This is a genomic window from Diaminobutyricimonas sp. LJ205 (genome assembly GCF_009755725.1).
GTDB lineage: Bacteria > Actinomycetota > Actinomycetes > Actinomycetales > Microbacteriaceae > Ruicaihuangia.
Map to the genome: position 1 here is coordinate 2,670,582 of NZ_CP046619.1, position 57,241 is coordinate 2,727,822.

A 57,241-nucleotide genomic window follows, 5' to 3' on the forward strand; every position below is an offset into this window, starting at 1 on the left:
AGCGCCGCGGCCAGGTCGGCGTCGGCCTGGGTAAAGGCGTCATTGATGGAGCGGATGCTGTCGCGCACAGCGGTGGCTTGCTCCACCATCTCGGTGCGCTTCTTGTTCCAGCCGTCGCCGAAGTTGCGGACGGTGTCTTTCAGCTGGTCATGGCCGACGGCTTCAGCGAGTTGGTTGCTGAACTCCTCGGCAGTGCTGAACTCGTCGATGACGGCCGTGAGGTCGTTCACCGCCCCCTCGAGCGTCGATGACCGCACCAGCAGATCAGCCATGGTTATCCCCTCTCCGCGTTCAACTGTATTGAGCACTCGTCAGACGAGCGATGGGGAGCAGTCCCCATCACGCGAGCGGCAGCTGCACGCGCACCGACTTGCCGCCGGCGATCCACATGCCGCGTCCCTCGGGGAAGTCGGCGCGCTGCACGCGGGGCAGCTGCGTCTTCAGCAGCAGGTCGCCCTCGATGGTCTCCGGCTGCAGCAGCAGGCCGCGCCGGCTGTTCTTGATCTCACCGAGCAGCGGCCAGGACGAACTCCAGGTGGAGGTCTCGCCTTCGGCGATCAGCAGGTGCTCGCTGCGCTTGACCGCCTTGATCAGATCGACCAGCGGCTGGTCGGCAGCGCTCGTGAGGAAGTCGGCGAGCTGCTCGACGACGATCGCGATGCGCCCCTCGGTGTCCTCATCGGCGACCGCGTCGACCAGCGAGCGGGCGAGCGCGGCGGCTTCATCGATGGAGGTCGCGTGCGCGGTGAACCGGGCGTCACCCGCCAGTTTCGAGCGCCGGTTGCCGATGTAGTACAGCCTCGCGTCGGGATCGAACCGGTTCAGCGAACTGACCAGGCCGGCGAGCGCGGTCGACCGTCCGCTGGCCGGCGGCCCGGCGACGAGCAGGGTGCCGACCGGGTCGAATGGCAGCGGGCCGAGGTCGTCTTCGCTGAGTCCGAGCACGGGCAGGCCGTCGGAGTGGTCGGGCAGCATCGATGGCGGGAACTCGCGGGGCAGCGAGCGTACCGCCGGGGCATCCGTCCGTCCGGCTCCGCGCATCGCGGTGGCGAGTCCTGCGAGCGCCGCGGACTGGTCGGCGACCACCGAGCTGCCGCCGAAGACCGCGATCTGCGTCTCGTAGCCGTCGATGACCGCGCGACCGGCTGGCGACTTGGAGCCGAGGATGCCCGCGGGCACGTCGAGCATTCCGTAGCCGGTTTCGTCGGCCAGGCGCAGCACGATCCGGCGCTGCACGCCAGAGGAGATGGCGCTCGGCACCGAACCGGGCCGGTCGGCGCTGAAGGCGACGTGGATGCCGAGCTGGCGGCCGCCGCTGACGATGTCCTGGAAGACGCCGTACCAGCCGGAGCGTCCGCTCGGGATTTCGAACTCCTGCCGGAAGCTCGGGTAGCCGTCGAGCACCAGCAGGATGCGCTTCTCGTTCGGTTTGCCGGCCAGCGCGCGGTAGTCGGTGATCGTCGCCGCGTTGGCCTGTGCGTACCGGGCCGCCCGCGATTCGAGTTCCTGCTTCAGCTGGCGGAACAGTCGGATGACCCGTTCGCTGTCGTCGCCGTTGATGACCGCGCCGACGTGCGGCAATTGCTCCAGCATCCGGAGCCCGCCACCGCCGAAGTCGAGGCCATAGACGTCGACCGGACCGCCGCGCGGGGTGATCCCGGCGGCGACAGCGAGGGTGCGGAGCGCGGTGGACTTGCCCGAGGCGCCGGTGCCGAAGATCGCGATGTTGCCGTCGACGTCGGGCTGGAAGTACACCGGTTCCTGCTGCTGCCGGTGCGGCAGGTCGGCGACGCCAAGCAGCAGTGCGGTGTCGGTGCGCTGGCGCAGCTTGCCGAGGTCGTACACCACGGCCAGTTCGTCGAGCCAGGGCCGGCGAGGCGGGGGGACGGATGCCGCGGCCGCAGCCTGCGCGATGGAGCGCACCAGCCGCTGCTGGTCGGTGGGGCCGAGGTCGCGCTGTTCGACGACGTCGGACTTGCCCGGTTCCTCCCACTTGTGCTCGGAGCCGAATCGCAGTTGCGCCACCTCGATTCCGGGCCGGTCGGGGGTGCGCGAGGTCCAGCCGCCGGCGTAGCCGGACTGGAACAGGGTCAGCCGGCCGGGGCCGGTCTTCGCTATCGCACGACCGGGCAGCCCGGGATCGAAGTGCCCGGCATCCTTGACCCCGACCACATCCATGCTGTCGGACTCGTCGGCGACGCGAAGCGCGATGCGCAGGTTGGTGTTGGCGCGCAGGTTGTCCTTGATCACGCCGGCCGGACGCTGGGTGGCCATGATCAGGTGGATGCCAAGCGAACGACCACGCTGGGCGATGTCGACGACCCCGTCGACGAACTCGGGCACCTCACCGACCAGCGCGGCGAACTCGTCGATGACCAGCACGAGCGCGGGTGGGCTTTCCGGGTCGCCGCGCTTCTCGAGTTCGAGCAGGTCCTTGGCCTTTTTGCGGTTCAGCAGGTGCTCGCGGTGGTGCAATTCGGCACGCAGACTGGTCAGTGCGCGCTGCACCAGGTGCGGGCTGAGGTCGGTGACGAGGCCGACCGTGTGCGGCAGCGTGACGCAGTCGGCGAACGCGGAGCCGCCCTTGTAGTCGACGAACAGGAAGGTCACCCGGTCGGGACTGTACTCGGCGGCCATGCCGAGCACCCACGCCTGCAGGAACTCGCTCTTGCCCGACCCGGTCGTGCCGCCGACCAGGGCGTGCGGGCCCTGCGACCGCAGGTCGAGGTGCATGGCATCGACACCGCTGGACCCGACGATCGCCCGCAGCCGGCCGGCACGCCGCTTGCGCGGCACCGCCCCCGGGGTGCGGTCGTGCAGCGACTCGTTCTGCCGCCAGCGGTCGATGACCGCCTCGGACTGCTCGGCGAGCTCGTGGCCGAGCAGGGTGATCATGGACACCGAGCGGGGCAGATCCGAGGCATCCGCAACCAGTGCGCCGGCGTCGATGACCGGCGCCATCCTGCGCGCGAAGTCGAGGGCGGCCTCGCTGGTCATGTACTCGGTTTGGATCGGCTCGCAGACCTGACCGAGGCGGACGTAGCCGACCCGGGCCGCCTGCGGCACATCGCCGAGTTCGAGCCACGTGCGGCAGACCGCAGGCAGTGAGGGCACGTCGGCGGCGACCCAGATCGGGTACACGCCGGCGTCGGCCGCGGATTCGGCCAGCTGGACGAGCCGGGCGCGGTCGACCGGGGCGTCGTCAGAGATCAGCAGCACCAGGGCGGGCACCGGCGCGGGCGAGCCGTTGTTAGCGCCCTCGGCCTGGCCGACCTCGGCGCCGCGCTCGACGGCGGCGTCGCCGTCGCCCATGGCGCCGCGGCGGCGGGCGTTCCTGGCGCGGTCGAGGCGAGTGGAGATGAGTTCCTCGAGGGCAGACACCAGGGCGGCACAGCTGGAGGCGCTGTCGGCGAGGTGGCTGCCGTCACCGAGTGGGCTGTGCGGGCTGGAGGTGTGCGGCAGCCACTTCAACCACTCCAGCGGGGCGGACCATTCCGGTGACACGATCGCGGCGACCGCGAGTTCGGCGGGCGAGTGCAGGCCGCTCAGCTGCACGAGCAGAGAGTTTGCCGATTGCGCGGCGGTTGCGGGCGCGCCGGCGATTCCGAGCGCGCCGGAGTCATGCAGGTTGTCCAGCAGCGGCACGCCGTCGACGGTGAGGTTCTTCTCGACGAGGGCGTCGAAGCGCTCCTGGAAGTCGGGCAGCGCCTCCGGTTTGCTGTCGCCCTTGATGCTGTTCCGGCTCGGCATCGTGCCGGTGCCGAGCCGCACGTTGAGGAACGACCAGTGCTCGGGCCGCCGGGTCCAGAGTGCGGTGCCGAGCCGGCGGGATTCCTGATCGACCTCGGCAGTGGACGGCGCCTCGAGCAGGCGGCGTTCGCGCTCGTCCACCTTCTCGCGCGTGAGCGTCTCGTCGAGGGCGGCGAGGCGCGCGTCGAACTTGGCGATCGCGTCCTTCTGCTTCTTCTTGCGAGCGAGGATCTGGGTGACGTAGTTGCCGATCATCAGCAGCGGTGACATCGCCACGAAGATGATCGAGAGCGGACTGCGTGTGAAGTAGAACAGCGCGGCGCCCATGATCATCGGCGCGATCATCGCGAGGAACGGGAACGGCGGGGTGTCGATCTCCTGCGGCACCTCGGGGCCGGTGTACTGCTGGCCGGGGTAGCGCGCCTCCACCCGCGGTGACCGGTTGAAGAAGATCGGGCCGGCCGTCGGCGTCGCCGCATCGGCCACGTGGCCGACGATCGTGACCACCACCTCGGAGTCGCCGATCAGCAGCCGCTCGGACTTCTCGATGCGCAGCCGGCCGACGAGTCCACCGTCGACGACAACACCGTTTGCGGAGCCGAGGTCGACCATCTCGACCACGTTCGAGACCTCGAAGCGCACATGCCGCTTGGAGATCATCCGGTCGCTGAGCACGATGTCGCAGCCGGCTTCCCGGCCGAGCACGCTGGTGCCTGCGGTGAGCGGGAACTCGCGGCCGGCATCCGGTCCGCTGAGCACGCGCAGTGTTGCGAGGGTAGGTCCGCGGCCGGTCGACGCCGGCGAATAGAACACTCCAGCGTCGGCGAGGCTGACGGTGGCTCCGGAGCCGATCCAGGCCTCCCCGACCGGCGCGTCGGGCGGCAGCAGCAGGGACTCGGTGTGGCCGGGCAGGGTCGCCTGCAGGGTCAGCGCCCGGTCGTCGATGCTGCGGGTGGCGTTGGGGCCGGATGCTTCGGGGTCGACTCGGGTCAGCGTGCGTGCGATCTCGCCGATACTGGCCGCGGCATCCGTAGTGATGACGATGTCGTCGCTGGAACCAGTGTCGCGCGCGAGGGTGACCTTGAGCCGCATGGCATCCTTCCTCCGGGCGGCACGACAAAGGCGCCCCCGGACGGCCCTAACCCTACCGAAGAGGAGCGACCCCTCTCGATGGGGAGCGCTCCCCTGCCCGCGCTCCTATCCCTCCGTGAGGTGCCCAAATGTCCTAGTGCACGCGCCGCCGCACTAGGACATTTGGGCACCTCAGTGAGCTTGGAAGGGAATGCGAGCCAAACGTGGCAAGCGCGCGAAGTCCCGGATGCGTTGGATCAACTCGGCAGGGTCCTTCAAGTCATCGGCGTTCACTTCCATCACCCGCCAACCCTCCGCTTCGATCTTCGAACGGCGCGACATGTCGGCCCGCCATTGCCCAGGTGTTGTGCGGTGATAGTCCCCCATGTACTCGATGACGAGGCGAAATTCGTCGATGATGAGGTCCGTCCGGCCGACGAACTCACCGAAGCGGTCTGTGACGGAATGATTGATGCGCGGTTGGGGCAGACCTGCCAGAACGATCAGCGTCCGGAGTTTCGACTCCTGCGGCGACTCGGCACGATCATGAAGGAGCCCGAGCGCTCGAAGCAGGAGACGCCGTCCACGCCGATTCTTGCGCTCCTCGACCGCCGCGGTCAGGTCATGCGGATGCGCCATCGGCCTTCGCCAGTGAATCAGGTGGTCACCTGCCGCAATGAGGTCAAGTAGCGGCAGCACGGCCGCAAGATCGAGCCAGGTGCGCACCGGGCTGGTCACTCGCAACCCACCTGGCAGCACGATCAGCTCGTCATCCTCGATCACCAGCTTGTGCCCGGCGATGCCGGCTGCGTGCGGAGCCCGAGATGGTGCCGGTAATGCAATATGCACACGCGGATCCGACCATGCTCGCCAGGAGACCGGGATGTGCATCAGGCGCGCTGCCGTCGCGTGGCTGAAGAAGGCATCCCCCGGCATGCGTCGCTGATACAGATAGCACCGCTGCTCGAACTCGAGATCACCGTTCCCAGCGAGGCGCATCCCATGCACATCCCGATTGAGGTCACTCGCGTAGAGCCGATTCTTCGGCGTCCCTACGTTTTTCGCCTCGCCGATTCGGAACGGTCTTCCATCAAGAGAAGGATCCAAAGGCTTGCGCTGCGACATGCAGCACAGTGTGCTCGGCGAGGCCTTGAGGCGTCGAAAGTTGTCCACCCTCCCCGGTGAGGTGCCCGAAAGTCCTAGTGTCCGACGCCCGGCACTAGGATTTTCGGGCACCTCACTGAGAAAGAAGTCGCACCAACGACGAAGGACCCCGGCAGTGCCGGGGTCCTTCGTGGTGGTGGTCTCGACTAGCTAGACCAGCGGGTTCCTAGAGGTAGGTGCCCGGCTCGTCCGACGAGAAGCTGTCGAAGTCGACGAAGCTGAGGTCAGCCTCGTTGAACGACGCGTCATCGCTGAAGATCCGGTTCGGGTACCGCTCAGCCTTGGCCTCTTCCGTGGCCTCAACCGATACGTTGCGGTACTTGCCGAGCCCGGTACCAGCCGGGATCAGCTTTCCGATGATGACGTTCTCCTTCAGGCCCATCAGCGGGTCGGACTTGCCCTCCATTGCCGCCTGCGTCAGAACGCGGGTGGTCTCCTGGAAGGACGCCGCCGACAGCCACGACTCGGTCGCCAGCGAAGCCTTGGTGATACCCATGACTTCCTGACGGGCCGATGCCGTCTTGCGGCCCTCGGTGAGCGCGGCACGGTTCATCTCGTTGTAGCGCGACCGGTCGACCAGCTCACCGGGGAGCAGGTCGGTGTCGCCGTGCTCAACGACGGTGACCTTGCGCAGCATCTGGCGCACGATGACCTCGATGTGCTTGTCGTGGATCGGCACACCCTGCGAGCGGTAGACGCCCTGCACACCATCGACCAGGTGAAGCTGAACGGCGCGGACACCGCGAACACGAAGGACTTCCTTCGGGTCGAGGTTACCGACGTGCAACTGCTGGCCGAGCTCGACGTGCTGCCCGTCCTCAACGAGGAGGGTCGCACGCTTGAGCACGGGGTAGATGTGCGGCTCGTCGCCGTTGTCGGGCGTGAGGATCAGACGACGCTGACGGTCGGTGTCCTCGATCGTGATGCGGCCGGCGGCCTCGGCGATCGGGGACGCACCCTTCGGGGTACGCGCCTCGAACAGCTCGGTGACACGCGGCAGACCCTGGGTGATGTCGTCGGCGGATGCCGAACCACCCGTGTGGAAGGTACGCATCGTCAGCTGGGTTCCGGGCTCACCGATCGACTGTGCGGCGATGATACCGACGGCCTCGCCGATGTCGACGAGCTTGCCGGTCGCCAGCGAGCGGCCGTAGCAGGCGGCGCAAACGCCGACCGCGGACTCGCAGGTGAGCACCGAACGCACCTTGATGGTGCGAACGCCCTTGGCGACCAGGTCGTCGATGAGCACGTCACCGACATCCGAACCGGCCGGAGCGACGACCTCGCCGGCCTCGTTCACCGCGTCAGCGGCGAGCGAGCGAGCGTAGACCGAGTTCTCGACGTTGGCGTCGCGCACCCAGGCACCGGTGTGGTCCTCAACCGCGATCGCCAGGTCGAGACCCTTCGAAGTGCCGCAGTCGTCCTCACGGATGATGACGTCCTGCGAGACATCCACCAGACGACGGGTCAGGTAACCCGAGTCGGCGGTACGAAGCGCCGTGTCGGCCAGACCCTTACGGGCACCGTGCGTCGCGATGAAGTACTCGGCAACCGACAGTCCCTCGCGGTAGCTCGAGATGATCGGGCGAGGGATGATCTCACCCTTCGGGTTGTTCACCAGGCCTCGCATACCGGCGATGTTGCGCACCTGCAGCCAGTTACCACGAGCACCCGAGGTCACCATGCGGTTGATGGTGTTGTCCTGCGGGAAGTTCTCCTGCATGGCCTTGGCGACCTCTTCAGTCGCCTTGGTCCAGATCTGGATGAGCTCCTGGCGACGCTCGAGGTCGGTGGTCAGACCCTTGTCGAACTGGTCCTGCACCTTGCCGGCCTGCAGCTCGTACTTGGCGACGATCTCAGGCTTGGACGGAGGAGTCAGGATGTCGCTGAGCGCAACAGTCACGCCCGAGCGGGTTGCCCAGTAGAAACCGGCGTCCTTGACACGGTCGAGAGTCGCGGCGACCTCAACCTTCGGGTACCGCTCTGCCAGGTCGTTGACCAGCTGCGAGAGGCGACCCTTGTCGGCCACTTCCTCGACCCACTTGTAGTCCACCGGCAGCGTCTCGTTGAAGATCGCACGACCGAGCGTGGTCTCCTTGAGCTCCACGCCACCCTCGAACTTGCCACCGACGAGACGGATCTTGACCATGGCGTTCAGGTCGAGCGACTTCTGGTCGAAGGCGAGGATCGCCTCGGCCACCGACGAGAATGCGCGGCCTTCACCCTCGGCGCCTTCGCGCACGGTGGTGAGGTGGTGCAGACCGATGATCATGTCCTGCGTGGGCAGGGTCACCGGACGGCCGTCGGAAGGCTTCAGGATGTTGTTCGAGGCGAGCATCAGGATGCGAGCCTCGGCCTGGGCCTCAACCGACAGCGGCAGGTGCACGGCCATCTGGTCGCCGTCGAAGTCGGCGTTGAACGCGGCACAGACGAGCGGGTGCAGCTGGATGGCCTTACCCTCGACCAGCTGCGGCTCGAACGCCTGGATGCCGAGACGGTGCAGGGTTGGTGCACGGTTCAGCAGCACCGGACGCTCGCGGATGATCTCCTCGAGCACGTCCCACACCTGCGGACGCGAACGCTCCACCATGCGCTTGGCGCTCTTGATGTTCTGCGCGTGGCTCAGGTCGATGAGGCGCTTGATCACGAACGGCTTGAACAGCTCCAGCGCCATCTGCTTGGGCAGACCACACTGGTGCAGCTTCAGCTGCGGGCCGACGATGATGACCGAACGGCCGGAGTAGTCGACGCGCTTACCGAGCAGGTTCTGACGGAACCGACCCTGCTTACCCTTCAGCATGTCGCTGAGGGACTTGAGGGCGCGGTTACCGGTACCGGTGACCGGGCGACCACGGCGGCCGTTGTCGAACAGGGCGTCGACGGCCTCCTGCAGCATCCGCTTCTCGTTGTTCACGATGATCTCGGGAGCCCCGAGGTCAAGCAGACGGCGCAGACGGTTGTTGCGGTTGATCACGCGGCGGTACAGGTCGTTCAGGTCGGAGGTCGCGAAGCGGCCACCGTCCAGCTGCACCATCGGGCGCAGCTCCGGCGGGATCACCGGAACGACGTCGAGCACCATGGCGGCCGGCGAGTTGCCGGTCTGCAGGAACGAGTTGACGACACGCAGACGCTTGATCGCGCGGATCTTCTTCTGGCCCTTGCCGCCCGAGATCTGCTCGTGCAGCAGCTCGGACTCGGCAGCCAGGTCGAAGTTCTGCAGGCGCTTCTGGATCGCCTCGGCGCCCATGTGTGCCTCGAAGTACAGGCCGAACCGGTCCTGCAGCTCGTGGAACACGCTGTCTTCGGGCTTGAGGTCGCCGACCTTCAGGTTGCGGAAGTCGTCCCAGACGCGCTCGAGCTGGTTGATCTGCTCGTCGAACGACTTGCGGACCTGACCCATCTCCTTCTCGGCGGCATCCTTCGTCTTGCGCTTCTGGTCAGCCTTGGCGCCTTCCTCCTCGAGAACCGCGAGGTCATCCTCGAGCTTCTTCAGGCGGTCGGCGATGCGAGCGTCGCGCTGGCCCTCAAGGGTCTTCATCTCGAGGCGGATCTCGTTCTCGAGACCCGGCAGGTCGGCGTGACGGCCGTCCTCATCCACCGAGATGACCATGTACGCGGCGAAGTAGATGACCTTCTCGAGGTCCTTCGGCGCCATGTCCAGCAGGTAGCCCAAGCGCGACGGAACGCCCTTGAAGTACCAGATGTGGGTGACCGGTGCGGCCAGTTCGATGTGGCCCATGCGCTCACGGCGGACCGCGGACTTGGTGACCTCAACGCCACAGCGCTCACACACGATGCCCTTGAAGCGCACGCGCTTGTACTTGCCACAGGCGCACTCCCAGTCGCGGGAGGGTCCGAAGATCTGCTCGCCGAACAGGCCGTCCTTCTCAGGCTTCAGCGTGCGGTAGTTGATGGTTTCGGGCTTCTTGACCTCACCGTACGACCACTTGCGGATGTCTTCAGCCGTCGCGAGGCCGATCCGCAGCTCGTCAAAAGTTGTAGCTTCGAGCAATTGACTTCTCTTTCGTAATTGTCTCAGTCGAAATGTCTGTTAGTGGCCGGCTTAGATGTCGTCGACGGAGGACGACTCGAAGCGGGAGGAGATGTTGATGCCGAGCTCTTCCGCGGCACGGAAGACCTCGTCATCCGTGTCCTTCAGGCTGACCTCTGTACCGTCGGCCGAGAGCACCTCGACGTTCAGGCACAGCGACTGCATCTCCTTGATGAGCACCTTGAAGCTCTCGGGGATGCCCGGCTCCTGGATGTTCTCGCCCTTGACGATCGCCTCGTAGACCTTCACGCGGCCGAGGATGTCGTCGGACTTGATGGTGAGCAGTTCCTGCAGGGCGTACGCGGCGCCGTAGGCCTCGAGGGCCCACACCTCCATCTCGCCGAAGCGCTGGCCACCGAACTGCGCCTTACCACCGAGCGGCTGCTGGGTGATCATCGAGTACGGGCCGGTGGAACGAGCGTGGATCTTGTCGTCAACCAGGTGGTGCAGCTTCAGGATGTACATGTAGCCGACCGAGATCGGGTCCGGGAACGGCTCGCCGGAGCGGCCGTCGAACAGCATGGCCTTACCGCTCGATCCGATCAGGCGGTCGCCGTCACGGTTCGGGATGGTGGAGTCGAGCAGACCAGCGATCTCCTCCTCGGCGGCACCGTCGAACACGGGGGTTGCGACCTTGGTGCCGGGGGCGGCGTTGAGCGCACCCTCGGGCAGGGTCTTCGCCCACTCCTGGATGCCGTCGACGTTCCAGCCCTGCTTGGCAGCCCAGCCGAGGTGAATCTCCAGCACCTGGCCGAAGTTCATACGACCGGGAACACCCAGCGGGTTGAGGATGATGTCGACCGGGGTGCCGTCCGCGAGGAAGGGCATGTCCTCGACCGGGAGGATCTTCGAGATGACGCCCTTGTTGCCGTGACGACCGGCGAGCTTGTCACCCGCGGTGATCTTGCGCTTCTGGGCGATGTAGACGACAACGCGCTGGTTGACGCCCGAGCCGAGCTCGTCGTCGTTGTCCGCGGAGAACTCCTTGACAGCGATGACGGTGCCTTCTTCACCGTGGGGAACCTTCAGCGACGTGTCGCGCACCTCGCGGCTCTTCTCGTTGAAGATCGCGCGCAGCAGGCGCTCCTCGGCACTCAGCTCGGTCTCACCCTTCGGGGTGACCTTGCCGACGAGGATGTCGCCGGGACGAACCTCGGCGCCGATGCGGATGATGCCGCGCTCGTCGAGGTCGGCCAGCAGGTCGGGGCTGACGTTGGGGAGGTCACGGGTGATCTCCTCCTTGCCGAGCTTGGTGTCGCGGGCGTCGACCTCGTACTCCTCGATGTGAATCGAGGAGAGCACGTCGTCCTTCACCAGGTTTTGGCTGAGGATGATCGCGTCTTCGAAGTTGTGGCCTTCCCACGGCATGAACGCGACGAGCAGGTTCTTGCCGAGCGCGAGCTCGCCGTTCTCGGTGGCGGGACCGTCGGCGATGACCTCGCCGACCTCGACCCGGTCACCGGCGTTGACGATCACGCGGTGGTTGTAGCTGGTGCCCTGGTTCGAGCGGTCGAACTTGCGCAGGTAGTACTCCTGCGTTCCACCGTCATCGAGCATCAGGGTGACGACGTCTGCCGACACTTCCTGCACGACACCGGCCTTGTCGGCGGTGATGACATCGCCGGCGTCGATCGCGGCGAAGCCTTCCATACCGGTTCCGACCAGCGGGCTCTCGCTGCGGAGCAGCGGCACAGCCTGACGCTGCATGTTCGCGCCCATGAGCGCGCGGTTCGCGTCGTCGTGCTCGAGGAACGGGATCAGCGAGGTCGCGACGGACACCATCTGACGCGGTGAGACGTCCATGTAGTCGACGCGGTCGCGGTCGACGAGGATCACTTCGGAGCCTCGCGGGCGAACCAGCACCTTCTCCTCGGCGAAGCGGAAGTCCTTGGTCAGCGGGGCGTTGGCCTGCGCAACCAGGTACTCGTCCTCTTCACTTGCAGTGAGGTAGTCGATGTGGTCGGTGACCACGCCGTCGACGACCTTGCGGTACGGCGACTCGATGAAACCGAACGAGTTGATGCGAGCGAACGATGCGAGCGAACCGATCAGGCCGATGTTCGGGCCTTCCGGGGTCTCGATCGGGCACATGCGGCCGTAATGCGACGGGTGAACGTCACGCACCTCGACGCCGGCGCGCTCACGGGACAGACCACCCGGGCCAAGCGCCGACAGGCGACGCTTGTGGGTCAGACCCGCGAGCGGGTTGTTCTGGTCCATGAACTGCGACAGCTGGCTGGTTCCGAAGAACTCCTTGATCGCGGCAACGACGGGACGCACATTGATCAGGGTCTGCGGCGTGATCGCCTCGATGTCCTGCGTGGTCATACGCTCGCGAACGACGCGCTCCATGCGGCTGAGGCCGGTGCGCACCTGGTTCTGGATGAGCTCGCCGACCGCGCGGATGCGGCGGTTGCCGAAGTGGTCGATGTCGTCGACATCCAGCGTGATCTCGACCGGCTTGCCGTCGCGGACACCGTTCAGCTTGGTCTGGTTGTCGTGCAGCGCAACCAGGTACTTGATGGTCGCGATGATGTCCTGCACCGAGAGGACCGAGTCCTTCAGGCTGGCGTCGACACCGAGCTTGCGGTTGATCTTGTAGCGACCGACCTTGGCCAGGTCGTAACGCTTCGGGTTGAAGTAGAAGTTGTCGAGCAGCGCACGAGCAGCTTCAGCGGCAACCTGCTCGCCCGGGCGGAGCTTGCGGTAGATGTCCTTGAGCGCGTCTTCCTTGGAGAGGATCGAGTCCTTCTCGAGGGTGAGCTCGATCGAGGCGTAGCCCTTGAACTCTTCGCGGATCTCGTCCGTGGTGAGGCCGAGCGCCTTGAGGAAGACGGTCACCGACTGCTTGCGCTTGCGGTCGATGCGCACGCCGACCTGGTCGCGCTTGTCGATCTCGAACTCGAGCCAGGCACCGCGGCTGGGGATGATGCGAGCGGAGTAGATGTCCTTGTCAGAGGTCTTCTCCTGCTGGCGCTCGAAGTAGACACCCGGCGAGCGGACCAGCTGCGACACGACGACACGCTCGGTGCCGTTGATGATGAACGTGCCGCGCTCGGTCATGAGCGGGAAGTCGCCCATGAACACGGTCTGGGTCTTGATCTCACCCGTCATGTGGTTCATGAACTCGGCGTTGACGTAGAGCGGCGCAGCGTAGGTCTTGCCACGCTCCTTGCACTCGTCGATCGAGTACTTCGGCTCTTCGAGCTCGGGGTTGGTGAACGAGAGCTGCATCGTCTCGCCGAGGTCCTCGATCGGGCTGATCTCCTCGAAGATCTCGTCGAGGCCGGTGTTCAGCCCGTCGCCGGTGGCGCCGGATTCAGCAGCACGCGCCTTCCACGCGTCGTTTCCGACGAGCCAATCGAAACTCTCCGTTTGCAGAGCGAGAAGATCGGGAACGGTCAGGGTGTCCGTAATCTTGGCGAACGAAAGCCGCGAAGCTGCACGGCCGTTCTTGGGGGACTGGTTGGTGGATGCGTTGCGCGCAGCAGCCAAGGAAATAACCTCCGTGGGCCCCGTCGGGCCATGGCATATCGGTAAGAAGGGAGCTCGGAGCGATCGGCCCCGCCGTTATACTCGGGGCGCCTGCCATCCGCAATATGAAGGCATGATTGATCTCGGAGCGCAAAAGACAATACTAGGATGTTTCGCCGCGCCGTGTCCACTCATTCCTTGACGATTTGCTGAGAGTCAGCTATAAGTCGGTCGGCGTTGGCCGGTTTCGGCGGGCTTCAGCGGGACTCAGCCGGCCAGCCTGCGCAGGTAGTAACGCATCGGCCAGCGGCGGATTGCGTCCGGCAACTTCGGGTAGACAACCCTGGTGACCCGGATCACCCTGTCGAAGCGCCGCTGCCGGGAGTCGTTCCAGACCAGGCCGAACAGTGCGCGCTGCTCGGGTGTGAGCAGCCCCACGGTGAGCAGCCGGACGAGCGGCATCGCGGCGCGCAGCCCGACCGGCAGCGCGGGCGGGGTCAGCAGGTCCCGCGCGACGGCTCGGGTGGTGACATCCGTTCGAAGCGTCGCGGATGTCTCGTCCCAATAGCGGCGGAAGGCAGCACGATCCGCCGGCCACATCTCGGCCGGCACCTGCAACGCGGTGCCGAGCGCGGCGTACTGGCGGTACAGCGCCTCCGCGGCCTGGTCATCGAGCGGCCCGAACACGAGTTCGTGCATGAGGGTCGCGGTGTCGTACAGGGTGGCGGCAACCCAGAGCTGCAGGGTCGGGTCGGTCGCGTCATAGCGCGGCGACTCCCCCTCGGCCGAGCGCACCGAACTGTGCACGGCGTTCACTCGGCGCACCACCTTCTGGATCAGCCGCTGGTCTCCGGAGGCAATCGCATAGACATAGGCCATCGTGCCGTGCAGGCGATCGAGTGGACGGCTGACGAAATCGCTGTGCCGGGCAACGCCGCGTCCGACTGCGGGATGCGCCAGTTGCAGCAGGATGGCGCGACCGCCGCCGGCGAGCAGCACCGCTTCCCCGCCAAGGTCGGCGATGTCGGCGGGCTCGCGGTCGGCGGCGTCGACGAGCGCGCGAGCAGCGGGTCGAGTCGGCATCAGGCGAATCTACTCGGGTGGGTTGACTGCGGCCGCACGAGGATGAAGGGACCGGCAGGTCGGATGCCGCAGACTTGAACCATGGGTAGGGACGAGCAGGAGCATCCGTCAGTCGTGCTGAGCGGCAGTGGGTACTTCGCTGAGATCCAGCCCGACCGGTGGGTGCCCGGGGCCTACACGCTCGTCGTTGATGGCACCCCGCAGTCGCACGTGAACCTCGACGACCCGACGCACCTCTTCTTTGAGTACGTGCAGCGCATCGGGCACATCATCGACCAGTTGCCGTCCGGCCCGATCACCGCCGTGCACCTCGGTGCCGGGGCATTCACGCTGCCCCGGTACGTCGAAGCGACCCGGCCCGGCTCCCGGCAGCAGGTGATCGAGCTCGAGAGTGACCTGGTCGAGCTGGTGCGCGCGACGCTGCCGCTGCCGAAGGGCGCGTCGATCCGGGTGCGCCACGGTGATGCGCGCGCGGTGCTCGAGAAGCTGCCCGCGGGGCTGCACGGCACCGTCGACCTGGTCGTCGTGGATGTCTTCAGCGGTGCCCGCACCCCCGCACACGTCACCAGCGTCGAGTTCTACCGCTCGGTCGCCGCGCTGCTCGCGCCGGATGGCGTGGTCGCCGTCAACATCGCCGACGGCCCGGGGCTGAGTTTCGCGCGCAGCCAGGCGGCCACGCTGAAGGCGGCGTTCACGGATGTCGCGGCCCTCGCCGAGACGCAGATCCTCAAGGGCCGCCGCTTCGGCAATGTCGTGCTCGTCGCCGCGCCGGCCGAACTGCCGCTGGAATGGATGCCCCGGCTGCTCGCCGGCGGCCCGCACCCGTCGAAGGTCGTGGCCGGCCGTGAGCTGAGGGAGTGGATCGCGGGTGCGCCGGTGACCACCGACGCCACCGCCATCCCGTCTCCCCCGCCGACGAAGTCGCTCTTCCAGTCCGGTCGCGGGGAGTAGGCGAGGGCTCCGGGGGGTTCCGGGGCTCGCTGAGTCGCGGATCGACGTCGCGTATCGAAACCGCTCGCCAAGAAGAAGGACTCAATTCGCGATCAACGCGAAATGGAGGAACTCTGGTCGGCGGATGTCAGTTCCTCCGTCATTCCGGCGGGGTGAACTCGACCGAAGCGGACGGTTTCTCCTCCATTCGTGTGTGTCGGGAGGAGACAGGCCCGCCGCCACGAAGGGGTCGGGAGGAATTCGGCCGCGCGGGAGGACGTTCTCGCTGGAATGCGCCTCCCCTGCCGACTGTCTCCTCCGCACCCGGGCGGGCGGGCTGATTTCGAGACGCGTCACTCGCTTCGCTCGCGGCGCTCCTCAATCAGCGGTATGCCTCGGGGCATGCTCACTCAGCGGTGTCCGTCCCGCCCATCCTGAATCTGCGGGCTCCCCCGCCCATCCTCACTCAGTCAGTCGCCAGCTCAGCGATCAGGGCGCGACCAACCCCAGGGCGGTCGGCAACCACAGTGACAGTGCGGGCCAGAACGTCACGATGAACAGGCCGACGCAGAGCGCCCAGAAGAACGGCCACAGCCGCCTGATCACCGGTTCGATTCGGACGTTGCCGACCCGGGCCGCGACGAACAGGTTGTTGCCGATCGGTGGCGAGATGTTGCCGAGGCACATGTTGAAGACCATCATCGCGCCGAAGTGGATCGGGCTGACGCCGAGCGCGGTGACGATCGGCAGGAAGATCGGCGTGAAGATCAGGATCGCCGGAGTGGGATCCATCACCGTGCCCGCGAGCAGCAGGATCACCATGATGATGATCAGAATGATCACCACGTTGTCGGTGAGCCCCAGGAGTCCACTGGTCACCAGTTGCGGGAGTCGGGCGAAACCGAGCACCCAGCCGAGAATCCCGGAGACGCCGATCAGGAGCATGATGATGCCGGTCACCTTGGATGCCTCGAGGATCACCTTCGGGAGCGCTTTGATCGACAGCGTGCGCTGCAGGAGGCCGAGCACGAACGAGTAGAGCACCGCGATCACAGCCGATTCCGTGGCCGTGAACACTCCGGTCAGGATGCCGCCGATCACGACCACGATCATCAGCAGCGCGGGAAGCGCACGCAGGAAGACGATCAGCGCCTGCTTGAGCGTCGGACGCGCGGCGACAGAGCGCAGCTCAGGGTGCTTGCGCGCGTAGAGGGCGACCACGACGACGCAGACCAAAGCCCAGAGAAGTCCGGGTCCGACACCGGCCATGAACAGCGCCGCGATCGACGTGCTCGACACCAGGGAGTACACGATGAACGTGTTGCTGGGCGGGATCAGCATGCCGGCCGGGGAGGCGGCGGCGTTCACCGCAGCCGAGAACGCCGGGTCGTAGCCGTCCTTGCGCATCCGCGGGGACAGCACCGTGCCGACGGCCGCCGCCGACGCGACCGACGCACCAGACACCGCCCCGAACATGGCGTTCGCGACGACGGTGGTCTGGGCGAGTGATGCGGGCAGCCGGCCGGAGACCACGAGTGCCAGGTCGATCAGTCTCGACGCTATTCCCCCGGTGTTCATCAGACCTCCGGCGAGGATGAAGAAGGGGATGGCCAGCAGGGCGAACGAGTTGCTGGCAGCGAAGATCCGTTGCGCGGAGGTCAACGCGGCGCCTTCCCAGTCCAGCAGGATGACGATGGCCAGCATGGAGGGCAGACCCATGGCGACCGCGACGGGCAATCCCATGGCAATACCGAGGGCGATGCCGCCGAGCAGCACCACTGTGGCGATGATGGTGAGGGTATCCATGGCCTAGATCGCCTCTGCGTTCTCGTCGAAATCGGGAGTGGGCTCTTCTACCCCGGCGAGGATGCCGATGAGGTGGGTCACCGAGTAGAAGACGATCAGGACGCCGGCGATCGGAAGCACCAGGTACACCTGGCCGACGCTCAGGGGCAGCGTGGAGATGTCCTGCCCCCAGGCGTTCTCGGCGACGCTCGAGCCGCCGATGATGAAGGCGACCACGAAAAAGAAGATGACGGTGAGTTCGATGACGACGCCCATCACGCGCTGGGCTCGCCGAGGAAGTTTCTCGACGAGGATCATCACCGCGATGTGACCCCGCTCAGAGAACACGTAGGCGGCGGCGAAGACAGCAAGCACGACAAAGGTGTAGAGCGCCGCTTCCTGGGTCCAGGGTGCGGAGTTATTGAGAATCTCGCGGGTGAACACCTGCCAGGTGACGATGACCACCAGCCCTGTGAAGGCGACGATGCAGATCGCGGCCAGCACGCGGTCGATGACCAGGCGGATGCCGCCCAGAACCGTGAGCAGGGCTCCCCAGCGCACCGGCGCGGCTGGTTCGTGAGGCCCGGGACCACCCGGAGCACTATCGCCCGGTGTGTTCTCGTCGGGCTCGGGTGAATTGGTGGTCACGTTGTCCTCCGCTGGCTGCCCGCGAGGGCGTTGCCATAATGTGCTGCACTTCGTTGTGGCTCGCGGCGGGGGCGCCGGTGGTCATCGACCACACGGCGCCCTTGCCGGTGATGCGTGAGCCTACTGGGCGCCCTTGATGGCGTCGTAGAGCGCCTTCTGCGAGTCGGTGGTGATGAACTTGTCCAGCAGGGGCTCGAGCGCGTCGACGAACGCGTCGCCGTCGACCTCGGTGAAGGTGGCCCCGCCAGCCTCAGCGCCGGCGATTGCCTCTTCGGTCTCGGAGGCCCACAGGTCGGTGTGCTCCTGCCAGGTCTGCTCCCAGCCCTCGTCGAATGCGGCCCGGTCTTCTTCAGACATCTTGTCCAGTGTCGGGGTGTTGATGATGAGGAAGTCGGCCCCGATCAGGTGTCGGGTGTAGGAGAAGAACGGAGCAACCTCGAAGTGCTTCTGCGTGAAGTACGAGATCTCGTTGTTCTCAGCACCATCGATGACGCCGGACTGCAGGCCGGTGTACACCTCTCCGAACGCCATCGGGGTCGGCGATGCTTCGAGCGCCTCGATCATCGAGATGAACACCGGGCTCTCCTGAACGCGGATCTTCTTGCCCGCGAGGTCGTCCGGCGCTTCAGCAGCGGCGTCCTTGACGTAGACGCTGCGGGCGCCCTGGGTGAATCCGCCGACGACGGTGATGCTGTTGCTGTCCTCAAGCGACGTGTACAGGTCACCGACGATTTCGTCGTCGGCGAGGATCTCCATCTGGCTGTCGATCGAGTCAAAGACCGTGGGAAGGCTGAAGACCACGAAGTCCTTCGAAACGTTCTCGAGCTGCGGCGCCGAGACGATCGCCAGGTCGATCACGCCAGAACTGACCGACTGAATGTATTCGGCCTGGTCGCCGAGGGTGGAGTTCGGGTGAACCTCGATGTTCCACCGTCCGTCGGTGGCCTCGGCCAGCCGCTCGCCGAAGGCTTCCAGCGCGATGAACGAGGGGTGTTCCTCGGTCTGGTTGAGCGCGAGCTTGAGGGTGGTGGGCTTGACGTCCTCTGCCGGGGCAGCGGTGCTGTCGTTGGTGCCGCCACCACTGCACGCGACGAGCGTGAGGGCAGCTATCGCGGTCGTCGCGATGAACGCGAGACGGGTTGTTTTGTGCATGGAGTTCTCCTTCGAACGCTGTACAGAACGGTGCTGACCTACATTGACTCACGCCGCACGTCAATTTGGCAACCAATTGCCATCGGTTGTCACGAGACATTTTCAACGCGTCAGATCGGGTGGAGCGCGGGCGATCGCGAGTCAGACGGCGATGCCGATGGCAGCGCTCGCGAGACCGAGCCTGCCGCCGACCTTGGCTGTTGACCCGCGTACGACCAGTTCGGCCGGCACCATGGCCGGACGACCCACCGGAACGGCAAGATGCTCACCCAGCAGCATCTCCACGGCGAACCGGCCAAGAACCAGGCGCGGCACGGCCACCGTGGTGAGCGGCGATGGCCCGAAGCCCAGGTCAAGGCTGTTGTCGAAACCGATCAGGCTGACGTCGTCAGGGATCCGGATGCCGCGACCACCCAGTTCGCTCATCACGCCGATCGCCATCAGGTCGTTGTAGGCGACCACTCCGCTGGTCGGCTTCTGCAGGAATTCGGCTGCAGCGAGCGCGCCACCGGCGAGAGTCGGCGCGAACGGGCCGATCCGGCGTACCCGCAACCCGGCGTCGGCGGCGGCTCGCCGGATCGATCGCCAGCGCATGCCATCCGCCCAGGACGCCTCCGGGCCGGCAACGTAGGTCAGCGAGCGGTGGCCCAGGCTCGCGAGGTGGTCGACGGCCAGCTCCATGCCGTGCTCGTTGTCGGTGACCGCGCTCGGCACATCCGGCATCGGACGGTTGAGCACGACCATCGGGCGCTGCTTGGAGATCATCCGGATCGCGGTCTCCGACATCCGCGAGGTCGCCAGAATCAGTCCGTCGACAACCGGAACGACCCGGTCGACGGCTTCCCGCTCGCCGGCCAGCGATTCCTGCGCATCGATGACGAGCACCGTGTAGTGGTAGCGCTCCGCCTCTTTGCGTGCCCCCTCGACGATGTCCAGGAAGAACGGATTGGTGAGATCAGCGACGAGGATGGCGATCATCCCGGTCTTGCCGGACGGCCGCGAACTCGGTTCGGACGCGTTGTGATAGCCCATCTCTTCGGCTACGCGGCGGATGCGATCGGCGGTCTCGGCGCTCACCCTGCCCGGTCGGGAGAACGCCCTCGACACGGTTGAGGGTGACACTGCGCATGCCCTGGCGACGTCGTAGATCGTCGGTCGCCGCGGGTGATCCCCCGGGAGTGCTTCATCGGGCCCCATAAAGGTGACATTAGAGGAACGGCGGCGGTGGAGCCAGTCGCGGCGGCCCACCTGATCGGCATGTCCAATCGCATCCTCGCATGGTGGGATAGGGAAATGGCGAGGATGCAGCGGGTCTGCGGAGTGCTCATCATCAGCGCGCTGGCACTCACTGCGTGCACGGCCCCCGAGCCGCCGAAACAGCCGGAACGTTCCACGACGACACCCACGCCGCCGACGCCCACGCCGACCGAGACGACCGATCCCGGGCCGGTCGAACCGGTCGGGCCGGTGGAGACGATCGCGTCCGGGCTGCAGGTGCCGTGGTCCATCGTGCGGCTCGAGAACCGGTCGACGCTGATCAGCGAACGTGACACCGCCCGGGTACTGGAGCTTCAGGCATCCGGCAACCTGCGCGAAGTGGCGACGGTTCCCGACGTGCAGCCCGGCGGTGAGGGCGGACTGCTCGGCCTCGAGGTCGACCCCGAGCAGCGGTACCTGTACACGTATTTCACCGCGGCCGCCGACAACCGGGTGCTGCGGTTCGCGCTCACCGGCGACGCCGGCACGCTCGGGCTCGGCGATTCGCAGGAGATCATCACCGGCATCCCCAAGTCCGGCAACCACAACGGTGGGCGGATCAAGTTCGGCCCGGACGGCATGCTGTACGTCACCACCGGCGATGCGGGGAATGCGGATGCCGCCCAGGATGTCGGCTCGCTCGCCGGCAAGATCCTGCGGCTGACGCCGACCGGAGGGATTCCGGATGACAACCCGTTCACGAACAGCCCGGTGTACTCGTTCGGGCACCGCAATCCGCAGGGACTTGCCTGGGATCACGAGGCCAGGCTGTGGGCGTCGGAATTCGGCCAGAACAGCTGGGACGAACTGAACATCATCGCGCCGGGTCAGAACTACGGCTGGCCGGTTGTCGAAGGCATCGCCAACCGGGACGGTTACGTCAACCCGGTCGCGCAATGGTCGACCAGCGAGGCCAGCCCAAGCGGCCTGCTGTGGACCCGGGACACGCTGTTCCTCGCCGCGCTGCGCGGAGAACGCCTGTGGGCGATCTACCCGAACCCCGAGAGCATCGAGACGGTGGACTCATTCGCCGGCGAGTTCGGCCGGCTGCGCGACGTCGTCGAAGGGCCGGACGGCACGCTGTGGATGCTGACCAACAACACGGCTCGGGGAACTCCGCAACCTGGAGACGACAAGCTGCTCCAGGTGCAGCTGACGCCGCGCCCCGCGGGCTAGCCTGTTAATGGCATCAGTTCGAGGGGTACACGTGAGCATTGTTGTTGGATACGACCCGGTCACTCTGCGCGAGAAAGTTGACCTGGCAGCGCTCGGCGAGCGCCTCGACGAGCTCGGCAATCTGCGCAGCTCGACCGCGTTGAACGAGAAGGTCGGCTTGCTGCGACTGGCGAATCGGCTGGATGAGGCGTGGGATGTCGCCAACGAAGCCGTGCGGCAGGCCCGTTTCGGCGGCGACCGCGAGGCGTTGGTATTCGCGCGGGTGCGGCGCGCGCAGGTGCAGCAGTACCAGGGCAAGCTCGACGCTGCGCTGGTGGAACTGAGCGACTGCGTCACCGAGTCCCGGCGGCACGACTGGTCGGCGGCTGAGGCTTTCGCGCTGCAGCACCGCGGCAAGGTCTACTTCGACCAGCAGGAGTACCAGTCGGCGTTGCGCGACTTCCGCGAGGCGCTGACGATCCGGGTGCGAATCAAGGCGCCCGGCAACCAGATCGACAGTTCCATGGTCGCGATCGCGGTGACGGAGTCCTTCCTCAGCGACCCGGTCGGGGCTGCGGCAGCCGGTGCACCGCCGGCCGTGGCGCCGTCTGTGGCTGAGCCGCCCGCCGCCGAGGCATCCTCTCCGGCGGGTCCGGTGGACAACTCCGCCGGACAATAGCCGCACGTCGCTGTCACCGGGTCGGGTTAATCTCGATGCGTGGCTGATCTGGATCGTGTGCGTACTTGGGCGAATGCCCTGATCGCGCTGCATCTGGATCCGACCGAGTGGTCGTTCGGCTTCGACCATGCGAAAACCCGTGCCGGGCTGTGCAACTACACGTCGAAGCGGATCACGGTGTCTCGCCACCTGGCCGCGAAGTTCGACGACGACGCCATCCACCAGGTGCTGCTGCACGAGGTCGCGCACGCGATGGCCGGTTCCCGTGCCGGGCACGGCCCGAAGTGGCGGGCCATCGCCGCCGACCTCGGTTATGTCGGCAAGCGCCTGCACGACGGACCGATCGCCTCAGAGCTGGCACCCTGGGTCGGCACCTGCCCACGCGGGCACGAGCACTTCCGATACCGGCAACCGAAGTCGGCGCTCGCGTGCGGCAAGTGCTCACGGCGGTACGACCCGGCGAACACGATCCGCTGGGTGAAGCGGACGGCGTAACTCCTACCGGTGGTCGCCAGCCACGACCGCTGGCTGCGACGTCGCTGGACCGGCGAGCACCTGCACCTCGCGGACGGAGCCATCGTGAGTAACTCTCTATAGTGGTTACGTGACCACCGGACAACTTCTCCCAGACGGCTTCTTCTTCGACTCCGGTGCGGTGAGCCTCGACTTCGCCCACAGCACACTGGATACGGCCGCCGACCTCACCTCGTGGCTCGTCGAACGGGTCGAGCGGGTGGACGGCGAGGCATCCGACCGCGAACTGGCGGACGCCCTGCTGCTGCGCGAGGCGATCGTCCGGGTCGCGCAGGCCCAGTCGATCGGAGCGGTTCCGGCCGCGGAGGATGTCGACACGGTCAACCTGTTCGCGGCGATGCCGGACGTGCCGCCGGTGCTGGACGGCGGACGCCGCCAGGCGGGAGCCGGTCGGGTGCGCCTCGGACAGGCGCTGTCGACGGTGGCCCGGGACGCGGTCGAACTGTTCGGGCAACGCGGGGCTGACCGCATCCGCTCCTGCTCTGCGGAGGAGTGCGAACTGGTGTTCTACGACGAGTCCCGCTCGAACAACCGGCGCTGGTGCTCGATGCAGCGCTGCGGCAACCGGGCCAAGGTGCGCGCGCACCGGGCGCGGGCTCTCGCGAGCTAGGTCATTCCGCGGCGAGCGCGGTGAGCGCGGGCTACTCGACGATCTGCACCTCTTTCCAGAAGGCGATGTAGCTGCTGTAGTCCCGGCCGATTCGCTTGATCGACACCGGGCGCGGATCGGGATAGCTGAACGCGGCGTCCGGCGCCAGGGTGTCACCGATCTTCACGGTGAAGTACTGCGCATCACCCTTCCACGCGCAGGTGTATGCGGTGTCGCTCTTCTCCAGGAGCTCGGCATTGACGCTCTGCGGAGGGAAGTACCAATTGCCCTCGATCTGAACGAGGTCTTCGGTGGGAGCTTCGGCGATCACGGTGCCGTTCAATAGTGCCTTCATGTGTTCCTCCTGCATCGCGAGCCGTCGATATATCAGACATAACACCGCAGGTGCAGAGGCCATTCCTGAGGCCATCTCCGGCCGGGCGCGGTCGATTTCAGATTCGGGTGGAGCTCGTCGTACTCTCGGCGCATGAGCACCAACGAAGATGTTCCCGAAGCCGTCTCCGATTTGACCGACCACACTGTGATCGTCCGCCCGGTGCGTGACGTTGATGCCGAATCCCTCGGCAGGGTGCACGCACAATGCTGGCACCAGACCTACGACCACCTGATCAGCAAGGCCGCGCTGGAAAAGGTGTCGCCACGGCGCATGGCAGAGCTGTGGACCCACTGGGCCAGCCTCGGCCCGGATTACAACCAGTTCGCCGCACTCGTCGACGGCGAGATCATCGGCTTCGTCGGATCCGGTCCGGCGCGGGATGAGGATGCCCCGCGAGACCGGGAACTGTATTTCATCTACCTGCTCAAGGAGTACCAGGGCACCGGAATCGGCCAGCGACTGCTTGACGCCGCCTGCGCGGACCGGGCCGGGTACCTGTGGGTCGCGAAGGACAACCCGCGCGCGCACAGCTTCTACAAGCGCAACGGCTTCATGCCGGATGGCGCGGAGCATGTTGAGGAGTTCCTCGGCGAGCAGCTTCTCGAGGTGCGGCTGGTTCGCTAGCTCGCTAGCTCGCCGATGGCCGAGCTTTCTGCCGATGGCGGGTGCCGAAACCACGGCCATCGACGGAACCGGCGGCCATCGGCGCAGAGGTCAGGCCGCCGCGGGCTCTTTGACGACGGTGACCTCGTCGCGCGGGGTTAGGTCGAGGGTGCTCACGCCGAGCTCACGCCCGGTGACCGAGTTCTTCACCAGGTGCTTGGTGGCGTTCTTCAGGCCCGCATAGGCGGCGCCCGCGGCCGCGGCCTCGGGTGAGCAGTGATCCAGACCGAGTTCGGTGAGCGCATCGATGACCGCGCCGGCGGCGAGCAGGTCCTCGACGCTGAAGCGCGGCGAACCGTCGGCGCGCACTCCCCCGGCTGCGATGACGGTCACGCGGAACCGTCCGCCGCGTTCGTGCTGTCGTTCCAGCACCCAGTCGGCGACCGCGCGCGCGTTCTGCACGGTGGCCAGCACCAGGGCGCCCTCGGGTTCCGACAGCCCGGCCGCGCCGGCAGCTTCGCCGGCCTGGTCACCCGTGGCATCGCCCGTTCCGTCGTCCGCCGCGAGCTGGTCGACCCAGATCACCGCGTCGGCACCCTCCTGGGTGGCCGCCGCCCCGGCGAGCCCCCAGTCGAAACGGACTTGATAGGTGGCTTGCGACTCGCTCATGCAGTCGAGGGTAGCGACACGCGACCATGACCCGGGCCGTGACCGTCACGCTTCGTCACGCGGATATCGTCGTGAGCATGGCCACTGCTGTCCCCACCTGGATTCCCGCCGACGAAATCTTCCGCCGGCTCGATTTCGCCGGAGCCGTTCACGCGATCGACGCCGCCCTGCGCGACGGGTTCGACCCCGCGCATGATCCGGCCCGGCAGATCGTCGATGTCACGGCAGGGCAGTTGCTGCTGATGCCGTCGCAGACGCGTGATTTCGTCGGCACCAAGCTGCTCTCGGTGAGCCCAGACAACCCGGCCCGCGGCCGGGAGCGGATCCAGGCGCTGTACGTGCTGATGGATGCCGAGACGCTCACGCCGATGCTGCTGCTGGACGGCACCGCCCTGACCACGCTGCGCACTCCGGCGGTCTCCGCGGTCGCCGCCCGGTATCTCGCCCCGGATGGCGTCTGCGATGTGGTCGTGTTCGGGTCCGGACCGCAGGCGGAGGGTCATGTGGCCGCGCTGCGCACGGTGCGCGAGCTGGGCCGAGTGCGGATCGTCGGCCGGGATGCCGAGCGCGCCGAAGCCCTTGCGGCGCGGCTGGCCGGCACCGGGGTGGATGCCGCGGTCGGCACGCCAGCGGATATCGCCTCGGCGGGGATCGTCATCGCCGCGACCACCGCCGCAGTGCCGCTGTTCGATGGCGCCCTGGTCAGGGGTGACGCCCTGGTCATCGCCGTCGGCTCGCACGAGCCGGACCGCCGGGAGCTCGACACCCAGTTGATCTCGCGCTCGCAGGTCGTCGTCGAAGACACCGCAACCGCGTTGCGGGAAGCGGGCGACGTGATCATCCCGGTCGGCGAGGGAGCAATGGATGCCGCTTCCTTGGTTCCGCTGCGGCAGGTGGTGACCGGGGAGGTTGCCGTCGATCGCTCCCGTCCGCGGGTGTTCAAGAGCGTCGGAATGTCCTGGCAGGACCTCGTCGTCGCCGCGGCCGTGCACCGGCGTGGGTAGGTCTCGGCAGGCTCGACCAGCGAGGGCGGGCGGTCAGCTGCTTTGATGTGCGCATGACCTTCCCCTTCGCGCTGCCGCTGCCGTCGCATCCGGATCCGCGTGACGCGCCGGTGCTGCGGTGGGGCGTTATCGGCCCCGGTGTGATCGCCATCGACTTCGTTGCGGCCTTGCTCAAGCACTCGAACCAGCAGGTGGTCGCCGTCGGCTCTCGCAGCGCCGACCGCGCGCGAGCCTTTGCGGAACGATTCGGCATCGCGCGTGCGTACGGCTCCTATGAGGAACTTGTCGCCGACGCCGAGGTGGATGCGATCTACGTCGCCACCCCCATGAGCGAACACCATGCGAACGCGCTCCTGGCCATCGGCGCGGGCAAACCAGTCCTGGTTGAGAAGTCCTTCACCCGAACCGCGGCTGAGGCCCGCGACATCCGCGATCACGCGCGCGCCGCCGGCGTGCTGGTGATGGAGGCGATGAAGACCCGCTACCAACTGCAGCGGCAGGTGATCGACCGTTTGCTCGAGGACGGCGTGCTCGGCGAACTCGACAGCGTGGTCGCCCAGTTCAGCGCGCCGATCCCCTACGCCGCTGACAGCCGTCTGTTCAACCCGGCGCTCGGTGGCGGAGTGTTGCTCGACATCGGGGTTTACCCGCTCTCGTTCGCAGCGAGCCTGCTGGGTGAGTTCAGCGACGTGCAGGCGACCGGCACGCTCGCCGCTTCGGGCGTCGACGACTCGTTCGCCGCGGTGCTGACCACTCCGAGCGGCTCTCGCGCGATGGTGAGCGCCAGCTGGCGTGGCACCGGACCCGTGCGCGCCGAGATCAACGGCCGTCAGGCGCGCATCGAGCTCGGCGAGCCGTTTCAGAACCCCGCCCCACTGCGGCTGATCTCCGCCCACGGCGAGCGGCGACTGGAGTGGGAAGACCGGCGCTACTCCGGCCGCGAAGGCATGGTCTTCCAGGCGGCAGCGTTCGCGCGGTACCTGCACGACGGGCTCACCGACTCGCCGCTGCTCGGGCTCGACGAGAGCGTGAGGGTGATGGAGTTGCTCGACGACCTGCGGCACCGCATCGGCGCTCGGTTCGCCGACGAACGATGACCAGACGCGGGCCTGTGTCGGGCACGAGCCGAGACATCCGGTAGTCTTACCTGACTTGTGCACGCAATTGCGCGTGCCCTGCGTCGTAGAACGCTCCCTCTTCTCACCGGTAGCACCTGACAACTGCCCCGGTTCGTAGAAATCTTTCTCACGGCGATCGATTGTGCCGATCGGCACTCTCGCCAACTTGGTCTCGACAAGCTCGACCAGCGGAAACTGGTTCGACCAGCGGAAAGCTGACTCGATCAGACTCCCCGAGGCCACTCACCCGAAAAGGTACCTCTTTGTCTGAAACCACTTTTAGCGCGCTCGGCGTGCCCGCCCCGATCGTTTCCGCCCTCGCGAAGGACGGCAAGACCACGGCGTTCCCGATCCAGGTCGACACGCTGCCCGACACCATGAGCGGCCGCGACGTGCTCGGCCGTGGCAAGACCGGCTCGGGTAAGACCCTCGCGTTCTCGATCCCGATGGTCGCGCGCCTCGGCGGCAAGCTGTCCGGTGGCAAGCGCCGCGCCGGACGCCCGCTCGGCCTCGTGCTTGCCCCCACCCGTGAGCTCGCGACCCAGATCGCGGCAGCCATGCAGCCGCTCGCCGACGCGTACGGCCTGAAGACCACCACGATCTTCGGCGGCGTCTCGCAGAACCGTCAGGTTGCCGCGCTGAAGGAAGGCGTCGACATCGTCGTCGCCTGCCCCGGCCGGCTCGAAGACCTGATGAAGCAGAACTTCGTCTCGCTCGACGCGGTGGAGATCACCGTGCTCGACGAGGCCGACCACATGGCCGACCTGGGCTTCCTGCCCGGCGTCACCCGCATCATGAACGCCACCCCGGACTCCGGTCAGCGCCTGCTGTTCAGCGCAACGCTCGACAACGGCGTGGACAAGCTGGTGAAGAAGTTCCTCCACAACGAGGTGATGCACTCGGTCGATGAGGCGAACTCGCCCGTCGCCGCGATGACCCACCACGTGTTCGAGGTGCCTGCCGACGACAAGATCGCGCTCGTGCGCACCCTCGCCTCGGGCACCGGTCGCCGCATCCTGTTCATGCGCACCAAGCACCACGCCAAGAAGCTTGCCAAGCAGCTCACCGAGGCTGGCATCCCCGCCGTCGACCTGCACGGCAACCTGTCGCAGCCGCAGCGCGACCGCAACCTGGCCGCGTTCAGCGATGGCTCGGCTCGCGTTCTGGTGGCCACGGATGTCGCCGCCCGCGGTGTGCACGTGGACAACGTGGAACTCGTTGTGCACGTGGACCCGCCGATGGAGCACAAGGCATACCTGCACCGCTCGGGCCGCACCGCCCGCGCCGGCAGCGAGGGTGACGTCGTCACCGTGATGACCCCGTCGCAGCGCAAGGACGTCGCAGTGCTGCTGCGCAAGGCCGGCATCGCGGTCGAGCCCCTCTCGGTCACCGCGACCTCAGCAGCAGTCACCGCACTGGTCGGCGACGTCGCCGCGTACGTCAAGCCGCAGCCGAAGGCCGCTGTATCGCAGGGTGGTGGCACTTCACAGGGCGCCAACGCCCGCCGCAAGCGCACCGCTCGCGACGAGCGCACTGGTCTGGCGCCCCGCCGCGACCGGTCGGGACGTCCGGCCGAGGGCCGCAGCAGTCGTCCGGCAGAAGCTGGAGCCGCGGCATCCGGTCGCTCGGGTGGCCGCGCAGCCGGTGCCGGTGCTGCCGGTGGCGAGCGCCGGTCGTCTGACCAGCCGAAGCACGGTCATGGCCGTCCGACCACCGAGGGCTCGCACGCTCCCCGGTCGCGTCGGGCTTCCGCGCCGTCGGGCGCCGGTTCGGCTCGTGCCTTCAGCACGTCGACCGGGGCCGGGTCGACCGACTTCCGCACCGCCGGACAGTCCCAGGGCGGCCAGCGCCGCCCCAACCGTCGCGCGCAGGGCTAAAGCCCGCAGCATCCGTCTCACCACAACGGCCCCAACCTTCACGGTTGGGGCCGTTTGGCGTCTCGGCCGGACGTCTGTGCCTGTCTGGTGCGTTTGTGCCTGCGCGCGCCGGCACAAACGTACCGAAGGGGCACGGACACTCAGCCGCGGGACCCGCAGCGGGCGCGAGGGTCTCGGCAGGCTCGACCAGCGGGGAGGCGAGCCGGGGGGCGAGCGGGGTGCCTGCTACGGCAGCACGCCCGCCGAGGCGAGGGCCGCGCGCAACAGCGTCCCCCGGCCGCCTTCCATTTCGGCGGAGACGGAAGCGGATGCCGCCTCCGCGGGTGTCATCCAGGTGAGCTCCAGCGCATCCTGCCGCGGTTCGCAGGTGCCGGTGACCGGCACCACGTAGGCCAGCGCCACCGCGTGTTGGCGGTCATCGTGGAACGTCCCGACGCCGGGCAGCGGGAAGTACTCAGCCACCGAGAACGGCACCGGCGAGGCCGGCAGCAGCGGGAAGGCCATCGGGCCGAGGTCCTTCTCGAGGTGCCGGAACAGCGCATCGCGCAGCGTCTCGCCGTACATCACCCGGCCGGACACCAGGGTGCGGGTGATCTCTCCCGCCGGGTTCGCGCGGAGCAGCACTCCGACTTCGGTCACCGTGCCGAGCCCATCGACTCGCACGGGGACCGCCTCGACGTAGAGCAGCGGCAACCTTCGCCGGGCTTCCGCCAGTTCATCGTCAGAGAGCCAGGCGGAGTTCGGGTCAGGGGTGCCAACGGATGCCATGTCCCTATTCTGTCTTCCCTTCCCGTACGGATCGGGAATCCCATCGGTACAGTTGCGGGTTGGGGTTACCGAACCCTAGGAAAGGCGGCACAGATGAAGCTCGACTCGAACGCGGTGGTGTGGTCGGCACCCGAAGCTGAACGCGCCGGACGGCCGCTGCTCGTGATGATGCACGGGCTTGGCTCGAACGAGTCGGATCTGTTCGGCCTGGCCCCGTATCTGCCGCTCGAGCCGGTCGTCGCCTCGCTGCGCGCGCCGCTCGAGTATGGCCCGGGCTACGCCTGGTTCCTCGCCGAGGGCGACCGGGAGCCGGCAGCGAACGAAGCATCCGCCGCCGTCCTCGACTGGCTGGACGAACAGCAGTTCACCTCGGTCGGGCTGCTCGGCTTCTCGCAGGGCGGCGCGATGACCATGCAGCTGATGCGGCATCGCCCCGAACTGTTCTCGTACGCGGTGAACCTGTCGGGCTTCGCCATCCCGAGCTCCCATAACGGTGACGCGGTGCTGGCCGAGCGCAAGCCGCCGGTGTTCTGGGGCTACGGCACCGCCGACCGGGTGATCGACCCGGACTTCATCAGCTACACCGACGGATGGCTGCCGGAGCACACCAGCCTCACCCGGCGCGTCTACGAGGGCCTGGCGCACGGCATCTCACAGCAGGAGCTCGCCGACATCGCCGCCTTCGTGAAGGACCACCAATAAGCCCGACGGCGCGAAGGTCGGTGGCATCCGTTTAGATAGACGGATGAGCACCCTGCTCGGAAACTTCTCCGCCGCGACGCGCGAGTGGTTCACCGGCGCGTTCCCGGCCCCGACGGACGCGCAGCTGGGCGCCTGGGAGACGATCTCGGGCGGTTCGCATGCGCTGGTCATCGCGCCCACCGGGTCGGGCAAGACGCTCGCCTCGTTCCTCTGGGCGATCGACCGGCTGGCCTCCGAACCGGTACCCGAGGACCCGCTGCACCGCACCCGGGTGCTCTACATCTCGCCTCTGAAGGCACTCGGCGTCGACGTGGAGCGCAACCTGCGCTCACCGCTGGTGGGCATCACCCAGACCGCCAGGCGGCTCGGCGTTCCCGTGCCCGATATCAGCGTCGGCGTGCGCTCGGGCGACACCTCCAGCCAGGAGCGTCGGATGCTGCTGCGCAGGCCGCCGGACATCCTGATCACCACCCCTGAGTCGCTGTTCCTGATGCTCACCAGCGCGGCCCGCGACACCCTCGCCGGGGTCGAGACGGTCATTGTCGATGAGGTGCACGCGGTGGCCGCGACCAAACGCGGCGCCCACCTGGCGCTCTCGCTGGAACGGCTGGACCAGCTGCTGCCGAAGCCCGCGCAGCGCATCGGCCTGTCCGCGACCGTGCGCCCGCCGGAAGAGGTGGCCCGGTTCCTCGGTGGTGCGGCGCCGGTCACGATCGTGGCGCCGCCCGCGTCGAAACGGTTCGACCTGCGCGTCGCGGTGCCGGTGGAGGACATGTCCGAGCTCGGCACCACGAGCGAGGACGGCACCGGCAACCAGGGCTCGATCTGGCCGCATGTCGAGGAGGAGATCGTCGACCGGGTGCTTGAGAACCGGTCGACCATCGTCTTCGCGAATTCGCGGCGGCTCGCGGAGCGGCTCACCTCGCGGCTGAACGATATTTATGCGGAACGGATGTTTCCGACCTTGGAGGACGAGCTCGCCGAGACCTCACAAGGGGTCTCGGCAGGCTCGACCAGCGGAGCGGGCTCGACCGGCGGAGGGGGCTCGACCAGCGGAGCGGGCTCGACCGGCGGAGGGGGCTCGACCAGCGGAGCGGGCTCGACCGGCGGAGGGGGCTCGACCAGCGGCGGGATGCCTGCGGCGATCATGGGCCAGTCCGGGTCGACGGCGGCGGTCGCCACCGAGACCGAGCTGCTCGCCCGCGCCCACCACGGCTCGGTGTCGAAAGACCAGCGGGCGATCATCGAGGACGATCTCAAGAGCGGTCGGCTGCGCTGCGTCGTCGCCACCTCCTCGCTGGAACTTGGCATCGACATGGGCGCCGTCGATCTGGTGATTCAGGTGGAGTCACCACCGTCGGTGTCCAGCGGGCTGCAGCGGATCGGCCGCGCCGGGCACCAGGTCGGCGAGATCTCGCGCGGCGTGCTGATGCCGCAGCATCGTGCCGACCTGATCCACGCGGCGGTCACCAGTGAGCGGATGACCGCGGGACTGATCGAAGAGCTGGCGATTCCGCAGAACCCGCTCGACATCCTCGCCCAGCACACCGTTTCGGCGGTTGCCCTCGACGCGGTGGAGATCGAGGACTGGTTCCAGACCGTGCGGCACAGCGCACCGTTCGCAACCTTGCCGCGCAGCGCCTTCGATGCCACCCTCGACCTGCTCAGCGGCCGCTACCCGAGCGACGAGTTCGCCGAGCTTCGGCCCCGCATCGTCTGGGACCGGGTGAACGGCATGCTCACCGGCCGGCCCGGTGCGCAGCGACTCGCGGTCACCAGCGGCGGCACCATCCCCGACCGGGGACTGTTCGGGGTGTTCATGGTGGGGGCCTCGACGGCGCGTGGCAGCGGCCGGGTCGGCGAACTCGACGAGGAGATGGTCTACGAGTCCCGGGTCGGCGACGTCTTCGCGCTCGGCACCACCAGCTGGCGGATCGAGGAGATCACGCACGACCGGGTGATGGTCAGTCCGGCGTTCGGGCAACCCGGCCGGGTGCCGTTCTGGAAGGGCGATTCCCTCGGCCGTCCCGCCGAGCTCGGCCAGGCGATCGGCGCGTTCACGCGGGAGGTGGCCTCCTCGCTGGCCGCCGGCGAGACCGAGGAAGCCTCCATCCGGGATCGGCTGCTCGCCAGCGGACTCGACGACTACGCGGTGACCAACCTGCTCTCCTTCGTCGCCGAGCAGAAGCAGGCCACCGGTCAGGTGCCGACCGAGAAGACCCTGGTTGTCGAGCGATTCCGCGATGAGCTCGGCGACTGGCGGGTCATCCTGCACTCCCCGTACGGCATGAAGGTGCACGCGCCGTGGGCGCTCGCGGTCACCGCGCGGGTGCGGGAACGCTACGGCTTCGACGGCGCCGCGATGGCGGCCGACGACGGGATCGTGGTGCGGCTGCCGGAGACGGATGCCGATGCCCCCGGCGCGGAACTGTTCGTGTTCGAGGCATCCGAACTCCCCGACCTGGTGACCACCGAGGTCGGCGGCTCGGCGCTGTTCGCGTCGCGCTTCCGCGAATGCGCGGCCCGTGCCCTGCTCCTGCCGAAGTACAACCCGGGCCGGCGCTCGCCGCTCTGGCAGCAGCGGCAGAAGGCCTCGCAGCTGCTCGAGGTGGCGCGCAAGTACCCGGCGTTCCCGATCGTGCTGGAAACCGTGCGCGAAGTGCTGCAGGACGTCTACGACCTGCCCGCGCTGACCAGGGTCGCCGCCGAGATCGCCGGGAGGCGCATCCGCATCGTCGAGACCGAGACCCAGCAGGCGTCGCCGTTCGCGCGAGCGCTGCTGTTCGGGTACGTCGCCGCGTTCATGTACGAGGGCGACTCGCCGCTGGCCGAGCGGCGTGCCGCGGCGCTGTCGCTGGATCCGACACTGCTTGCCGAACTGCTGGGCACCACCCAGCTGCGGGAGCTGCTCGACGCCAAGGTGATCGACCAGGTGGAGCAGGAACTGCAGCGCCTGGTTCCGGAGCGCAAGGCGAAGGATGCCGAGGGCGTCGTCGACCTGCTGCGACTGCTCGGGCCGCTGTCGGTCGAGGAGATCGCGGAGCGGACGGTACTCACGCGGCCGGTCGAGCCTGATGGGCTCGATCAGCGGGAGGTGCTCGATCAGCGGGAGGTCATCACAGGCTGGCTGACCGAGCTGGCCCGCGCGAACCGGGTGCTGCCCGTGCAGATCGCCGGAACCGCACGCTGGGCGGTGGTTGAAGACGCCAGCCGGCTGCGCGATGCGCTCGGCGTTGCCCTGCCGATCGGCGTGCCCACCGCGTTCATCGAGCCAGTGCCTGACCCGATCGGCGACCTGATCAGCCGGTACGCCCGCACCCACGGCCCGTTCACCGTCATCGACGCCGCCGCCCGATTCGGGCTCGGCACCGCGGTCGTGCACGAGGCGCTGCGCCGGCTCGGGGCCGACCGGCGGGTGATCGACGGCGAGTTCCGGCCGGACGCGAGCGGACCGGAATGGGTGGATGCCGAGATCCTGCGCAGACTGCGCAGCCGCTCGCTCGCCGCACTTCGCCAGGAAGTGGAACCGGTCAGCCAAGACACCCTGGCCCGGTTCCTGCCCGTCTGGCAACACGTCGGCGGTCGGCTGACCGGCGTCGACGGTCTGGTGCAAGTGATCGACCAGCTCGGCGGGTTGGCCCTGCCGGCCTCGGCATGGGAGTCCATCGTGCTGCCGTCTCGGCTGCGCGACTACTCCCCCGCCTGGCTCGACGAGCTGACAACCACGGGTGAGGTGCTCTGGACCGGCAACGGCGCTCTGCCCGGCAGCGACGGCTGGATGGGACTGCACCTCGCCGACAGCGCCCAGCTGACCCTTCCCGTGCGAGACACCCCTGTCGTCGAGGACTCCCCGCTCGAACAGGCGATCGTCGACTCGCTCGGGCACGGGGGCGCGTTCTTCTTCCGGCAGCTGAGCGGCATGGTCGGCGCCACCCTGGGCGTGATCGACGACAAAGACCTCGTCGAAGCGCTCTGGGACCTCGTGTGGGCGGGTCGGCTCACCAACGACACCCTCGCCCCGTTGCGCAGCCGGGTCGGCGGTCCGACGAAGGCCCGGATGCCGCGGGCCCGCGCCTACCGCGGTCGCGGCCGCCTCGCCATGCCCAGCCAATCCGGTCCGCCGACCGTGGCCGGCCGGTGGTCGCTGGTACCGGCAGCGGAGACCGACCCGACCGTGCGCGCGGCGGCGACCGCCGAGCGGCTGCTCGACCGGTACGGCGTGGTCACCCGCGGCGCGGTGATGGCGGAGGGCCAGCCCGGCGGCTTCGCGCTCGCCTACAAGGTGCTCAAGGGCTTCGAGGAGACCGGCCGTGCCCGCCGCGGCTACTTCGTCGAAGGCCTCGGCGCGGCGCAGTTCGCCACCGGCGCGACGGTCGACCGGCTGCGCAGCTTCAGCCGGGAACCGGATGACGAGAGCCCGACCACCGCGGTGACCCTGGCCGCGACCGACCCGGCGAACCCGTACGGGGCGGCGCTCGGATGGCCGGAGGCGGAGGGACACCGGCCCGGCCGCAAGGCCGGCGCCCTAGTCGTGCTGGTCAACGGTGCGCTCACCCTCTACGTCGAACGCGGCGGCAAGACCGTGCTCACCTTCGGTGACACGGGACTCGATGACGCCGCCACGTCGCTGGCCCGCACCGTACGCGCCGGCCTTGGCCGGATGCGGGTCGAGAAGATCAACGGCGAGTTCGCGATCGGAACCCCGCTCGGGCAGGCACTGGAACGGGCAGGCTTCGTGCCCACCCCGCAGGGGCTGAGGCTGCGTGCCTGAGGGGGATACCGTCTTCCGCACCGCGCGGCGACTGGATGAGGCACTCAGCGGGGCGGACCTCACCGTCTGCGACATCCGCGTCCCGAAATTCGCGACCGTTGATCTGACCGGGCAGACCGTGCACTCGACGGTATCGCGCGGCAAGCATCTGCTCACCCGGATCGGCGATTCGACCGTGCACACGCACCTGAAGATGGAGGGCTCCTGGCGGCTGTTCCGGCCGGGCGAGCGCTGGACCCAGCCGGCGTGGAAGGCCCGGATCGTGCTCGGCACCGCCGGCTGGACGGCAGTGGGCTTCGAGCTCGGGCTGGTCGAGGTGCTGCCCACCAGCGCGGAGGCCGACGCTGTCGGCTACCTCGGCCCGGACGTGCTCGGCCGGGACTGGGACGAATCCGAGGCGCTGCGGCGGATGCTCGCGCACCCCAAGGTGCCGATCGGCGTCGCCCTGATCGACCAGACGGTGATCGCAGGCCTCGGGACCGTGTACCGCAATGAGGCGCTGTTCCTGCGCGGCATTCGTCCGGAACGACCGGTTCAGGATGTCCCGGACCTGCCCGGCCTGATCACCCTCGCCCGTCGGCTGATCCTGGCGAACCGCGACCGTAACGAACGGGTGACCACCGGCAATACCCGCCGCGGCGAGCGCACCTGGGTCAGCCACCGGCAGGGTGAGCGCTGCCGGCGGTGCGGCACCCCGATCCAGAAGGGCCAGCTCGGGCCGAACGAGCTGATGGAACGCGACACCTACTTCTGCCCCCACTGCCAGCTGTAGGAACTTTGGGGGGATAGCCCCGTGGCCACCGCCGGAGCACCGCTGGCAGCCTGACGATATGTCAACCCCATCGCTCGTTCCCGTCCGCGTGCTTCCGGAGTTCGCCACTCTTCGGTTCACTGGCCCGCAGAAGGTCCTCCTCGGCGCGGGACTCCTGCTGCTGGTCTCCGCCCTCGTGCACGCGGTGGTCTTCCTGGCCTCGGGAACGCCGTGGGAGGGGCCGGTGTCCTGGCGCAAGCCGATCCTGTTCGGGTTCTCATTCGGCATCACGGCGGTGACGATCGCCCTGTTCGCCGGGGCGATCCGGATGCGTCCGTGGCTCGCCTGGGCGATGCTCGGCACCCTCGCCGTGACCTCGGTGGCCGAGACCGCGCTCATCACGCTGCAGACCTGGCGCGGCGTGCCGTCGCACTTCAACTTCACGACCGCATTCGACGCCATGGTGTTCTCGGCGATGGGAGCGGTGGTCTCAGTGATCGCCCTCGTGCTCGTGGTGCTAACCGTGCTGACCTTCACCTCGATGCGAGATGTGCCGGGCAGCGTGAAGCTCGCGATCCGCGCCGGGATGGTGCTGCTGCTGGTCGGGCAGGCGCTCGGCGGGATGATCATCGCCGTCGGCATCCCACCCGTTGTGACCGGCGACGAAGCTGCGGCGTTCGGCGCCGAAGGCGTGCTGTTCGGCGATGCCGGCATCCTCAAGTCGCCGCATGGCGTCGCGATGCACGCGCTTCAAGTGCTGCCGCTGCTGGCCTGGCTGGCGCCCGTCGCCGGGCTGGCCGAATCCCGAACACGCCGCGCGGTGCTGGCGGCGACGATCGGCTACACCCTGGTGCTCGGGGTCAGCCTGCTGCAGACCTTCACCGGGCAGGCGCCGTTTGCCCTCGGCGTGCCGATGCTGGCGCTGGCGCTGGTGGGCATCCTGCTGGTGGCGGTGCCGTACGGACGCGTCGGACTGGCGCTGCTCGGTCGGCTACGCGGTTGACCGCGGCGCATGCCGCCAGCGCACCGCCTGCGCGAACAGCAGCCCCAGCGCCATGGCGATGATCAGGCTCGCGGCGGAACCGAAGAACGGCGTGAACACCGTGTGCTGGCTGCCGAAGTCGCGGTCGGTGTAGCGGATGATCTCGGGAGTGATCGTGAGGAGCAGCCCCTTCTCGCTGGCTTCCCGCAGACCCTCCAGCTCGACCAGGAACCAGACGGTGGTGGCCAGCGCGACCAGCCCCAACGCAGCCCAGGCGAGTCTGAAGGGTTTCATCGCTGAGGCGCTCGCCAGTGCAGGGCGTACAGCACCAGCACCGTCACCAGGGTGGCGATGCCCAAGGTCATGCACCATGGCCCGACGGTGACGAAGAACTGCTGCAGGATGAAGCTGTCAGGGTCGCGGTTGGTGCCGGCGTACAGGTCGGCGATCTGCCATTGCGCCCAGATACCGAATACGGTGAGCGCGGCGCCCACCCCGAGCAGCACAATCACGAATGGATTTCCCCGCAGCACCATGCCGCGGGATGCATCGGGCTCGACATCCGGATCGATAGTGGAGCGGGCGTCGACGCTCTGGTCGGTGCCGAATGGTCCGGGGGCGGCCGCTTGGTCAGCTTGGTGGGTCGCGCCCGGCGCGCCGAGCGGGCGCGCGTAGGGTGCGGATGCCGCGGTCTGCGCGTTCTGCGGTGGGGCGGGCACGGGCGGCGGAACGACTGTCGGCCCTGGCATCGCCCTGGTGATGTCTCGCGGAATGCGCTCCACCGGTTCAGCGGCGCGCAAGTGCGGTTCGGTGCCGTGCCGGGAGCGGTCGTAGCCGCGCTGGAACGCCGGGTTGTAGCGGGGGTCGATCGCATCCTTGGGCATAGTGCTCCCTCTCCATGCGGGAGCCTAGCGGCAGCGAGCGCGGGTGACTAGGCGTCTGAGCGCCACCGCTGCCTCACTTCGGTGTCCGCCAGTGCAGGGCATAGAGCACGAGGACGGTGACGAGCGTGCCGATGCCGATCGTCATGCACCACGGGCCTATGCCGGCGAGGAACTCGTCCAGGACGAGTTCGTCCGGGCTCCGATAGCTGCCCGTCCTGCCGTCGGCGGCGCCCCACTGCCCCCACAGCCCGAGCAGCATCAGGAACACTCCGACACCGATGAGGGCATAGATGAACGGATTGCCGCGGAGCACCATCCCCGGCCGCGCTGCCTGGTCGTTGTCGCCCGGCGCGGCGGTGTCGGCGGGTGCAGTTGCGTCGGTTGCGTAGACTTCCGGAACCGGAGCCCGGGTGGGCACGCGGGGTACCGCGGATTCGCCGATGCCGCGCATGCGGGTCGGCTCGCGCGTCGGGACCCATATCGGCTCACGTGCGGGCAGTCGTGTCGGGTCGCGCGTCCAGTCACGCATGCTCGACGTGTCGACAACCGGCTCCTCGGTGGCAGGGGCGGACGGGCTCGGCGCCTCGGCGGGCGGGGATTCGACCTTCGAGTCGCGGATGCCCCTCTGACCCGCGGGCGAAGTGCCAGGCCGAGCGCGATCAAACCCGCGCTGGAAAACCGGGTCGTAGCGTGGATCGAAGGAGTCGTCCGTCATTCGCTGCTCCTAATCGGAGCCTAGTCCCCGCACCCGAGCCGGTCGATGGTCGGCGCAGATCGGCGCTGGTCGCCGCTGATCGGGTCAGCGGCCGCGCTTCTTGCGCGGCTTCGGCGCGCCCGACGACTGCCGGTGCGCACGTTTCGGAGCGGGTTTGCGGGCAGGCTTCGCGGTTGCCGGCCGTTTCGGCTTCTCGGGCTTCTCGGCAGGCGGGGTCGGCGTCGCCCGTGAGCTGCGCGCGGTACGACCGCGCACGATGCCGACGAGCTCCTCGGTCAGCTCGGACTCGGTGTCGGCCAGCCAGGCCAGTCCCACCTCGGTCGGTTCCGCATCGGTCACCGGCCGGTACTTCACGTCTTTCCGCCCGTACAGCCGGGCGACCGAGTGCGGCAGCAGGGCGACCCCGGCGCCGGTTGCGACGACCTCAATCAGCTGCGCGTCGGTCAGGTCGGGCAGCTCAAGCATGGTCTCCCCTGCCAGGTCGGCGAGGGTCACCTCGTCGAATTCGGTCACCGGATGCTCCTTGGGCACGACCACCACCGGCTGCTCGACGTACAACGGGATCAGGTGGACCCCGTCGCGGTCGATCGGCAGCCGGACGAGGCTCATGTTCGCCCGTCCGTCCCGCAGCGCGGCGACCTGGTCCGCGACATCCGTCTGCAGCAATGTGAGCGGCTCATCCGGTCGCCGTTCCGCCCAGATGCGCGCCCACTTCGCCGGCGTCACGCCGGGGACATACGCGAGCGTGAATGCGGCCATGGTGCTCTCAGCGTACGCTGTTGTGAATGAGCTCCTCCCAGTCGATGAAGCCCGCCACGGCAGCCAAAAAGCTGGGCGTGTATCTCCCGGCGACGCCGGCGGAATTCCAGGACGGCACGATCACCCGCGACGAGTTCAACGAGTTGCAGGCGCACCCGCCGGCATGGCTGGTCGAGTTGCGGCAGAACGGCCCGCACCCGCGCCCGGTGGTCGCGCACAAGCTCGGGATCTCGACCTCGGGGCTGTCCCGCGCCGGGGTGACCGACGCGCTCACCACCGCCGAGATCACCGCGCTGCTCGAGAAGCAGCCGGAATGGCTGCGCACCGAGCGTGCCACGCACGCCGAGGTGCACGCCGAGAACATGCGGATCAAGGCTCGGGATGCCGAGCGCCGCAGCCGTTCGACCACCTAGCCCTTCGCTGAAGCGCGAGCCTACGCAAGTGGGGGTTTTCAGCCCGGATAAGCCCCATTTGCGCAGGCTCGGCGGGACTCGAGCGCGCGCTCAGAGCCAGCGCATGGTGAATGCGCGTGCCAGCAGGGCTCGCACCGGAGGGGTCGCGAGCGTCCGCATCAAGGCGGTGCGGGCGGCGAACACCGGACCGGACGCCGGTCGTCCCATCGACATGTTGAAGGCCGCCTGCCGTGCCGCACGGAGCGCCGAGCGCCGCCGCTTGCTCGCATAGCTGCGAAGTGCCGGTTCCCGCCAGTCCTCGGGGGACGGATGCCGCAACGCTTCGGCCAGCGCCGGGGCGAGGGCCGCGGCATCCAGCCAGCCCAGGTTCATCCCCTGCCCACCGATCGGACTGATCTCGTGAGCAGCGTCGCCGATCAGGGCCACCCGCCCGCGCACGAAGTTCGCGGCGATGTGCTGGTGGGCTTCGAACGCGCTGGCCTCGGCGTCCGCAGCGCCAGCGGATTCGCCGAGGATCGTGTCGCCCGTGCGCTGTTGCACGATCGAGGCCAGCCGGCGCAGCGTCGGTTCGGCATCGAGCCGGGTGGTCAGTGCCACCCAACGGCGCATCCCTGCCGGCATCGGGAAGGATTCGACAACCCCTTCCGCCTCGAAACTGAGCACCGCGGTGTTGTTGGGCAGGTCCGTGACATCCGGGATATCGGCCATCAGGTAGCTCTGCGTCCTGCCGAATCGCCGCCAGCGGATGCCGGCCGAGGCGCGCACCCGGCTGCGGGCGCCGTCCGCGCCGACGACGAAGCGGCTCTCGATCACCCCGCCGGGAGTGCGCAGCCGCACGCGTTCGGCGTGCTGGCGCAGGTCGTGCACCACGACGCCGCGCCGCAGTGCGCCGGGGCGGAGGCTTTCGAGGCGGTCGCGGAGGATCCGTTCGGTCTCAGGCTGCGGCAGGGTGATGATCGAGTCCGGCCGGAACACCAGCCGCCCGAGGGTACGACCGCCGGAGCGGGCGACACCGTCATGAATCCGGGTGGCGCCGGCGAGCACCGGATCGGCGACGCCCGCGGCGGCCAGGATCCGCAACGCGGGCGGGTGGATGCCGATTGCCCGCGTCCGGTGGGACGGCGTCGTGCGCCGCTCGAGCACTTCCACGTCGACGCCGTGCTGGGCGAGCAACACCCCGATCAGCAAGCCCACCGGGCCGCCGCCGACGACGACCACGTCCCGCACCCGGCTCGCCGATGCGTCGCCCGACGCATTGCCCGATGTGCGCCCGGACGGCGCCGGGTCAGCGGGCACCGGGGCTCCAAGTGAGCAGCAAGCGGGACGGCTCCTGCCGGATCACCCGCCAGCGAGGCGGCACAGTCTCGCGCAGTTCGGCCAGCGTGTACGACCGGCGGATCGAGGCGAGCCCGTCGTGGCGGATGAACGAGTCGCGGAACAGGAACATCGTGGCCGCCCCGAACCCGGCGTAAGCCCAGCGAGTGCGAACCAGGTCGGCGTGCACGGCGGCGACCCGGCTCAGCCGCTCGCTGTCGGCGAGGAGCCCGGTGAAGGCGTCCTCGTCGAGGTGGTGCAGCACGTGGTTCGAGATCACGAAGTCGAAGACGGCACCTTCGGCGACCAGGTCGGAGGTGTGCGCCCGCCTGAAGTACACACCCGCGGAGGGCTCATGCTGGATGGCGTATTGGTAGGCGCGCGGATCCGGATCGATCGCCGTGACCGTCAACTGCACCCCGTCGGCTCGGGCCCAGCGGGCGAGCCCGCGGGCGATGTCACCGCCGCCCGCGCCGACATCGAGCAGCGTGCGCGGCTCGGTCGGCGACAACCAGGGGCGGATGAGTCGGCGATACGTCTTGCGCCAGCCGGACACCACCGGGTTGACGATCGCGAACGCGGCATAGCTATGGCGGAGCGCGATCGGGTCGCAGTCAGGATCGTCTATGTACTCGGTGAGCGAGACCGCCCGCTGCTCAAGCGACACCATGTCAGGCCACCGTCATCAGGCCGGATTCCACGGTGAGACCCGGGCCGAACGCCATCGCCAGCACTCGTTCTCCGGGTTCCGTCGCCGGCTCTTCGAGGATGTGCTTGAGCACGAACAACACGGTGGTGCTCGACATGTTGCCGTAGGCGCGCAGCGTCTCCCGGGCGGGCACCAGCTGCGCCTCGCTCAGCCCGAGTTTCGCTTCGACCTTGTCGAGGATGCTGCGACCGCCCGGATGGATCGCCCAGTGCTGCACGTCGCCGACCCGCACGCCGGCACCATTCAACAGCGGGTCGAGGGCCCCCTCGATGTGCTCGTCGATGATGTGCGGAACGTAGGAGCTGAGGACCATCTCGAAGCCCTCGTCGCCGATCTTCCAGGCCATGTCGGCCTCACCGACCGGGGTGATCGCCGTTTCGAACCCGTCCAGATCGAATCCGGCCTCCGCCTCGGCGATCGGTCGGTTGCTCACCACGCCCGCGCCGGCGCCGTCGGCGAACAATGATGCGGCGACGATCTGGTCGGGGTCGTTCGATGAGCGCACGTGCAGGGTGCACAGCTCGACGCTGACCACCAGCACCACCGCATCCGGGTCGGCGTTGCAGAGTTGCTTGGCGAGCCGCAGCGCGGGCATCGAGGCGTAGCAGCCCATGAAGCCGAGGTGGAAACGTTGGGTGTCGCGGTCGAGGCCGAGTTCGCGGACGATCAGGTAGTCCGGGCCGGGCGCGAAGAACCCGGTGCAGGAGACGGTGATCACGTGGCTGACCTCGTGCGCGGCGATCCCTGCCGCCTGCAGCGCCCGGCGGGCGGCCTCGACGAACAGCTGGCCACCGGCGTCGATGTACAGCTCATTGCGGGTTCGCGTGCCGGGTGACAGCAGCAGTCGCCGGTCACGGTCGAAGAACTGCGGATTCTCGGACTGCTCGTTCCAGGTGAACTCGCCGATCACGGTGTGCCGCTTCTCGATACCGGAGGCGTCGAACGCGGCCGTGATCAGGCGTTGCGCGAGCCGACTGAGATCGGGCTGGGTGGCGAATACGTCGCGGACATCGTTCTGCACGAGGACGGTTTGCGGAACAACGGTCTCGAGCCCTCTCAGCGTCACTGCCATGGGACATCCTAGGCACGCCCACCCTCGCAGCGGCAGGGTGTGTGAGTTAGCCGAAAATGCTAGTGTTCGGCGCCGCGGACTAGCATTTTCGGCTAATTCACGGTGGGTGGCAGGATGAGGGGCATGCAGCCCGGTGACCGACTCGAACCGGAAGCGTTCACCGAAGACGGTTACCGCCTGCTCAGTTCGTACGCGGCGTCCGGTGTCGCCATCGTCTCGACCAGGCTGCGCGGCCGGGATTACGCGGCGACTGTGACCGCGTTCCTGTCGGTGTCATATGACCCGCCGACAATGCTCGTGAGCCTGTTCGAGTTGTCTCGGATCGCCGAGGCGGTCGACGAGTCCGGCACCTGGGCGCTCACCCTGCTCGGACGCGACCAGCAGCACACCGCCCGCCGGCTGTCGAGCGCTGGCGCGCCGGTCGAGGGCATGTTCGATCAGATTCCGCATGGCCGTGGGCCGGTGACGGATGCCGCCATCCCCACCGGTTCGGTCGCCTGGTTCGAGGTGAAGACCAGTGCCGTGCACACCGCCGCGACGCACCAGTTGTTCGTGGGCGAGGTGCTCAGCATGGGACGCTTCGGCGAGCGCGAGCCGCTCGTGCACTACGGCTCGCTGTACCGCGACTTGCGGTGAGCCGCCGAGGCAGGCCGGCAGCCGAGGCAGCCGAGGCAGCCTCAGGCCGAGGCGCCCACCAGCTCGCCGGGCGCTTCGTCCGCAGGCTCAGTAGCTGCCACCGCCACCGCTTCCCGTGCCGGGAACACCCGCGGGTGGCTGCCGGCGATCTGCTCGATCACCCGGACGACCTGGCAGCTGTAGCCGAACTCGTTGTCGTACCAGACGTAGAGCACCAGGTTCTTGCCGGTCGAGATGGTGGCCAGTCCGTCCACCACGCCCGCCCGGCGCGAACCGACGAAGTCGGTGGAGACCACCTCGGGCGAGTCGATGTAGTCGATCTGCTGCCGCAGCGGGGAGTGCAGCGACATCCCGCGCAGGTAGGCGTTGACGTCGTCCTTGGTCGCCTCCCGCTCGAGCGTGAGGTTCAGGATCGCCATCGAGACGTCCGGGGTGGGCACGCGGATGGCGTTTCCGGTGAGCTTTCCGGCGAGCTCGGGCAGCGCCTTGGCCACAGCCTTCGCGGCTCCGGTCTCGGTGATGACCATGTTCAACGCGGCCGCGCGGCCACGACGGTCGCCCTTGTGGAAGTTGTCGATCAGGTTCTGGTCGTTCGTGAACGAGTGCACCGTCTCGACGTGGCCGTGCACGACGCCGTACTCGTCGGTGATCGCCTTGAGCACCGGGGTGATGGCGTTGGTGGTGCAGGATGCCGCGGAGAGGATGGCGTCCTCCGCGGTGATCGCGTCGTGGTTGATGCCGTGCACGATGTTCTTGATGTCGCCCTTGCCGGGCGCGGTGAGCAGCACACGGGCGACGCCCTTGGACTGCAGGTGCTGCGAGAGTCCCTCGCGGTCGCGCCAGCGTCCGGTGTTGTCGACGACGACGGCGTTGTTGATGCCGTACACGGTGTAGTCGACCGTGGCCGGGTCATCCGAGTAGATCACCTGGATCAGGGTGCCGTTGGCGAGGATGGTGTTGTTCTGCTCGTCGATGGTGATCGTGCCCTCGAACGGGCCGTGCACCGAGTCGCGGCGCAGCAGGCTGGCGCGCTTCACCAGGTCCTTCTCGCCGCCCTTGCGCACCACGATGGCGCGCAGCCGCAGGCCCTGACCGCCGCCGTCGTGGGCTATCAGGATGCGGGCGAGCAACCGGCCGATGCGGCCGAAGCCGTAGAGCACGACGTCGGTCGAGTCGCCGTCGGCCGGGCCGTCGAGCACGGGTGACAGCTCGGCGCGCAGGAACTCTTCGAGCGTGCGCCCCTCGCCGATCTCCGCGAACCGGCCGAGCAGCTTGGCGAGGTCGATGGACGCTGCACCGAGGTCAAGCCGGCTGAGGATCTCAAGCAGCGGAAGGGTCTGCTCGACGGCGAGCTCGGTGTTGTCCAGCTGCCGGGCGTAGCGGTGTGCCTTCAGGATGCCGATGGCCGACTTGTGGATCAGGCGCCGCCCGTGAATGGAGACCACGACCCCACGTTCCCGATAGAGCGATCCGATCAGCGGGATCATTCGCTCGGCGATTGCCTCGCGGTGCATCCAGTTGGTGAGCGCGGCGTCGGACTCGTGGTTCATGGCTTCCCTTGTTCGGCAGCAGAGTATTCGTTTGCTAAAGCTCGCCGGGTGGGCGATCTCATCCATTCTCTCAAGATCGGGCCCCTCTTACGGCTCAAACGCGCATGAAGGGTCGGCCGCGTCATCGATATTCGAAAGAACGGCGGTTCTTTCGCTCGGTGTCGGGAGTCGCGGATAGGCTGTCGGGGTCCCCCACCACCCCGAGGAGCTCCACCGTGCCACGATCCCGTCGCCGGCGCGGACGGATGTCGCAGCTGCTGCTCGGCACCGGCGTAGCCGTCCTGCTCGCCGCAGCCGCCGCCCTCGGTATCGGTGTCGCGGGCGACGCCGAGCCGCTGCAGGCGGACACCGCGGCATCCGACTCGAGCACACCGGCGGAGTCCAACCCACCCGTCCCCGCCGCGACCGGCACCGCGTTCGCCCAGCTCGAGACGATCCCGATCAAGGGCAAGGCTCCGCAAACCGGTTACGACCGCGACGAGAAGTTCGGCAACGGCTGGCTCGACACTGACCGCAATGGCTGCGACACCCGCAACGACATGCTCGCCCGCGACCTCACCGACATCGCCCGCGAAGGACCGTGCACGGTGCTCACCGGCGACCTTGTCTCGCCGTACACCGGTGAGACGATCGAGTTCGTCCGCGGCAATGAGACCTCCATGCACGTGCAGGTCGACCACGTCGTGGCGCTGTCGAACGCCTGGCAGACCGGCGCCCAGCAGCTCAGCCAGGAGGACCGCGAAGCGTTCGCCAACGATCCGCTGAACCTGCTCGCCGTCGACGGCACCTCGAATCAGCAGAAGGGCGACGGGGATGCCGCGACCTGGCTGCCGTCGAACAAGGACTTCCGCTGCGACTACATCGCCCGGCAGGTCGCGGTGAAGGCGAAGTACGGACTGTGGATGACGCAGGCCGAGCACGGCGCGAGTATCCGGGTGCTCTCGCAGTGCCCCGAGCAGCCTGCGCTGTACTGACTCCTTGCTCCAGTCATTGTTGGGATCGTCTCGATGAACGTCGACCTATAGTCCCGTTCTACTGTTGATGGATTGGGCGAGGGGCAATCATGGATGGCGCGGACGAGGACGGCTGGTCTAACGTCGCGGCCGAATGGGCGGCCCTCTGGGGAGATTTCTCCGGCCCCGCCCGGCAAGCCCTGATCGACACGAGCGGTATCGGCCCAGGGTCACGCGTGCTCGACGTCGGCTGCGGCAGTGGTGAGTTCCTCGCCATGTTGAGCCGCCTGGGAGCATTCGCCGCCGGCACCGATCCAGCTCCGGGAATGCTCGAGCTGGCCAGGCGCCGAAGTCCGGCCGCGGACATCCGTCCGGGTACCGCCGAAGCGATCCCCTGGCCCGATGACAGTTTCGACGTCGTCACCGCAGTCAATGCGTTCCAGTTCGCCGAGAACACGCGTGACGCGCTGGCGGAGGCGGTCAGGGTCGCGGTTCCCGGCGGTTCGATTGCCGTCTCGAACTGGGCGGAGGGCGAACTCAACGACCTGAACACGATCGAGGCCGCCGTCGCCCACGCCGATGGTGAAGAGCTGGCGCCGGATGGCGAGCTCCGCCGGGCCTGCGGCCTGCAGGAGCTGTTCCGCGACGGAGGACTCGAGCTCATCGCCGCGGGACTCGTCGATGTTCCGTGGGAGGCCATCGACGATGATGCCCTCATTGACGGCGTCCTCCTCGGCGAGACCGCCGAGAGGGCGTTGTTCGCCCGGGTGGTGGTCGAGGCCGCACAGCCCTTCCGGATGGCATCCGGGAGCTACCGACTGGTCAATCGGTTCCGGTATGCGGTCGGGCGGGCACCGAAGTAACCACCCAGTGCCCCGAGCAGCCGACCCTGGACTAGCCGTTCGCCCGCATGAACTCCGCCACGGCCGGCGCCAGCAATGCACCGATCTCGGCGGCGGACTTCTTGACGCCGGCGACTTCGAACGAGTGGCCGCCGCCCTCGCGCCAGTCGATCACCGCGTTCGCGCCGATCCGCGACACGACTCCGTCCAGCAGCTCGGGCGTCGCGAACGAGTCGCGGGTGCCTTGGAGGAACAGCATCGGCAGCGAGAGCTCGTACAAGTGCTCGTCGCGCAGCTTGTCGGGCTTGCCCGGCGGGTGCAGCGGGTAGCCGAGAAAGACCAAGCCCGCGACATCCATCCCGTCCGCGACGGCCATTGACGCCATCCGACCGCCGAACGACTTGCCCGCCGCCCACACCGGCACGCCGGTGGAACGCGAGTGGGCGGCATCCGTCACCGCCTTCCAGACCGAGATCGCGGCCGGTGGCCGGTCGGGGAAGCGGCGCCCGGCGTCCCGATACGGGAAGTTGAAGCGCAGCGTGGCAACGCCTTCTTCGTTCATGGCGCTGCTGAATCCGGCGAGGAACGGATGCTCCTTGCCCGCGCCGGCGCCATGCGCGATCACCAGCGTGGCGAACGGATTCCCGGGCCGGGCATACAACGCAGAGACGCTGTCGTCGCCTGCGGGGATGGTCAGGGCTTCATCGGGCACCCTCCCATCTTGCTACTCCTGCGAGATTCGCACCGTGTTGCCGGACGGGTCACGGAATGCGCAGTCGCGCGGCCCCCAGGGCTGGTCCATCGGTTCCTGCAGCACCTCGGCACCCGACGCCCGCACGCGCTCGTAGGTGGAGTCGAGGTCGTCGGCGCGGAACACCAGCATGGGCAGCACGCCCTTGGTCAGCAGTTCCTGCATGGCGTCGCCGTCGGCCTTCGAGCGTCCGGCGTGCGGTTCGGAGAGCACGATCCCGAGACCGGGCTGGCTGGCGGTGCCGAGGGTGACCCAGCGGAATTCGCCGGATGACACGTCGTTCTGCACCTCGAGGCCGAGCGCGTCACGGTAGAAGGCGAGCGACTCATCCACATCGTTCACGGTGACATTGGTGTACTGGAGTGCGATAGTCATGCGGCCAGATTAGGCCTGAGGTATCGGCGCCGCTTCTCGAATCCTGCTCGGTCTGGTGCGCTGCTTGGCGATGCACGGTGGCATCGCCGTGACGGCGTGATGCTCCATCGCACGGTAGGCACTCGGCGACATCCCGACCAGTTCGCTGAAGCGCGAGCTGAACGAACCGAGCGAGGTCGCCCCGACCGCCATGCAGGCTTCGGTCACGGACAGGTCGCCGCGCAGCAGGGCCATCGCTCGCTCGATGCGACGGGTCATCAGGTAGTTGTAGGGCGTCTCGCCGTAGGCGGCCTTGAACTGGCGGGAGAGTGCGCCGGCGACATCAGCGCGCGCTGCGCCGTCGTCGGCACGTCGAGCGGCCGGGCGTACTCCCGGTCGATCAGGTCGCGCGCGCGGCGCAGATGCGCGAGGTTCGCGAGCTCCTGCGGGGTCACACGATGAGGGTACCGCTACCCGTGATCGGTCGGCTCAACCCCGACCAAGGTTGCGGCGGCGTTCTCATCAGCGTTGAGCCGATCTCTGACGAGGTGCTCCACGAGAACCGGGATGAAGTCGCGCACTGGCCGTCCGGCGAACTCGTCGTGAGCCTGGCGAACCAACGCGGCGATGCGGTCGCGGGCGACCGTTGGGAATCGTTCGGCGAGCCGATCGATTGAGTGCTCGACTGCAACCTGCTCCTCGTCGAAGTTCATAGCTCCAGTGTTGGGGTGGGAGTGGAGGAGGTCAACGGTGGTTGTCAACCTAGGCGGCGCGCTCGGCTGCGACCAGTTCGCGGGCGGCCGGGGCCACCTCGGCGCCGAATAGTTCGATGGTCGCGGCATCGTCGCTGGCGAGAATGAACCCGGAGGTGCCGTACTCGAGCGCGATCTCGGCGGCCTGCTCGGCCCATTCCGCGGGCGGTCCCGAGAACAGGCCGGTTCCGGATGTCTGGAACCTGCCGCCGATGTTCAGCAGGCGCCGCACGGCCCGCGGGTCCCGTCCGGCAGCCTGCGCGCCCTGGTCGATGAGGGCGTTCATCCGGACGAGTTCGGCCGGGCCGTTCTTGAGATAACCCAGCGAAGGCAGCCAGCCGTCACCGGCGCGACCGGTGAGCCGCAGCATCCGCGGCTTGTACGCACCGATCCAGATGCCCATGTCGTGCGCCGGTGCCGGTCCGCGCTTTGCTCCGGCGACCTGGTAATAGCTCCCGTCGACCCGCACGCCGCCGCGCGCATCGGTGTTCCAGACCTCGCGGAAGATCCGGATCGCCTCTTCGAGCGCGTCGACACCCTGGCCGGGCGTCAGTCGCCGTCCGCCCATCGCCTCGATCGCGTCCCAGAAGCCGCCCGAGCCGATGCCGAGCTCGATCCGGCCACCGCTGAGCAGATCCAGCGACGCGGCAGTGCGCGCGAGCATCACCGGGTCCCGGAGCGGAAGGTTGGTGACGTTGGCGCTGATCCGGATGCGATCGGTCCGCGCGGCGATGTAGGACATCAGTGTCCACGTGTCATGGAACCGCGGCTGGTACGGGTGGTCCTGGAAGGTGGCCAGGTCCAGTCCGGCCTGATCCGCGATCACAGCAAGGTCGACCGCGTGCTGTGCGGGCTGGTTCAGCGGGGTGATGAAGACCCCGAACTGCAGGTCGTGTCCGTAGTCGGTCATGATGCTGCCTCCTCGGCGAGCGCGGGGGCGATTGGAAAGTTGTCGTTGAACAGATTGTCAGGGTCGAACCGGGCTTTGAGCTCGCGCAGTCGTGCCAGGGTCATCGGCGTGAAGGCGTCTTCGAGCTGTTCCGGCCCACTCTCGGTCTCGAAGCTCAGGTAGAGACCGTCCATGAACGGATAGAGGCTGTCCCAAGCGGCATTCAGCCAGGCGCGGTTCGAGCCCATCGCACTGATGGCGAAGTTCGCATCGCGATGCGCGTACGCAGTGGCATCCGGAGCGATGTCGGATGCCGCGCCTCCGGTTGCCCGGATCTGGAAGAACTGGGTGACCCCGCTCCGCACGAAGCGCGCGGTCGCCTCGGCGAACTCCGGGGTGATGTGCCGGGTCAGCCCGGAGCGGCTGACCGGCTCGCCCCGCCCCTGGTGGGCAACGTCCTGCGCCTTCAGGAGGGCCGCGGCGTAGGGCAGCAACTGAACGGACTGCTGGTACAGCGGTGCAATGTCGGCGAACGGCTGCAGTTGGGCAATGATCGTGTCTGGATCGTCTGAGTCGACCATGGCGGACAGCTGTGCGATCATCGGCTGATCCGGACGGGGCGCGCCCATCAGCAGGAAACTAGTGGTCTGCCGCGGCGCCGACTCCTGCGTGGCGCCCCACCTCATCAGGAAGTCCGCAGTGTCGTCGACGACGAAGACGAGTTGCGCCCAGCCGACGGCGGGCACCACGGCAGCCTCGAATTCGAACGCGGTGACGATGCCGAAGTTCGCGCCGGCACCGCGGACGGCCCAGAACAGTTCGGGGTTCTCGGTGTCGCTGGCGTGCACCTCGGAACCGTCGGCGAGCACCAGGTCGACGGCCCGCAGGTGGTCGATGGCCAGGCCGTGGTTGCGGCCGAGGAAGCCGATTCCGCCGGTGGTCGCGAGCCCGCCGACGCCGACTCCGCCGAAGTCGCCCGAGCTGATCACCAGGCCGTGCGGTTCGAGGGCGGCCGCGACATCCTGCCAGCGCGCTCCCGGGCCAATCCGCACCAGACGGCTGCCCTCGTCGAGCACCTCGATGTCGTTCATCGCAGCGAGACTGATGACGATGCCGCCGTCGTTGGTGGAGCGGCCGCTGATGCCGTGCCCACCGCTGCGCAACGACAGCGGTACGTGGCGATGATCGCGCGCGAAGGCGAGCGCCGCGACCACGTCGGCCGTGTTCCGGGCTTGCAACACGAGGCCGGGCGAACCGCCACGGAGGTAGGTCGACCGCGTCCGCGAGTACACGGTGTCGCCGGGTTCGACCGCGATGTCGGCCAGTGCAGCAGGCAGTCCGTCGTAGTCAATCCCCGGACGGCGCTTGGCACGCGCCTCGGCACGACGAGGTACGCGTTCGGCTCCAGGTGCCGCGGCGCGGAGGGTCGGGATGACCTCGCGGGCGAATGCCTCAATCGCGGCAGGGTCATCGGTGCGCAAAAAGAAGCCGGAGACGCCCTCCGCGAGCAGCGGTGCGAGATCGATGGCGGGGTCGGTCACAGTGACCGTGCGGCGGATCTCGCGCGGGTCGCGACCCAGCTCGCGGGCGGCCGCGTCAATGGCGGCATTGGCAGCGCGGAGTTGCTCCGGCGCGGTGACAGTGGTGAGCCAGCCGTCGGCTTCGCGGCCGGCGAGCTGCAGCGTCCGTGGGTCGTCGCCGGCCAGGTGGATCGGAACGTCGTGCGCGGGAGCCGGCCCGCGTTCGGCCCCGCCGACACGGAAGTGGTCGCCGTTGTAGCGCAGCAGTCTTGCGTCGTCGACGTTCCACATCGCGCGCACCACGTCGAGGGTTTCAGCGACCGCCTCGGAGTCGTCACCGCGGAACGCGAGCTCGAGCCGACCATTTGAGAGCAGGTCCAGGCTGGCCGATTTGCGGGCCAGGACGGCGGGGAACTCCGGAACTGGCAGCGCGGCCGACAGACGGACGCGCGCGGTTCGCGCGGCGATCCAGGACAGCAGCGTCCACTGATCCAATTGATCGTCGGTCTCGATGCTCACGCTGTCGAAGCCTCGCTGCTCGCTGAGCTCAGCCAGCTCCGCGGTGGTGATCGAGGTGCCGAACTGGAGTGCGTGGCGGTAGCTCATGGTGAATCAACTCTGCCGAATGGACGCGACATCCGCCAATCCACCGTAAGCTACTTACCAAGAGTTAGCGAGGTCGCCCGTGGACACTGAGTTCGAGCACATCAACGACGACGAATGCCGCAGGTTCCAGGCATCCGTCGAACTGGCCGGTCGCAAATGGGTGGCCGCGATCCTGCTCGCTGGGGCGCGCGGCGCGCGGCGGTTCTCGGAGTACCGAACCCTCGTTGAGGGCATCTCGGATCGGCTGCTCGCGGCTCGACTGAAGGAACTCGAGACCGAGGGCCTCATGCACCGCGACGTCCAGCCGACCACTCCCGTGTCGATCAGTTACGCTCCAACGGCATCGGGACAGCAACTGATCTCGCTGCTGCATCCACTCGTGACCTGGAGCCGAGAGCGGCAAGCGGCGGCGCCACTGTGACCCGATGTCGAGTGTTGCGGCACGGCGAGACGCGGCTTAGACTCAACGACATTCGAAGATCTGTTCGAATGAAAGGTTTCGGCTGATGCGCACCTCATACCCTGTCCAGGCGGTCGCTCTCTGGTTCAGCGACGGCTTTCCCGCCCGGCTCGTGCATGCCGGTGAGCGCTGGCGGGTCACTGACACTCCGACCCGACTGTTCGGCGAAGACGAGGCGATCCCGCCGATGATCACACACCCGCCGAGCCGGCCGATCGGCTGGCGTTTTCAGGCCACCAGCGCCAGCGGCGTCACGCAGATGTTCGAGGTGGTCGAGGTCGACGGAGAGTGGCTGCTCGGCCGCGTGTACGACTGAGCGCCGAACGCCGCTCGCCTGACTCAGGGGGCGTCGATACCGCGCTCCGCGAGTTCGGCACTGATGTCCTCCCGCGCCCGGAAGGCAAGATTAAGGACCTCCGTGGTCAGGATGCTCGGGAATCGTGACGCCGGCGTCGCGATGGACACGGCGGCGATCGGGCGACCGGATGCCCCGCGCAGGGCCACGCCGATCGCGCACACTCCGCTCTCGGCGCTTCCCCGATTGAGTGCGTAACCCTGCCGCGCGATGCCGCGGAGTTCACGGCGAAAGGCGGCGTACTCGGCGTCCGCCATCCGCTCGCCTGCGATATCCGCGCCCTGCGATCGATAAAGCCGCTCAAGCACCTGCTCGTCCACGGTCGCGAGCAGGACCTTGCCCCCGGAGGTGCGGTGTGCAGGCAGCACCTGGCCCTGCCTATTGCTCACCCGCAGAACATTCGACGATTCGACGGTAGAGAGGAACCTCACCGTTGCGCCGACGCGGATCATAAGGTTGACCGACTCATTCAGGCGGCCGGCAAGCAATTCAAGGTACGGGTGCGCGACGTCACGAAGCGCTCGCGTCCAGGAGGTGCGCACCGGGTTCCCATCCAGGCCGGGACCGGGAAGATAGGCGTGCGATTCGTCCTGCACGGCGAAACCGCGGTAGACCAACATCGTCAGCAGCCGGTGAGTGGTCGAGGGCGCGATTCCCAATTCGGCGGCGGCATCCTTCACCCGCAGGCGGCCCTGATCGCGCAGCAGCTGCAGCAGCCAGAGCGCGTTGTCGACCGAGTCGATCGCGTACTGAGGACGGTGCTGCATCGACGCATTCTGCACGGAAGAATCCTATTGCCAACCGCATTCTGCAACGCAACAGTTGTCGCAATCGCGGACGACGCAGTCCCGGGTCACTCATCAAGGAGGATGATGGACATCGATTTCGAGGAACTCGCGATCTTCGTCGAGACGCTGGAGAACACCGACTTCACGCACTTCCTGTACGAGAAGGGCGACCTGCGCATCGAGGTGCGCCGGGCGGGCGCAACCGAGATCCCGTCGCCGACGCCCACCGCGGTTGTTCCCAGGCCAGCTGCAGCTTCCCCGGCCTCTCCCGATTCGCCCGGCTCCCCGCCGTCGCCGTCGCCGTCGCCGTCGCCGGAATCATCCTTGTCACCGAGTGACCCGCCCGCTTCAGCCCCACTCGCACCCGTCGCCACCGAGGCTGACGTCGTGGTCACGGCCCCGCTGCTCGGCACCGTGTACCTGGCCCCCAAGCCCGGCGAGGCGCCGTTCGTCGAGATCGGTTCCACGGTTCTCGCCGAGTCGTCGTTGTGCATCGTCGAGGTGATGAAACTGATGAACACCGTGCACGCCGGCACCGGCGGCGTCATCAGCGCCATCCATGTGCGGGACGGGGAGCTCGTCGAGCACGGGCAGGCGCTGTTCAGCATCCGCCCGGACGCGGCAGTATGACCGCGCACCGCGTCTTCGTCGCCAACCGCGGTGAGATCGCGGTGCGGATCCTTGACGCGTGCGCGCGGCTCGGGGTGGAAACGGTGCTCGGGGTGTCCGCCGCCGATGTAGAGACGCTGGGCGCCCGCCGCGCCGACCGCACCGTGGTCCTCGGACCGGCCCGCTCGACCGATAGCTACCTCTCCATTCCCGCCGTCGTGCACGCCGCCGTCGCCACCGGATGCACCGCGCTGCACCCGGGCTACGGATTCCTGTCTGAGCAACCCGAGCTCGCCCGGCTCTGCGCCGAGAACGGCATCATCTTCATCGGGCCGACCGCGGAACAACTCGAGGCGCTCGGCGACAAATTGCGCGCTCGGGAGCTCGCGGCATCCCTTGGCGTTCCGCTTGCCCCGGGAGGGGAGGCCGACACCCTGGCCGAGGCGCAGGCCCTCGCCGAGCAGATCGGATACCCGGTGCTGATTAAGGCAGCGCACGGCGGCGGCGGGCGTGGCATGAAGCTGGTCGAGGCCTCCGAAGAACTCGAGCACGCGTGGTCGGTCGCCTCGTCCGAGGCGGAGTCCGCGTTCGGCGACGGCACCGTCTTCCTCGAGCGCTACATCCGCGACGCCAAGCACATCGAAGTGCAGGTCATCGGCGACACCCACGGACATCGCGTTCACCTCGGCGAGCGCGAGTGCTCGGTGCAGCGCCGCTACCAGAAGGTGATCGAAGAGGCGCCATGCGCCGCCCTCTCCGCCGAGAACCGGCGGCTGCTGCACGAGTCCGCGCTGCGGATCGCCGATGCTCTCGACTACATCAGCCTCGGCACTGTGGAGTTCCTCTACGACGTGCAGCGCGAGCGGCTCAGCTTCCTCGAGGTCAACCCGCGCGTGCAGGTCGAGCATCCGGTCACCGAGGCCGTCACCGGCGTGGACCTGGTGCGCGAGCAGTTGCTCATCGCCTTCGGTGAGCAACTGTCCTTCGCACAGGCCGACGTCACGGTGTCCGGTCACGCCATCGAATGCCGGATCACCGCCCAGGATCCGGATGCCGACTTCCAGCCGTCGCCCGGACGCGTCATCCGCTGGCGACCACCGGCCACCGGCGGCATCCGCGTCGACTCGCACATCTACGAGGGCTACCTGTTCCCGCCGTATTACGACGCGCTCATGGGCAAGCTGATCGCGTTCGGCAACGATCGCGATGACGCTGTCTCGCGCGTGCAGCAGGCACTTGCTCGGTTCGAGATCGCCGGGCCACGCACCAACCTGCCGCTCCTGCAGGCGATCACCGGGCATCCCGATTTCGCGGCCAATACGGTGACCACGCATTGGCTGGAAGGCATGATCAAGGAGGCCGTCCATGGCTGACATCCGTTTGGTCGATGTGTCGTTGCGCGACGGCAACCAAAGCCTCTGGGGCGCAACCGGCGTGACCAACAAACTGGTCTCCGACGTGGCCCCATCGCTCGGTCGGGTCGGCTACCACGCGGTCGAGCTAATGACCAGCACCATGTTCGCGACCGCGGTGCGCTACCACTCGGAGGACCCGTGGCAGCGGGTGCGCGATGCGCACGCCGCCATGCCTGACACCACACTGGGCTTCCTCACCACCGGCAAGCGCTTCATCAGCTTCACCCGCACCCCGGACAACCTGTTCGAGCTCGCGTTCGACCTGCTCAGGCGCAACGGGATCACCCGGCTGTGGGTGATCGATCCGATGCACAACATGGCGGACACGATCCGCACCGCGGAGATGGCCAAGCGGGTCGGATTCGAGGAGGTCATCGGCGGTATCTGCTACAGCATCAGCCCGGTGCACACCGACGAGTACTACCTCGACAAGATCGCCCAGCTGGATGACACGGATGCCGTCGACGGGCTCTACCTGAAGGACCCGGCCGGGCTGCTCACCCCTCAGCGGGTCGCCGACATGGTGCCGCGGCTGAACGCTCGCCTGCGCCACAAGACTCTGAACGAGCTGCACTCGCACTGCAACACCGGGCTCGCGCCGCTCACCCTGCTTGAGGCGGCCGACCACGGCATGGACATCCTGCACACGGCACTGCCGCCGCTCGCGAACGGCGCATCGCACACCAACGGTCTGCAGCTGATCGAGAACCTCGCCGCTCGCGGCCACACGGTGAATGTCGACGCCGGGGCGATGGCCGAGGCATCCGGGGTGATGAGCCGGTTTGCCCGGCTTCACCGGCTGCCTGCGGGCGCGCCCGCGGAGTACGACGAGGTGTATTACCGGCACAACATCCCCGGCGGCGTGCTGTCGACCCTGCGCCGGCAGCTCAGCGAGATCGGGCAGGAGGCGCTGTTCCCCGCCGTGCTCGATGAGGCGGTGCAGGTGCGCGAAGACCTCGGCTGGCCGATCGTGGTGACCCCGTTCGCCCAGTACATCGTGACCCAGGCAACCCTGAATGTGATGGCCGGCGAGCGCTACGCGCGGCTCTCCGACGAGGTGATCGACCTGCTGCTCGGCGAGTTCGGCGAGATGCCCGGCCCAGTGGATCAGGACCTGCTCGACCGCGCCACCAGCTCACACCGCGCCCGGGAGCGGGAGAACACGCCCGAGCCGCCCAGCCTCAAGGAACTGCGGCAGCGGTTCGGGCTTGGCATCAGCGATGAAGACTTGCTGATGCGGGCGCTCATGCCCGGCCAGCAGGTCGATGCCATGGTCGAACGGCGTGACAGCGCGGCGACCGGTTCGCTGCGCACCCTGCTCGCCGGTCTCAGTGGCGCGCCCGATGTTCGCTCGTTCAGCGTGACCAGCTCGACCAGCACCCTGACGGTGCAGAGAGGAACGAGCTCGTGACCGAGTCGACGACCGCCCCGATCGGACTGGAACGGCTGGCCGAGGCGACCGGCTGGGTGCTCGATGTTGACGGATGCCTCGTCAGCACGAGTCGCGCGGGCGGATCGGGCGGCGTGGCCATTCCCGGCGCGATCGAGTTCGTTGCGGCGCTCCGTGAGTCCGGCCGGTCGATCCGGGTGTGCACCAACGCCTCGCAGAAGTCGCCACGGGAATACGCCCAGCACCTGCGCGCCCTCGGCTTCGACATCCGGGATGACGAGTTCCTGACCGCGGGCAGCGCGGCAGCGCTCTATTTGGCCGACCACCACCCGGGCAGCCGCATCCTGGTGCTCGGCGAGAGCGGTCTGCTGGAGCCGATCCGCGCGCTGGGGCTCGACGTGGTCACCGATTCCTCGGCCGAGGCGGATGTCGTCGTGGTCGGCGCCGACGACCACTACAGCACCGCTGATCTGAACGCCGCCTGCCTGGCTGTCGCCGACCGCGGGAGCCCGCTCTACGTGACCGTTGACACCCCCTGGTT

At 67.9% G+C, this 57,241-nt stretch carries 50 protein-coding genes and 1 pseudogene (2 of these 51 only partly in view); 23 read left to right on the plus strand and 28 right to left on the minus strand.

Annotated features, from left to right (window positions below; all coding sequences use genetic code 11):
• The 6 genes from GO591_RS13095 to GO591_RS13120 all read right to left on the minus strand — a co-directional run.
• Window positions 1–272 carry the 5' portion of a hypothetical protein gene (locus GO591_RS13095; protein WP_157157225.1) on the minus strand. It extends 22 nt beyond the left edge of the window, so the window shows 272 of its 294 coding nt (coding positions 1–272); the start codon lies at window positions 270–272; the stop codon falls past the left edge of the window.
• Window positions 273–339: 67 nt separating this feature from the next.
• Complete coding sequence (locus GO591_RS13100) at window positions 340–4,842, minus strand: FtsK/SpoIIIE domain-containing protein (RefSeq protein WP_157157226.1); 4,503 nt, start codon at window positions 4,840–4,842, stop codon at window positions 340–342.
• 171 nt (window positions 4,843–5,013) lie between these two features.
• A complete protein-coding gene (locus tag GO591_RS13105) occupies window positions 5,014–5,946 on the minus strand; it encodes a hypothetical protein (protein ID WP_157157227.1) in 933 nt (310 codons plus the stop codon).
• Between the two features lie 205 nt (window positions 5,947–6,151).
• On the minus strand, window positions 6,152–9,997 hold the full coding sequence (gene rpoC / locus GO591_RS13110; RefSeq protein WP_157157228.1) for a DNA-directed RNA polymerase subunit beta': 3,846 nt from the start codon (window positions 9,995–9,997) through the stop codon (window positions 6,152–6,154).
• A 51-nt stretch (window positions 9,998–10,048) separates the two neighbouring features.
• Window positions 10,049–13,531, minus strand: a complete 3,483-nt coding sequence (gene rpoB / locus GO591_RS13115; protein ID WP_157157229.1) for a DNA-directed RNA polymerase subunit beta — start codon at window positions 13,529–13,531, stop codon at window positions 10,049–10,051.
• 246 nt (window positions 13,532–13,777) lie between these two features.
• Window positions 13,778–14,593 carry an oxygenase MpaB family protein gene (locus tag GO591_RS13120; RefSeq protein WP_157157230.1) on the minus strand — a complete coding sequence of 272 codons (816 nt, stop codon included), beginning with the start codon at window positions 14,591–14,593 and terminating at the stop codon, window positions 13,778–13,780.
• A gap of 81 nt (window positions 14,594–14,674) precedes the next feature.
• On the opposite strand from GO591_RS13120, the gene GO591_RS13125 reads away from it, so the two are divergent.
• Window positions 14,675–15,544 (plus strand): spermidine synthase, encoded by an 870-nt coding sequence (locus GO591_RS13125; protein ID WP_157157231.1) that lies wholly within the window; start codon window positions 14,675–14,677, stop codon window positions 15,542–15,544.
• Window positions 15,545–16,012: 468 nt separating this feature from the next.
• On the opposite strand, the gene GO591_RS13130 is transcribed toward GO591_RS13125, so the two are convergent.
• From GO591_RS13130 to GO591_RS13145, 4 genes are all read right to left on the minus strand, one after another.
• The gene (locus GO591_RS13130) at window positions 16,013–17,329 is read right to left on the minus strand and encodes a TRAP transporter large permease (protein ID WP_157157232.1); all 1,317 of its coding nucleotides are present in this window, start codon (window positions 17,327–17,329) and stop codon (window positions 16,013–16,015) included.
• 3 nt (window positions 17,330–17,332) lie between these two features.
• The gene (locus GO591_RS13135; RefSeq protein WP_157157233.1) at window positions 17,333–17,956 is read right to left on the minus strand and encodes a TRAP transporter small permease; all 624 of its coding nucleotides are present in this window, start codon (window positions 17,954–17,956) and stop codon (window positions 17,333–17,335) included.
• A 120-nt stretch (window positions 17,957–18,076) separates the two neighbouring features.
• Complete coding sequence (locus GO591_RS13140; protein ID WP_157157234.1) at window positions 18,077–19,108, minus strand: TRAP transporter substrate-binding protein; 1,032 nt, start codon at window positions 19,106–19,108, stop codon at window positions 18,077–18,079.
• A 141-nt stretch (window positions 19,109–19,249) separates the two neighbouring features.
• Window positions 19,250–20,305, minus strand: coding sequence for a LacI family DNA-binding transcriptional regulator (locus GO591_RS13145; RefSeq protein WP_157157235.1), 1,056 nt, complete (start codon window positions 20,303–20,305; stop codon window positions 19,250–19,252).
• A 96-nt stretch (window positions 20,306–20,401) separates the two neighbouring features.
• On the opposite strand from GO591_RS13145, the gene GO591_RS13150 reads away from it, so the two are divergent.
• The 4 genes from GO591_RS13150 to GO591_RS13165 all read left to right on the plus strand — a co-directional run bounded on the left by GO591_RS13150 (window position 20,402) and on the right by GO591_RS13165 (window position 23,343).
• Window positions 20,402–21,541 carry a PQQ-dependent sugar dehydrogenase gene (locus GO591_RS13150; RefSeq protein ID WP_157157236.1) on the plus strand — a complete coding sequence of 380 codons (1,140 nt, stop codon included), beginning with the start codon at window positions 20,402–20,404 and terminating at the stop codon, window positions 21,539–21,541.
• Between the two features lie 31 nt (window positions 21,542–21,572).
• Window positions 21,573–22,199 (plus strand): tetratricopeptide repeat protein, encoded by a 627-nt coding sequence (locus GO591_RS13155; protein WP_232466181.1) that lies wholly within the window; start codon window positions 21,573–21,575, stop codon window positions 22,197–22,199.
• A gap of 39 nt (window positions 22,200–22,238) precedes the next feature.
• The gene (locus tag GO591_RS13160) at window positions 22,239–22,694 is read left to right on the plus strand and encodes a SprT-like domain-containing protein (protein ID WP_157157237.1); all 456 of its coding nucleotides are present in this window, start codon (window positions 22,239–22,241) and stop codon (window positions 22,692–22,694) included.
• A 109-nt stretch (window positions 22,695–22,803) separates the two neighbouring features.
• Window positions 22,804–23,343 carry a CGNR zinc finger domain-containing protein gene (locus GO591_RS13165; RefSeq protein ID WP_157157238.1) on the plus strand — a complete coding sequence of 180 codons (540 nt, stop codon included), beginning with the start codon at window positions 22,804–22,806 and terminating at the stop codon, window positions 23,341–23,343.
• Between the two features lie 31 nt (window positions 23,344–23,374).
• On the opposite strand, the gene GO591_RS13170 is transcribed toward GO591_RS13165, so the two are convergent.
• The gene (locus GO591_RS13170) at window positions 23,375–23,677 is read right to left on the minus strand and encodes a DUF427 domain-containing protein (protein ID WP_157157239.1); all 303 of its coding nucleotides are present in this window, start codon (window positions 23,675–23,677) and stop codon (window positions 23,375–23,377) included.
• 132 nt (window positions 23,678–23,809) lie between these two features.
• On the opposite strand from GO591_RS13170, the gene GO591_RS13175 reads away from it, so the two are divergent.
• Entirely contained in the window at window positions 23,810–24,343 is a 534-nt protein-coding gene (locus tag GO591_RS13175; protein ID WP_157157240.1) for a GNAT family N-acetyltransferase, read from the plus strand.
• Window positions 24,344–24,433: 90 nt separating this feature from the next.
• On the opposite strand, the gene GO591_RS13180 is transcribed toward GO591_RS13175, so the two are convergent.
• Window positions 24,434–24,991: a 2-phosphosulfolactate phosphatase gene (locus GO591_RS13180; protein WP_157157241.1), complete on the minus strand. Its 558-nt coding sequence runs from the start codon at window positions 24,989–24,991 to the stop codon at window positions 24,434–24,436.
• 77 nt (window positions 24,992–25,068) lie between these two features.
• On the opposite strand from GO591_RS13180, the gene GO591_RS13185 reads away from it, so the two are divergent.
• The 3 genes from GO591_RS13185 (at window position 25,069) to GO591_RS13195 (ending at window position 28,990) form a co-directional block, all read left to right on the plus strand.
• Window positions 25,069–25,995, plus strand: a complete 927-nt coding sequence (locus GO591_RS13185) for an ornithine cyclodeaminase family protein (protein WP_157157242.1) — start codon at window positions 25,069–25,071, stop codon at window positions 25,993–25,995.
• 53 nt (window positions 25,996–26,048) lie between these two features.
• Window positions 26,049–27,092: a Gfo/Idh/MocA family protein gene (locus GO591_RS13190; RefSeq protein WP_157157243.1), complete on the plus strand. Its 1,044-nt coding sequence runs from the start codon at window positions 26,049–26,051 to the stop codon at window positions 27,090–27,092.
• A 284-nt stretch (window positions 27,093–27,376) separates the two neighbouring features.
• A complete protein-coding gene (locus GO591_RS13195; RefSeq protein WP_157157244.1) occupies window positions 27,377–28,990 on the plus strand; it encodes a DEAD/DEAH box helicase in 1,614 nt (537 codons plus the stop codon).
• Between the two features lie 225 nt (window positions 28,991–29,215).
• Here the strand turns inward: GO591_RS13195 and GO591_RS13200 are convergent, their stop codons facing one another.
• On the minus strand, window positions 29,216–29,758 hold the full coding sequence (locus tag GO591_RS13200; RefSeq protein WP_157157245.1) for an NUDIX hydrolase family protein: 543 nt from the start codon (window positions 29,756–29,758) through the stop codon (window positions 29,216–29,218).
• Window positions 29,759–29,851: 93 nt separating this feature from the next.
• On the opposite strand from GO591_RS13200, the gene GO591_RS13205 reads away from it, so the two are divergent.
• Genes GO591_RS13205 through GO591_RS13220 form a run of 4 tightly spaced genes read left to right on the plus strand, consistent with a single transcriptional unit; the run spans window position 29,852 to window position 36,985 of the window.
• Window positions 29,852–30,460, plus strand: coding sequence for an alpha/beta hydrolase (locus GO591_RS13205; protein ID WP_157157246.1), 609 nt, complete (start codon window positions 29,852–29,854; stop codon window positions 30,458–30,460).
• Window positions 30,461–30,503: 43 nt separating this feature from the next.
• Window positions 30,504–35,231: an Lhr family helicase gene (locus tag GO591_RS13210; protein WP_157157247.1), complete on the plus strand. Its 4,728-nt coding sequence runs from the start codon at window positions 30,504–30,506 to the stop codon at window positions 35,229–35,231.
• Complete coding sequence (locus GO591_RS13215) at window positions 35,224–36,003, plus strand: DNA-formamidopyrimidine glycosylase family protein (protein WP_157157248.1); 780 nt, start codon at window positions 35,224–35,226, stop codon at window positions 36,001–36,003. The genes GO591_RS13210 and GO591_RS13215 overlap by 8 nt, the downstream gene beginning before the upstream one ends.
• Before the next feature lie 58 nt (window positions 36,004–36,061).
• Window positions 36,062–36,985, plus strand: a complete 924-nt coding sequence (locus GO591_RS13220) for a hypothetical protein (protein ID WP_157157249.1) — start codon at window positions 36,062–36,064, stop codon at window positions 36,983–36,985.
• On the opposite strand, the gene GO591_RS13225 is transcribed toward GO591_RS13220, so the two are convergent.
• The 4 genes from GO591_RS13225 to GO591_RS13240 all read right to left on the minus strand — a co-directional run bounded on the left by GO591_RS13225 (window position 36,974) and on the right by GO591_RS13240 (window position 39,322).
• Window positions 36,974–37,258: a hypothetical protein gene (locus GO591_RS13225; RefSeq protein WP_157157250.1), complete on the minus strand. Its 285-nt coding sequence runs from the start codon at window positions 37,256–37,258 to the stop codon at window positions 36,974–36,976. The genes GO591_RS13220 and GO591_RS13225 overlap by 12 nt on opposite strands.
• On the minus strand, window positions 37,255–37,848 hold the full coding sequence (locus tag GO591_RS13230) for a hypothetical protein (protein WP_157157251.1): 594 nt from the start codon (window positions 37,846–37,848) through the stop codon (window positions 37,255–37,257). Before GO591_RS13230 ends, GO591_RS13225 begins: the two co-directional genes overlap by 4 nt.
• Before the next feature lie 73 nt (window positions 37,849–37,921).
• Window positions 37,922–38,563 carry a hypothetical protein gene (locus tag GO591_RS13235; RefSeq protein ID WP_157157252.1) on the minus strand — a complete coding sequence of 214 codons (642 nt, stop codon included), beginning with the start codon at window positions 38,561–38,563 and terminating at the stop codon, window positions 37,922–37,924.
• A gap of 84 nt (window positions 38,564–38,647) precedes the next feature.
• Window positions 38,648–39,322: a LysR family substrate-binding domain-containing protein gene (locus GO591_RS13240; protein WP_157157253.1), complete on the minus strand. Its 675-nt coding sequence runs from the start codon at window positions 39,320–39,322 to the stop codon at window positions 38,648–38,650.
• A 44-nt stretch (window positions 39,323–39,366) separates the two neighbouring features.
• Between GO591_RS13240 and GO591_RS13245 the strand changes: the two genes are divergently transcribed.
• Complete coding sequence (locus tag GO591_RS13245; RefSeq protein ID WP_157157932.1) at window positions 39,367–39,735, plus strand: DUF5997 family protein; 369 nt, start codon at window positions 39,367–39,369, stop codon at window positions 39,733–39,735.
• Window positions 39,736–39,825: 90 nt separating this feature from the next.
• On the opposite strand, the gene GO591_RS13250 is transcribed toward GO591_RS13245, so the two are convergent.
• Genes GO591_RS13250 through GO591_RS13260 form a run of 3 tightly spaced genes read right to left on the minus strand, consistent with a single transcriptional unit; the run spans window position 39,826 to window position 42,830 of the window.
• On the minus strand, window positions 39,826–41,031 hold the full coding sequence (locus GO591_RS13250; protein ID WP_198295475.1) for an FAD-dependent oxidoreductase: 1,206 nt from the start codon (window positions 41,029–41,031) through the stop codon (window positions 39,826–39,828).
• Complete coding sequence (locus tag GO591_RS13255; RefSeq protein ID WP_157157254.1) at window positions 41,021–41,719, minus strand: class I SAM-dependent methyltransferase; 699 nt, start codon at window positions 41,717–41,719, stop codon at window positions 41,021–41,023. The genes GO591_RS13250 and GO591_RS13255 overlap by 11 nt, the downstream gene beginning before the upstream one ends.
• 1 nt (window position 41,720) lies before the next feature.
• Window positions 41,721–42,830, minus strand: a complete 1,110-nt coding sequence (locus tag GO591_RS13260; protein ID WP_157157255.1) for a type III polyketide synthase — start codon at window positions 42,828–42,830, stop codon at window positions 41,721–41,723.
• A gap of 123 nt (window positions 42,831–42,953) precedes the next feature.
• On the opposite strand from GO591_RS13260, the gene GO591_RS13265 reads away from it, so the two are divergent.
• Complete coding sequence (locus tag GO591_RS13265; protein WP_157157256.1) at window positions 42,954–43,466, plus strand: flavin reductase family protein; 513 nt, start codon at window positions 42,954–42,956, stop codon at window positions 43,464–43,466.
• Window positions 43,467–43,507: 41 nt separating this feature from the next.
• On the opposite strand, the gene GO591_RS13270 is transcribed toward GO591_RS13265, so the two are convergent.
• Complete coding sequence (locus tag GO591_RS13270) at window positions 43,508–45,016, minus strand: glyceraldehyde-3-phosphate dehydrogenase (protein WP_157157257.1); 1,509 nt, start codon at window positions 45,014–45,016, stop codon at window positions 43,508–43,510.
• A gap of 215 nt (window positions 45,017–45,231) precedes the next feature.
• Here GO591_RS13270 and GO591_RS15990 point away from each other — a divergent pair, with 215 nt between their 5' ends.
• Together GO591_RS15990 and GO591_RS13280 are read left to right on the plus strand one after the other, a co-directional pair.
• Entirely contained in the window at window positions 45,232–45,990 is a 759-nt protein-coding gene (locus tag GO591_RS15990; RefSeq protein WP_370455287.1) for an HNH endonuclease family protein, read from the plus strand.
• A gap of 89 nt (window positions 45,991–46,079) precedes the next feature.
• Window positions 46,080–46,832, plus strand: coding sequence for a class I SAM-dependent methyltransferase (locus GO591_RS13280; RefSeq protein WP_157157258.1), 753 nt, complete (start codon window positions 46,080–46,082; stop codon window positions 46,830–46,832).
• Window positions 46,833–46,863: 31 nt separating this feature from the next.
• On the opposite strand, the gene GO591_RS13285 is transcribed toward GO591_RS13280, so the two are convergent.
• The 6 genes and pseudogenes from GO591_RS13285 to GO591_RS13310 all read right to left on the minus strand — a co-directional run bounded on the left by GO591_RS13285 (window position 46,864) and on the right by GO591_RS13310 (window position 51,683).
• Window positions 46,864–47,523 (minus strand): alpha/beta hydrolase family protein, encoded by a 660-nt coding sequence (locus tag GO591_RS13285; protein ID WP_157157259.1) that lies wholly within the window; start codon window positions 47,521–47,523, stop codon window positions 46,864–46,866.
• A 12-nt stretch (window positions 47,524–47,535) separates the two neighbouring features.
• On the minus strand, window positions 47,536–47,937 hold the full coding sequence (locus GO591_RS13290) for a VOC family protein (protein ID WP_157157260.1): 402 nt from the start codon (window positions 47,935–47,937) through the stop codon (window positions 47,536–47,538).
• 9 nt (window positions 47,938–47,946) lie between these two features.
• Window positions 47,947–48,371: pseudogene (locus GO591_RS13295) on the minus strand (helix-turn-helix transcriptional regulator).
• A 15-nt stretch (window positions 48,372–48,386) separates the two neighbouring features.
• Window positions 48,387–48,629, minus strand: a complete 243-nt coding sequence (locus tag GO591_RS13300) for a three-helix bundle dimerization domain-containing protein (RefSeq protein ID WP_157157261.1) — start codon at window positions 48,627–48,629, stop codon at window positions 48,387–48,389.
• Between the two features lie 49 nt (window positions 48,630–48,678).
• Window positions 48,679–49,578, minus strand: a complete 900-nt coding sequence (locus tag GO591_RS13305) for an LLM class flavin-dependent oxidoreductase (protein ID WP_157157262.1) — start codon at window positions 49,576–49,578, stop codon at window positions 48,679–48,681.
• Complete coding sequence (locus GO591_RS13310; protein ID WP_157157263.1) at window positions 49,575–51,683, minus strand: LLM class flavin-dependent oxidoreductase; 2,109 nt, start codon at window positions 51,681–51,683, stop codon at window positions 49,575–49,577. Before GO591_RS13310 ends, GO591_RS13305 begins: the two co-directional genes overlap by 4 nt.
• Window positions 51,684–51,762: 79 nt before the next feature.
• Here GO591_RS13310 and GO591_RS13315 point away from each other — a divergent pair, with 79 nt between their 5' ends.
• Window positions 51,763–52,104 (plus strand): winged helix-turn-helix transcriptional regulator, encoded by a 342-nt coding sequence (locus tag GO591_RS13315; protein ID WP_157157264.1) that lies wholly within the window; start codon window positions 51,763–51,765, stop codon window positions 52,102–52,104.
• 85 nt (window positions 52,105–52,189) lie between these two features.
• Window positions 52,190–52,459, plus strand: a complete 270-nt coding sequence (locus tag GO591_RS13320; protein WP_157157265.1) for a hypothetical protein — start codon at window positions 52,190–52,192, stop codon at window positions 52,457–52,459.
• A 23-nt stretch (window positions 52,460–52,482) separates the two neighbouring features.
• Here GO591_RS13320 and GO591_RS13325 read toward each other — a convergent pair whose 3' ends face one another.
• Entirely contained in the window at window positions 52,483–53,265 is a 783-nt protein-coding gene (locus GO591_RS13325; RefSeq protein WP_157157266.1) for an IclR family transcriptional regulator, read from the minus strand.
• 105 nt (window positions 53,266–53,370) lie between these two features.
• Between GO591_RS13325 and GO591_RS16095 the strand changes: the two genes are divergently transcribed.
• The 4 genes in view from GO591_RS16095 to GO591_RS13345 are tightly spaced (each overlapping or abutting the next) and all read left to right on the plus strand, a layout consistent with a single transcriptional unit that may run on beyond the window.
• Entirely contained in the window at window positions 53,371–53,916 is a 546-nt protein-coding gene (locus GO591_RS16095) for an acetyl-CoA carboxylase biotin carboxyl carrier protein (protein ID WP_157157935.1), read from the plus strand.
• Window positions 53,913–55,268, plus strand: coding sequence for an acetyl-CoA carboxylase biotin carboxylase subunit (locus GO591_RS13335; protein WP_157157267.1), 1,356 nt, complete (start codon window positions 53,913–53,915; stop codon window positions 55,266–55,268). Before GO591_RS16095 ends, GO591_RS13335 begins: the two co-directional genes overlap by 4 nt.
• Window positions 55,261–56,721, plus strand: coding sequence for a pyruvate/oxaloacetate carboxyltransferase (locus GO591_RS13340; RefSeq protein WP_157157268.1), 1,461 nt, complete (start codon window positions 55,261–55,263; stop codon window positions 56,719–56,721). The genes GO591_RS13335 and GO591_RS13340 overlap by 8 nt, the downstream gene beginning before the upstream one ends.
• A protein-coding gene (locus tag GO591_RS13345) for an HAD-IIA family hydrolase (RefSeq protein ID WP_157157269.1) crosses the window boundary here: on the plus strand, window positions 56,718–57,241 show its 5' portion. The gene runs 337 nt beyond the window's last position; 524 of the gene's 861 nt are visible here — the first part of the coding sequence; the start codon lies at window positions 56,718–56,720; the stop codon falls past the right edge of the window. The genes GO591_RS13340 and GO591_RS13345 overlap by 4 nt, the downstream gene beginning before the upstream one ends.

Coding starts and splice junctions, on each gene's coding strand:
- GO591_RS13290 (WP_157157260.1), bottom strand. CDS start 47,937: ATGACTATCGCACTCCAGTACACCAATGTCACCGTGAACGATGTGGAT.
- GO591_RS13310 (WP_157157263.1), bottom strand. CDS start 51,683: ATGAGCTACCGCCACGCACTCCAGTTCGGCACCTCGATCACCACCGCG.
- GO591_RS13150 (WP_157157236.1), top strand. CDS start 20,402: ATGGCGAGGATGCAGCGGGTCTGCGGAGTGCTCATCATCAGCGCGCTG.
- GO591_RS13200 (WP_157157245.1), bottom strand. CDS start 29,758: ATGGCATCCGTTGGCACCCCTGACCCGAACTCCGCCTGGCTCTCTGAC.
- GO591_RS13320 (WP_157157265.1), top strand. CDS start 52,190: ATGCGCACCTCATACCCTGTCCAGGCGGTCGCTCTCTGGTTCAGCGAC.
- GO591_RS13225 (WP_157157250.1), bottom strand. CDS start 37,258: ATGAAACCCTTCAGACTCGCCTGGGCTGCGTTGGGGCTGGTCGCGCTG.
- GO591_RS13335 (WP_157157267.1), top strand. CDS start 53,913: ATGACCGCGCACCGCGTCTTCGTCGCCAACCGCGGTGAGATCGCGGTG.
- GO591_RS13175 (WP_157157240.1), top strand. CDS start 23,810: ATGAGCACCAACGAAGATGTTCCCGAAGCCGTCTCCGATTTGACCGAC.
- GO591_RS13300 (WP_157157261.1), bottom strand. CDS start 48,629: ATGAACTTCGACGAGGAGCAGGTTGCAGTCGAGCACTCAATCGATCGG.
- GO591_RS13145 (WP_157157235.1), bottom strand. CDS start 20,305: ATGGGGCCCGATGAAGCACTCCCGGGGGATCACCCGCGGCGACCGACG.
- GO591_RS13265 (WP_157157256.1), top strand. CDS start 42,954: ATGCAGCCCGGTGACCGACTCGAACCGGAAGCGTTCACCGAAGACGGT.
- GO591_RS13270 (WP_157157257.1), bottom strand. CDS start 45,016: ATGAACCACGAGTCCGACGCCGCGCTCACCAACTGGATGCACCGCGAG.
- GO591_RS13180 (WP_157157241.1), bottom strand. CDS start 24,991: ATGAGCGAGTCGCAAGCCACCTATCAAGTCCGTTTCGACTGGGGGCTC.
- GO591_RS13125 (WP_157157231.1), top strand. CDS start 14,675: ATGGGTAGGGACGAGCAGGAGCATCCGTCAGTCGTGCTGAGCGGCAGT.
- GO591_RS13210 (WP_157157247.1), top strand. CDS start 30,504: ATGAGCACCCTGCTCGGAAACTTCTCCGCCGCGACGCGCGAGTGGTTC.
- GO591_RS13140 (WP_157157234.1), bottom strand. CDS start 19,108: ATGCACAAAACAACCCGTCTCGCGTTCATCGCGACGACCGCGATAGCT.
- GO591_RS13220 (WP_157157249.1), top strand. CDS start 36,062: ATGTCAACCCCATCGCTCGTTCCCGTCCGCGTGCTTCCGGAGTTCGCC.
- GO591_RS13120 (WP_157157230.1), bottom strand. CDS start 14,593: ATGCCGACTCGACCCGCTGCTCGCGCGCTCGTCGACGCCGCCGACCGC.
- GO591_RS13340 (WP_157157268.1), top strand. CDS start 55,261: ATGGCTGACATCCGTTTGGTCGATGTGTCGTTGCGCGACGGCAACCAA.
- GO591_RS13230 (WP_157157251.1), bottom strand. CDS start 37,848: ATGCCCAAGGATGCGATCGACCCCCGCTACAACCCGGCGTTCCAGCGC.
- GO591_RS13185 (WP_157157242.1), top strand. CDS start 25,069: ATGGCCACTGCTGTCCCCACCTGGATTCCCGCCGACGAAATCTTCCGC.
- GO591_RS13260 (WP_157157255.1), bottom strand. CDS start 42,830: ATGGCAGTGACGCTGAGAGGGCTCGAGACCGTTGTTCCGCAAACCGTC.
- GO591_RS13100 (WP_157157226.1), bottom strand. CDS start 4,842: ATGCGGCTCAAGGTCACCCTCGCGCGCGACACTGGTTCCAGCGACGAC.
- GO591_RS13235 (WP_157157252.1), bottom strand. CDS start 38,563: ATGACGGACGACTCCTTCGATCCACGCTACGACCCGGTTTTCCAGCGC.
- GO591_RS13280 (WP_157157258.1), top strand. CDS start 46,080: ATGGATGGCGCGGACGAGGACGGCTGGTCTAACGTCGCGGCCGAATGG.
- GO591_RS16095 (WP_157157935.1), top strand. CDS start 53,371: ATGGACATCGATTTCGAGGAACTCGCGATCTTCGTCGAGACGCTGGAG.
- GO591_RS13105 (WP_157157227.1), bottom strand. CDS start 5,946: ATGTCGCAGCGCAAGCCTTTGGATCCTTCTCTTGATGGAAGACCGTTC.
- GO591_RS13205 (WP_157157246.1), top strand. CDS start 29,852: ATGAAGCTCGACTCGAACGCGGTGGTGTGGTCGGCACCCGAAGCTGAA.
- GO591_RS13130 (WP_157157232.1), bottom strand. CDS start 17,329: ATGGATACCCTCACCATCATCGCCACAGTGGTGCTGCTCGGCGGCATC.
- GO591_RS13325 (WP_157157266.1), bottom strand. CDS start 53,265: ATGCAGCACCGTCCTCAGTACGCGATCGACTCGGTCGACAACGCGCTC.
- GO591_RS13305 (WP_157157262.1), bottom strand. CDS start 49,578: ATGACCGACTACGGACACGACCTGCAGTTCGGGGTCTTCATCACCCCG.
- GO591_RS13255 (WP_157157254.1), bottom strand. CDS start 41,719: ATGGTGTCGCTTGAGCAGCGGGCGGTCTCGCTCACCGAGTACATAGAC.
- GO591_RS13170 (WP_157157239.1), bottom strand. CDS start 23,677: ATGAAGGCACTATTGAACGGCACCGTGATCGCCGAAGCTCCCACCGAA.
- GO591_RS13245 (WP_157157932.1), top strand. CDS start 39,367: ATGAAGCCCGCCACGGCAGCCAAAAAGCTGGGCGTGTATCTCCCGGCG.
- GO591_RS13190 (WP_157157243.1), top strand. CDS start 26,049: ATGACCTTCCCCTTCGCGCTGCCGCTGCCGTCGCATCCGGATCCGCGT.
- GO591_RS13240 (WP_157157253.1), bottom strand. CDS start 39,322: ATGGCCGCATTCACGCTCGCGTATGTCCCCGGCGTGACGCCGGCGAAG.